This window comes from Bradyrhizobium daqingense (genome assembly GCF_021044685.1).
In the GTDB taxonomy this organism is placed as follows: Bacteria; Pseudomonadota; Alphaproteobacteria; order Rhizobiales; family Xanthobacteraceae; genus Bradyrhizobium; species Bradyrhizobium daqingense.
This window is the reverse complement of record NZ_CP088014.1, coordinates 4,114,449-4,172,119: the sequence shown is the minus strand read 5'-3', so window position 1 is coordinate 4,172,119 and position 57,671 is coordinate 4,114,449. Positions and strand designations below refer to the sequence as shown.

Sequence of the window (57,671 nt, the reverse complement as noted above, 5' to 3'; positions counted from 1 at the left end):
AAGGGACGGCTGGGACACCACTGGAGCCAGTACCGCCTGATCCAGCATCATGTTCAGCGCAAAATTGCCGGTGAAGCACATGCCGATGGCGCCAACGCCCGGCCCGCCGCTCTCGCCATGGGCGAGCCTGGCGAGCGCACGCAACCAGTTCGATATTGGGCTCGATGCGCCGCCGCCAAGCGCGCGAAATTCAGCGCTGACGCAGGCACGCTTGAGAACGCCGGCCGCAGTTTCCGCATCGGGAACATCGCCGTCCGTTCCGAACAAGGACGGCATGTAGACGCGGAAGCCGGCGGCGCGAACCCAGCGGGCGAAGCGCGCAACATGCGGGCTGATGCCCGGCATTTCCGTCATGACGATGACCGCGGGTCCCTCGCCCGCGACGTAGACCGGCTTCGTCGCGCCCTCCAGCGAGACGACCCGCCGATTGAAATCAGAGAGATCATCAGGCTTCAGCAGCGCATCGCTCATGTCGTCCTCCGGAAAAGGTTGCGTGAACGGTATTTCCGGGGCATTTGATTTCGACAAGTGTCATAAATGACATTAATCGGGTCGATTTTGCCATGCCGCTCATTGACGTTCTGGTCCTGGAAGGCGCCTCTGCGGCCAGTGTCGCCATCACTTTCGAACTGATCGATGTGGCCAACCGCATTCGTGCAAGGGCCGGACGGCCGCCCTGCTTCGACGTGAGAGTTTCCGGCTCCGGGGCAAGGTGGGCAACGCAGCTTGCAAGGCTGCCATCGAAAGGAAGCGCCAACAGACCGGCGGACGTGGTGATCGTCCCCGGGCTGGCCTGGATGGATGAACACCTCGTTCGCGATGGATTGCAGCGGCGGGATGCCGACACGGCGAGGAAGGCGCTCCGGGCAGCCTTCCAATCCGGAGCTGAGATCGCCAGCTCCTGCTCGGCGGTCTTCCTGGTTGCGAGCGCCGGGCTGCTGGACGGCCGTCGCGCGACCACGACGTGGTGGCTCGGGCCGCTGTTTCGACAGCTGTTTCCCAGAGTGACGCTCGACACGGACGCGATGGTGTTGACCGATCGCCGCATGGCGACGGCCGGCGCGGCGATGGCTCAGCTCGACCTGATGCTCTCGATCATTGCCCGCCATGCCGGACCGGATTTGGCGGACAGCTGCGCCCGGTTCCTCCTGCTCGAGCGGCGGCAATCGCAATCCCGTTACATGGCGCTATCCTTCCTCACCGCCGCGGACGATCGCGTGTCACGCGCGGAACGCTGGGCGCGGGCGCGACTGCACCGGGCTTTCACGATCTCGGAACTCGCAAAGGCCGCGGGCCTGGGTGTGCGCACTTTTGCGCGCCGGTGCGAGCGCGCCACCGGGCTTTCGCCGGTGAGATTTCTCCAGAAGCTGCGCGTCGACAAGGCGATGGAGCTTCTGGAGACCACACGTCTCGGCCTCGACGACATCGCGGAGAAGGTCGGCTATGCCGACCCCTCGACCCTCCGCCGGCTGTTGAATCGGGAGAAGTCGCCCGGTGCGCGGGCCGTGCGCAAGCGCGATCATGGCGCTACGCTTTCCAGGATGCATGGAGCACGGCAACCTGCAAGGCGCAGGCGGCTTCCAGTCAGCCCCGGCGGTACGGGCTCAGGCTCTGTTTGACGAGGCCGCTTTGCAGAGCTCAGCATCAGCCCGGGTCAGCGCGGCTTGAGAAGCTCGCGCGCGACGATCAGCTTCTGAACCTCCGTCGCCCCTTCGTAGATGCGAAGCGCGCGGACCTCGCGATACAGGCTCTCGACAATCTCGCCCTTGCGCACGCCGCGTCCGCCGAACATCTGCACCGCGCGATCAACGACGCGCTGGGCGGTTTCCGTGGCGGCCAGCTTTGCCATCGCCGCCTCACGCGTTGTGGGAAGCTTCTGGACGTCGCGGCGCCATGCGGCGCGGTAGGTCAGCAGCGCCGCGGCATCCGTTTCAGTCGCCATATCGCCGAGCGCGGCCTGGGTCAGTTGCAGATCGGACAATGTCGTCCCGAACATGCGCCGTGCCTGCGCGTGCAGTCGTGCCTCCTCCAGCGCTCGTCTGGCAAAACCCAGCGCCGCTGCGGCGACCGAGGCCCGGAAGATGTCGAGGGTCTGCATTGCGATCTTGAAACCGCCGCCTGCGGCTCCGAGGCGACGGCCGATCGGAATGCGGCAGTTGTCCAGGCGCAGGGTTGCGAGCGGGTGCGGCGCGACGATGTCGATGCGCTCGGCCACGCTGAAGCCGGGATCATCCGGGAACACTGCGAAGGCCGAGATGCCGCGCGCGCCCGGCGCCTCGCCGGTTCGCGCGAACAGCGTGTAGACGTCGGCGATTCCGCCGTTCGATATCCAGGTCTTCTCGCCGTCCAGAACATAGCTGCCGCCATCTTCGCGCGCCATGCACGTCATCGCCGCCACATCCGAGCCCGCGTCCCGCTCCGAAAGCGCGAATGCGGCCAGCCATTCGCCGGCGCGGACTTTGGGCAGCACGGCATTTCGCAGCTCCGCCGTGCCCGCAAGCGCGATGGCGCCGGACCCGAGCCCTTGCATCGCGAAGGCGAAATCGGCAAGACCATCGGCATAGGCGAGCGTTTCGCGCGACAGGCAGATCGAGCGGGAATCGATGCTGGCCGCATCACCATCGGGTGCGGCAACTGCGCAATCCAGCAGTCCGGCCGAGCCGAGCGCGCGCACGAGCTTGCGACAAGCACCGTCGACGTCGCTGTGGTCGATCCCATCAAGTCCGCCCTGCGTGACGAAACAGTCGAGCGCCTCGCAGACGGCGCGATGACGCGGCTCGAAGAACGGCCAGTCCAGCCAGTCGCGGGAGATTGCCTTTGCCGGTGAGCTCATCTGTCGCTCCACAAGATCGGGTCTGCCGGATGGCCGGCAAGGTCCTGGCGTGCGGGTGATCGAACACGCCGACTGGCCAAGCCAAATTGTTTTAAGCTTAAACTATTTCGCTCCAGGGCGACATTGTCAAGCCGCGGGGCGCGCAAACAACGTCCCGGTGCTTGTCGCCGGTGCATTGAAGCCTGTTGAGAGCCAGTCCAACCACAGCCTGCTGCACCGCGGAACCATTTGCGTCGCAACATCCAAAATGAGACTGCCCGTCAAGCCAGGCGAGCCGTCCACGCATGCACGGCATGCAACTTCGGTTAGCCTCCCCGTCAAATCCGCGAGCCCTTCGAGCTGCGGGCGGAGCGCCGATCCGGCGCGGCGACAATCGACGACACAGGGAGGAGCACAATGTCCAAATGCAGTGTGGGGCTGCTCGCGCTGAGCAGCCTATTTCTTTCAACCGCCGCGATCGCTCAGGAAAAGATCAAGGTGGGCGTGACCGCAACGCTCGAAGGTACCTACACGGTGCTCGGCGAGGACGGCATGCGCGGCCATCAGACCGCCCTCAACGTGCTCGGCAAGAAGGTCGGCGACAAGGAACTCGAATTCATCGTCGCCTCGACCGACGCGACGCCCGACTCAGCCGTGCGCGCCGTACGCAAGCTGATCGAGCAGGACAAGGTGCAGATCCTGCTGTCGCCGCTCTCCGGCGACGAGGGCATCGCGGTGAAGAACTTCGCAAAAACCCACCCCGGGCTGACCTTCATCAACGCGGCCTCGGGCGCGCAGGAAACCACCTATGTCGATCCTGCGCCGAACTTCTTCCGCTACAACATGGACGGCGCGCAGTGGCAGGTGGGCCTCGGCAAATATGCCTATGAGGAAAAGAAGTATCGCAAGATCGCAACCGTCGGCGAGGATTACTCCTTCATTTACACCCAGGTGTTCGGGCTCGTGCTCGAGTTCTGCGGCGCCGGCGGGCAGGTCACGAACCGGCAATGGGTGCCGCTGGGAACGAAGGATTTCGCCTCCGTCATCGCCGCCCTGCCTGACGATGTCGACGCCATCTATCTCGGGCTTGGCGGCGCCGACGCCGTCAACTTCCTCAACCAGTACCAGCAGGCCGGCGGCAAGGCGCATCTGATGGGCGGTTCCATCATGATCGACCAGACCATCCTGTCGTCGAAGGGCAACGCCAAGAATGCCTTGGTCGGCACCATCGCGGCGAGCGGCCAGGCCGACACTTGGGAGGATCCGGGCTGGCAGAAATTCGTGAAGGCCTATCAGGACGCCTTCCCGCCCAACAAGCGCTTCCCGAGCCCGTCGCTGCTCGCGACCAATTACTATGATTCAACCATGGCACTGATCCTCGCACTGCGCCAGGTCAATGGCGACCTCTCCAACAACCAGGCGAAGTTCAAGGAAGCACTGGCGAAGATCGAGCTCGATGCGCCGAACGGCAAGATCAAGCTCGACTCCAACCGCCAGGCGATCGGCACCAACTTCGTCACCGAGGTCGTCGACGACGGCAAGGGCGCGCTGTTCAGCAAGGTCGTGAAGGTGATTCCGAACGTGAACCAGACGCTCGGCTACGATCCGGCCGTGTTCGCCAAGATCGGACTGCCGAGCCGCACCGTCCCGGAATGTAAGAAGTACTGACGCATCACATCGGCGACGCAACCGGGGAGCGACTTGCTGACGCGGTCGCTCTCCGCTCTTGCAATATCGCCAGCATTGATGAACGCTGGCGGAAAAGACAAGAACATTTGGGAGGGGAAGGCATGAGCCGTGCGCTCGCCGTCTTCCACGGCCGCTTCGGCCGGGCGACGGTTTATCAGTTGAACCGCCCTTTCAATATCCACGCCCATCGTGAAGGTCATCTGATCTTCCATGTTGGCGGCATGCCCGCATGCATCGATGTCTCCAGCGGGCATTACGACCTGACCGAATCCTCCGTGGTCGCCGTGAATCCATGGGAGCCCCACAATTTCCTGCCGGCCGATGTCGACGGCGGCGCGATCTTCTTCGTGCTCTACGTCAACGCCGAATGGTTTGCGCCCGACGCCTCCGGCTCCGACCGGTTGCGTTTCGGCCGCACCCAATTCAGGCGCACGCCTGCCCTCGACAAGCACATCAGGCGGACCGCCGCGCTCGTTTGCGGCGCACCGTCACTCTCCAGTCTGGATTCCGAGCTGAGGCGGCTGATCGACATCTGCTACGACGAAAGCTGGCAGCAGGCCGAGATCACGCGCGATCCGCGCGCAAACGGCTCGGTCACCGATTTTCGCGTACGCAAATGCATCAAGATGATGTCGGAGAGCCCCGGCGCGGAGATCGAGCTCGACGCCATCGCGCGGGAATCCGGCCTGTCCCGCCCACATTTCTACCGGCTGTTCCGCGTCCAGACCGGCGTCACGCCGAACCTCTATCTGAACACGCTCATCATGGAACAGGCGCTCGAGGCATTGGTGGCGAGCGAGGCGCCGATCGCCGATATCGGCTTCGATCTCGGCTTCTCCTCGCAAAGCGGCTTCACCCGTTTCTTCGCCGCCAATGTCGGCATGGCGCCGACCGATTATCGTCGCGCAGCCAAGGTTTTGCGCACCTAGCCGCCACGCGAAAAGATACTCACGATCAAACGTCGCTCTCGCAGCCCGGCTAGGATGTGGGCAACGCGATCCCGAGATGATCGCGACCGACGGGAGCGTACGTTCATGGCGAGGCTAGTGGCCGCGGCAAGGCTGCCTGACCTGCATTCAACAAGCCTCGGGCGGGCCGCCTGCAAGAGCGGGCAGCACGCATGAGCCGCTTCGTCGAACGCCATCCAGCCTGGGCACTAATTGCGATCATTGCCGTTGCGATCTTGCTCTGGCTGGTCTTCGCGGTCTGGCCGCCCGGGCTCGAAGAGGCGATCGGCCGCAAGCGCGTCTTCCTCAACGCCGTCTTCAACGGCATCACGCTCGGAGGCCTCTACTTCCTCGTCGCCAGCGGCTTCACGCTGATCTTCGGTCTGATGCGCAACGTCAATCTCGCGCACGGCTCGCTCTATCTGTTCGGCGGCTATGTCGGTTACGCCATCAGCGCTGCGACCGGCTCCTGGATCCTCAGCTTCATCGTCGCCTTCATTCTGACCGCGCTGGTCGGCGTCCTGCTTCAGGTCATCGTGTTTCGCCGGATGGAGGGACAGGATCTTCGGCAGACCATGGTGACGATCGGCCTTTCGATCGTATTCGCCGACCTCATGCTATGGGCCTGCGGCGGCAACTTCTATCAGATCCAGACACCGAACTGGCTGATCGGCCCCATCGAACTGCCGCTGGTCACGGCGATCAAATCCTCGGGCGAGCCGGTCTATCTCAGATATCCCCTGGTGAGGCTCGTGATCTTTGCCGCGTCCGTGGTCATCGGCATCGCGATGTGGCTCGCGCTCAACCGCACGCGGATCGGCATGATCGTCCGCGCCGGCGTCGATGACCGCGATATCCTGGCTGCGACCGGGGTGCGCATCCAGCTCGTCTTCGTGCTGGTGTTCGCCTTCGGCGCGGGCCTTGCGGGTATCGCCGGTGTCGTCGGCGGCACCTTCCAGTCGTTATCGCCGGGCGAAGACATCCGATTCCTGCTGGCCTCGCTCGTCGTCGTGATCGTGGGTGGCATGGGGTCGATCCCCGGCGCGGCGCTCGGGGCGCTGATCATCGGCCTCGCCGAACAGCTGGGCTCGGTTTACATCCCGACCTACGCCATCGTCGTGACCTTCCTGATCATGGTGCTGGTGCTGGCGATCCGGCCGCAAGGCCTCTTGGCGAGGCGCTGAGATGTCGCTCGCCCACGACGCCCGCATTGCCGTACGCCCTGCCACGATGGCGCAGCGCGCGGCGCGGATTTGGCCGGAGATCAACCATCCCGCGGCGTGGATCGTCGCGGTCATCCTCCTGATCATGCCGCTGATCGCGAGCGGCTTCTTCCTGATCGAGATCTTCGCCTCCACCCTGATCCTCGGCACCATGGCGCTGAGCCTGATGTTCCTCGCCGGCTATGGCGGCATGGTCAGCCTGATGCAGCTCACCATCGCCGGTTTCTCCGCCTACATGGTCGCCGTGTTCGGGGTCAGCGGCAACGCCAATATCAGCCTGGGCTGGCCGTGGTGGCTCGCGGTCCCGATGGCGTTGGCGCTGGCGACCGCGTTCGGCACGCTCGGCGGCGCCCTTGCGGTGCGCACCGAGGGCATCTACACCATCATGATCACGCTCGCGATTGGTGCGGCGTTCTACTACTTCACCAACCAGAACTGGGCGATCTTCAACGGCCATACCGGCATCAACACCGTGGCCACGCCGCATTTCTGGGGCGTTAACTGGCGCGCCGACGTTCCCTTCTACTACGTCGTGCTCGCAGTCGCCGCGCTCTGCTATTTCGCGGTCGAATATGTCTCGCGCGCACCCTTCGGGCTCGCGCTTCAAGGCGTGCGCGACAATCCCAGGCGCATGGCCGCGCTCGGTTTCAACGTCAATGCACACCGTATCGCCGCCTATGCGTTCGCCTCCTTCGTGGCGGCGCTGGCCGGCGTGCTCCAGGTCTGGAACTACCGCCAGATCTCGCCGGGCTCGGTCAGCGTCGGCGCCTGCATCGACGTGCTGATCATCGCCGTCGTCGGCGGCATCACACGTCCGATCGGCCCCTACATCGGCGCGCTGATCTTCGTGCTGCTGCGCACCTTCGCTCTTGATTTCCTGGTCAGGCTCGGGCTCGACGGCAACCGCTTCCGCCTGCTGATCGGGCTCGGCTTCCTCGCCATCGTGTTCTGGTCCTCGGACGGCGTCATCGGTCTGTGGCAGCGCTGGCGCCAGCGTCAGCGCCGCGGCCCCGATCATTCGCGCGGAGGGCGCGGCCATGGATAGCGTCGCCCAGCGCCTCTCCGCCGTCGGTGCCGGCGCCGCGCTGGAGCTGCGCGGCGTGACGCGCTTGTTCGGCGCGCTCGCCGCGCTCACCGACGTCACCATCACCGTGCGTCCCGGCGAGCGGCGCGCCGTGCTCGGCTCCAACGGCGCCGGCAAGACCACGCTGTTCAACTGCATTACCGGCGACTTCCCGCCGTCTTCCGGAACCATCCGCTTCTTCGGCGAGGACGTCACGCACTTTCCGCCCTATGAACGCATCCGGCGCGGGCTGCGCCGGACCTACCAGATCTCGGCGCTGTTCCCCGGCCTGACCGTGCAGGACAACGTCTATCTCGCCTGCCGCGGCGTTTCGCGCGGACGCTTCTCGTTCCTGCGCCCGGGGCAGAACGATGCCCTGATGCATGCGGCGGACAATCTCGTGCAGGCCGTGCATCTTTCCGCCGTGAAGGACCAGCGCGTGGCCGAACTCGCGCATGGCCAGCAGCGCCAGCTCGAGATCGCGCTCGCGCTCGCCGGCGCGCCCCGCTTCGTCCTGTTCGACGAGCCGGCCGCGGGCCTGTCGCCGACCGAACGCGCCGAGCTGATCGAGATCCTGACCTCGCTTCCGGCCCATATCGGCTACATCATCATCGAGCACGACATGGACGTCGCCTTGCGCGTCGTCGAGAGCGTCACGATGATGCACAACGGCCGCGTCTTCAAGGAAGGCCTGCCGCAGGACATCGAGTCCGATCCCGAGGTGCAGGAGCTCTATCTCGGGGGCGGCCATGAATGAGGCCCGCCGCACCAGCGCAGCGCTCGAGGTTCGCGGCCTCGACGTCTATTATGGCCATTCGCATGCGCTGCAAGGGGTCGATCTCACACTGGAGAGCGGCGTCTTCTCGGTGGTCGGCCGCAACGGCATGGGCAAGACCACGCTCTGCAAGGCGATCATGGGGCTGGTGGCCGTGAGCGGCGGCTCGATCCGCGTCCGCGGCGAGGACATCACGCGGCGGCCGCCGGCCCAGATCGCCCGGCTTGGTGTCGGCTATGTGCCGCAGGGACGCCGCCTCTGGCGTTCGCTCAGCGTCGACGAGCATCTGCGGCTCGCCGGCGGGCTGCGGCCGGGCGCCTGGACCGTCGAGCGCATTTACGAGACGTTTCCGCGTCTGGCCGAGCGCAGAGATCATGGTGGCGGCCAGCTCTCCGGCGGCGAGCAGCAGATGCTGGCGATCTCGCGCGCGCTGCTCACCAATCCGCAGCTCCTGATCATGGACGAGCCGACCGAAGGCCTCGCGCCGGTCATCGTGGCGCAGGTCGAGGAGATGCTGCTGCGCTTGGGGGAGGATGGCGACATGTCCGTGCTCGTCATCGAGCAGAATATCGGCGTCGCCACCGCGATCTCGCGCAACGTCGCGATCATGGTCAACGGCCGCATCAACCGCATCATCGACTCCGCGCGCCTCGCCGCCGACCGCCAGCTCCAGCAGCGCCTGCTCGGCGTCGGGCTTCACGCCGAGCTGGAGCCTGAGATCGACGTCGCCGCGCCGGGGGGCGAAGCCAAACCGGCGCCAGTGCCTCGCCGCGACGGCCCGATCCGCATCTACATCTCCAACCCGACGCTCCCGACAAGATGGTCGCAGCCGGTGCCGATCGCCCGCATCGAGGCCGCTGCGCGCACGCTCTCGACCCAGGTCGCGCGTCTCGACGAGACGGCGCGGCGCAAGCGCGAGCCGGCGGCGGCGCAGGCCTCCGGGCCGCCTGTCGTGCTGGTCGTCGGCACGCTCGACACCAAGGGCCAGGAGCTGCGCTTCATCCGCGACATCATCGCGGAAAGCGGGCTGCGCACGCGGCTGGTCGATGTTTCGACCAGCGGCAGACATTCATCCTGCGATGTCTCCGCGCAGGAGATCGCCCTGAACCATGGCCGCGGCGGCTCCGCCGTGTTCGGCCCGGATCGCGGGGCCGCGGTGACCGCGATGGCCGATGCGTTTGCTAACTGGCTGCGGCGCCAGGGCAATATCGCGGGCGTGATCTCCGCCGGCGGCTCCGGCGCGGCCTCGCTGGTCGCCCCGGGCATGCGCAGCCTTCCCGTCGGCGTGCCCAAGCTGATCATCTCCTCCGTCGCCTCCGGCGATGTCGGGCCCTATGTCGGGCCGGCCGATATCACGATGATGTATTCGGTCACCGACGTGCAGGGGCTGAACTCGATCTCGCGCGCGGTGCTGGCCAACGGCGCCCATGCGATCGCCGGCATGGTCAAGGCGCGGATCGATACGCGCGGCGCAACGGCGCGCCAGGCTGATGGGCTGCCTTCGGTCGGCATCACCATGTTCGGCGTCACCACGCCGGCCGTGCAGAAGATCGCTGCCGAGCTGCGCGACGATTTCGAGTGCCTGGTGTTCCACGCCACCGGCGTCGGCGGCCGTTCCATGGAGAAGCTCGTCGAGTCCGGCCAGCTCGCCGGCGTGATCGACCTGACCACGACCGAGATCTGCGACCTGCTGATGGGCGGCGTGTTTCCGGCGACGGAGGACCGGTTTGGTGCGATCATCCGCAGCCGCCTGCCCTATGTCGGCTCGGTCGGCGCGCTCGATATGGTCAATTTCGGCGCACCGGAGACCATTCCCGAACGCTACCGCGGCCGCAAATTCCACGTGCACAATCCGCAGGTGACGTTGATGCGGACGACGGTGGAGGAGAACGAGCGCATGGGCCGCTGGATCGGCGAGCGGCTCAACCAGATGGATGGCCCGGTGCGCTTCCTCCTGCCCGAGGGCGGGGTTTCCGCGCTCGATACGCGGGGCCAGCCGTTCTGGGACCCCGACGCCGACGCGGCGCTGTTCCGCACGCTGGAGCGCACGGTACGGCAGACCGGCAACCGCCAGCTCATTCGCGTGCCCAAGAACATCAACGATCCCGACTTTGCCGCCGCAATCGTCAGCGCGTTCCGGACCCTGTTCGGCCGCACGGGTGTGCGGCGGAGACTAGCGAGGTGACCGATGGCGAGGTTTGAACGCGCAGCGCTGCTTAAGAGGTTTCGCGACATGGCGCGTCGCGGCGAGCCGATCGTCGGCGGCGGCGCCGGCACTGGCCTATCGGCAAAATGCGAGGAGGCCGGCGGCGTTGATCTGATCGTGATCTACAATTCCGGCCGCTATCGCATGGCCGGCCGCGGCTCGCTCGCAGGTCTGATGGCGTACGGTGATGCCAATGCCATCGTGCTGGAAATGGCGAACGAAGTGCTGCCCGTCGTCACCAAGACGCCCGTGCTCGCCGGGGTCAACGGCACCGATCCTTTCCGCGACATGGACGTGTTCCTCGATCAGCTCAAGGCGCTCGGATTTGCCGGCGTCCAGAACTTTCCGACCGTCGGGCTGATCGACGGCACGTTCCGCGCCAATCTCGAAGAGACCGGCATGTCCTATGCGCTGGAGATCGACATGATCGCCAAGGCGCACGACAAGGACATGCTGACCACGCCCTACGTCTTCAGCGAGAAAGAGGCCGCGGCGATGGCGATCGCCGGCGCCGACATCATCGTGTGTCACATGGGGCTGACAACCGGCGGCAGCATCGGCGCGCAGACAGCGCCGAAGCTCAAGGACTGTCCCCTGCAGATCGACACCTGGGCTTCCGCTGCGCTCAGCGTCAATCCGGAGATCCTGGTGCTGGCGCATGGCGGGCCGATCGCGGATCCCACTGATGCCGATTTCATCATGAAGAACACCCGCCATTGCCATGGCTTCTACGGGGCGTCCTCGATGGAGCGGCTGCCCGTGGAGCGGGCGCTGACGGAACAGGTGCGTCAATTCAAGGCGATCGGCGCGCGGTAACGCCGAAGGTACGAGGGAGGGAAAGATGTCGGGGAATCTGGTCGGTGAATTGATCCTCTGGCTGATCGTCGCGGTCGTCGTGATCGTGGTCGGCGTCTACATCGTCAACTGGCTCTACCACCGCTCCTCCAAGGAGACCTCGTTCGTCCGCACCGGCTTCCTCGGTGAGCGCGTGGTGATCAATGGCGGCGCCTTCGTGCTGCCCTTCATCCACGATTACACGCCTGTCAACATGAACGTGCTGCCGATGGGCATCATCCGCTCCAGACAGGACGCCGTGATCACCCGCGACCGCATGCGTGTCGACATCGAGGCCGACTTCTATGTCCGGGTGCAGCCGACCCGCGAGGCCGTCTCGATCGCCGCGGCGACGCTCGGCCGCCGCACTATGGAACCCGGGCAGCTCCATGCACTGCTGGCCGGCAAGTTCATCTCCGCGATCCGCTCGGTCGCCTCCGAGATGACCCTGGAGGAGATGCACGAGCGGCGCGGCGATTATGTCGCGCGAGTCAAGACCAATGCGGCCGAGGCTCTGGCCCAGAACGGCCTGGAGCTGGAATCGGTCGCGATCACCGATCTCGACCAGACCGACCTCGAATTCTTCAACCCCTCGAACCGGTTCGATGCCGAAGGTCTGACCCGGCTGATGGAGGATATCGAGGCGAAACGGAAGCTGCGCAACGACATCGAGCAGGACTCGATGATCAAGATCCGCACCCGCAATCTCGAAGCCGAGCGGCAGGCGCTGGAGATTGAGCGCGAGAGCGAGACAGCGCGCCTGGAGCAGGAACGCGACATCGAGATGCGCCGTGCGCTCCAGCGCACGGAAGTCGCCCGCGAACGGGCGCTGCGCGAGACCGAAGCCGAGCAGGCGCAGATCTCGGCGCGCGAGGCCATCGAACGGGCACGCATCGCCAACGACCAGGCGATCGCGGAGGCGCGCATCGCCTCCGAGCGTGAGACCCGCCAGAAGGAGATCGAGCGGACCCGCACCATCGAGGAGAAGGAGCTGCTGGCGCGCGAGGAGATCGAGAAGACGCGGATCGCCAACCAGCGTTCGATCGACACCACCCGCATCGCCTCCGAACGCGAGGTCCGCCAGCGCGAGATCGAGCGGATGCGCACGGTCGAGGAAGCCGAGATCGCCGCGCGCGAGGCGATCGAGAAAGCGCGGATCCAGCAGGACCGCGTCGTCACCGACGCCCGCATCGCCAATGAAGAAGAGACGCGGCGCCGCGAGATCGAACGCACGCGCGCGGTGGACGAGGCCGAAATCGCCGCCCGCGAAGCCACCGAAAAAGCCCGCATTGCCCAGACGCTGATTGTCAATGTCGAGCGCATTTCTTCGGACGAGCGCACCCGCGCGCTGGAGATCCAGCAGGTGCGAACCATTCAGGAGGCCGAGATCGAGGCGCAGCGTGCGGTGGAAGCCGCGCGCATCGCCCGGGAGCGGACACTCGCCGCCGAGCGCATCGCCGCCGAGCAGAATACGCGGCAGCTGGAGATCGAGCGCAACCAGGCGCTCGACGTCGCCGGCATCGCCGCGCGCGAGACCACGGAGGCGACGCGGATCGCGCAGGAGGAACGCGTGCGCTCACTGGAGATCGCCCGCAACCGCGCCGTCGAGGAAGCCGATATCGCTTCGCGCGAGGCGATCGAGGCGGCCCGCATCGCCCAGGAGAAGGCGGTGGCAGCCGAGCGCATCCAGGCCGAACGCGACACGCGTTCGCTCGAAATCGAGCGGACCGGCGTGCTGGAAGCGGCCGAATTGAAACGGCGCGACGCGATCGAGCGCCAGCGCATCACCGTGGATCTGGCGCTGGAGGCCGAGCGCATCAATTCCTCCAAAAAGCGCGAGGTGCTCAACATCGAGCAGAAGAAGGCGATCGAGATCGCCGACGAGGATCGCGTCATCGCACTGTCGACCAAGAAATCCGAGCGGATCGATGCCGACCGCCAGGTCCGGCAGGCCGAGATCGTCGCCCGCAAGGAGGTCGAGACCACCGACGTCTCGCGCGAGCAGGCCCTGGAAGCCGCACGCATCGAACGCCGCCGCGCCATCGAGCAGCTCGAAGTCGCCCGCGTACAGTCGCTGCAGGAAGCCGAGATCGCCTCCCGCGAGGAGGTCGAGCGCGCGCGCATCGCCTCGGACCGCGGCCTCGACGAAGCCCGCATCGGCCGCGAGCGCGAGCTGCGCAAGCTCGAAGTCAATCGCGAGAAGGACGTCGAGACGGTGCTGATGGAGAAGGCCATCGCCATCCATCAGAAGTCCCTGGAGGAATCGGCAGCCCGCGCCGCCGCAGAGGAAGCGCGGATACGAGCGACTGAAGCGGCCGAGCGCGTCGTCACCGCGCGTGAAAGCGAAATCGCCAAGCGCCGCAAGACCGTCGAAGTGTTGCTCGCCGAGAAACAGGCCGAGGAGACCCGCATTGCAGCGGAAGCCGAGCGCGTCCGTGCGGCGGTCGAGGCCGAGGCGCAGCGGATGCTCAACGAGGCCGAGAACGTGCTGACCGACCAGGCGCGCTACTCGCTGTTCCGCAGAAAACTGCTCGACCGCATCGAGGGCATCGTGCGCGAGAGCGTCAAGCCGATGGAGAAGATCGAGGGCATCCGTATCCTCCAGGTCGACGGTCTCAACGGCAATGGGCACGGGAACGGCAATGGTGGGCGCAGCGCCACCGACGAGGTGATCGACTCGGCGCTGCGCTACCGCGTTCAGGCGCCGCTGATCGACTCCATCCTGTCCGACATCGGCGTCGAGGGCGGAAGCCTGTCAAAAATGCCAGGCCTGATCCGCGAGGCTCGAGACATGCAGGGCATCAAGGATTCCGCGCGCAAGAGCGGTGGCGGCGACAAGCCGGCGGCCGCCCCGCCTGCGACTGAGGGCGGCGAGCCGCCGGCCGAGCGCGGGCCGCGGAAGAAGGGTTGAGGCTGAACCATGGCCCGCGTCTACGTCTCCACCGTCGTCAACGCCCGCAACGACCGCGTCTGGGCGCGGGTACGCGATTTCAACGGCCTGCCGAACTGGCATCCCGCCATCGCCGAAAGCCGCATCGAGGGCGGCGAGCCCTCCGACAAGATCGGATGCGTCAGGGATTTCCGCCTGCGCAACGGCGACCGCATCCGCGAGAAGCTCCTCGGCCTCTCCGACTACGACATGTTCTGCACCTACTCGATCCTGGAATCGCCGATGGGTGTCGAGAACTACGTCGCGACGCTGCGGCTGACGCCCGTCACCGACGGCGACCAGACCTTCATGGAATGGACCGCCGAATTCGACTGCGCGCCCGAGCGGGAAAACGAGCTCGTCAGCAGTATCGGCGGCGGCGTCTTCCAGGGCGGCTTCGATGCCCTGAAGCGCGTGTTCGGAGGCTAGCCGTGCCGCATATCGTCAAAAGCACGATCTTAGACGCATCGACTGAGGCCGTGTGGAACGTGCTGCGCGATTTCAACGGCCACGACCGCTGGCATCCGGCGGTTGCGACCTCTTCGATCGAGCGCGCGCAATCCGCCGACAAGATCGGCTGCGTCAGGCGCTTCAAGCTCAAGGACGGCTCCGAGCTGCGCGAGCAATTGCTGGCGCTGTCCGACCTCGAACAGACCTTCAGTTACTGCCTGCTCGATACGCCCGTGCCGATGTTCAACTACGTCGCTCATGTCCGCCTGCTGCCGGTGACCGATGGTGACCGCACCTTCTGGCATTGGGAGTCGCGCTTCACGACGAAACCCGAGGACAGGGACCACATCACGCACATGGTCGCTGAAGACATCTACCAGGCGGGATTCGAGGCGATCCGCCGCCATCTGAGGGAGGCCGCCTAGCCATGGCTGTGACCGTGAAAACCTTTGCCAGTGCCGGCGAAGCGGCCGGGGCACTCTCCTCGGACCGCAGTGCGCGCTATCTCGGCGGCGGCACGCTGGTGATGCGGGCGCTCAACGAGGGCGACGTGTCGGTATCGACCATCGTCCGCGCCCGCGACCAGGCGCTGACCCGGATCGATGCGTCCGGCCCGCGCGTCACGCTCGGCGCCGGCGTCAGCTTCGCGCGCGTCCTCGCCGAACGCGACCTTGCCTTCCTGCACGCGCCCGCCCGTTCGATCGGAGGACCTGCCGTGCGCAACATGGGCACGGTCGGCGGCAATCTCTTCGCGCCGAACCCTTACGGCGATTTCACCGTGGCGCTGCTGGCGCTCGACGCCACGATCGCGGTGCAAGGCAGCTTCGGCGCCCGCGACATCGCCATCGAGGAGTTCCTGCAATCGCGCGAGCGGCAGTCCGGCGCGCTGGTGCTCTCGGTCTCCTGCACCCGGCCGGCGAGCGCCGAAGCGTTTCGTTATCGCAAAATCGCCCGCATCAAGCCGAAGGGCGGCTCTGTCATCACGCTGGCCGCACATCTGCCGGTCAGCGGCGGGCGCATTGCCGGCGCACGCATTGCGCTCGGTTCGATGGCGCCAACCCAGATCCGCGCCAAGGGGGCGGAACGTGCGCTCGAAGGCCGCTCGCTGGATGCCGCGACCATTGCGGCGGCCGCATCGGCAGCGTCTGAGGGAACATCGCCATCCGACAACGCGCTCGGCAGCGCCTGGTACCGCCGCGAGATTGTCGGCGTACATCTGCGCCGTCTGCTCTCCGGCCAGGAATAGACAGGGACCGCCATGTCCAAGACGCCTCTGCAATTTCGTCACAACGGCCGCGACGTCGCGATCTTCGTCGATGGCGGCACCAATCTGCTGGTCGCGCTACGCGAATTGATCGGCGACATGACGCCGAAATTCGGTTGCGGCCAGGGTGGCTGCGGCACCTGCAGCGTGCTGATCGACGGAGAGACCCACCTCTCCTGCTTGACGCTCGCCGAGACGATTGCCGGCCGCTCGATCGAAACACTCGACGGCATGAAGCAAGGCCCGAACCTGCATCCGCTGCAGCGCGCCTTCGCCGACAATTTCGCCGCCCAGTGCGGCTATTGCACGCCGGGCATGCTGATGGCCGCAAAGGCGCTGCTTGACCGCAATCCCTCCCCGAGCCGAGCCGACGTGATTGAGGCAATCTCCGGCAACATCTGCCGCTGCACCGGCTACGAGCCGATCATCAATGCCATCCTCGGCGCCGCGGGCGGCCGGGCCAGCGCTTGAGGTCACACCATGCTGGAATTACGCAAGGACATCTTCGCCGACGAGCGCGACGACAATCTCAAGGAGATCGGCAAGGGCACGCAGCGCCAGGACATGCTCGGCCACATCACGGGCACGTCGAGCTATTTCAACGACCACAAGCTGCAGGGGATGCTACACCTGAAGGTGCTGCGCTCGACCCAGGCCCATGCAAGGCTGCGCCGCATCGACACCACCGACGCCGAACGCTCCGCCGGGGTGCGCCGGATCATTCGCGGCGCGGACGTGCCGGTCAATCTCAACACGCTGCTCAGCCTGATCAATTTCGGCAAGGACGACGAGCCGTCGCTCGCCGTCGACAAGGTCCGCTACAAGGGCGAGCCGATCCTCGCCATCGTCGCAGACAGCGAGCGCGAGGCGTTCGAGGCCATTGCAAAGGTCAAGGTCGATTACGAGCCGCTGCCGACCGTGTTCGACGTCGAGGACGCGCTCAAGCCCGGCACCCCCGTGGTCAACGAGACCTATCCGAAGAACGCCTTCATCTATCACGACGTCTACGATCACCAGCGCTTGCGGTTCGGCGATGCCGACGCCGCGCTCGCCAGCGCCGACCACGTGCTGGAACAGCGCTACCAGATGTCGCCGATCGAACACGCGCCGACCGAGACCAACGGCGCGATTGCCGCGCCCGATACCAATGGCCGCTACATCGTGTACACCTCGACCCAGGCGCTGTTCTTCTCGGTCGACACCTGCGCCAAGATCCTGGACGTGCCGTCCAATACCTTCCATTTCATCGGCGGCACCGTCGGCGGCGGCTTTGGCGGCAAGGTGGATACGCTGACCGAGCCGCTTGCCATCCTCGGCGCCATGCTGACCGGGCGTCCCGTCCGTTACGTGTTCGGGCGCGAGGAGGAGATGCAGTATGGCCCGCCGCGCGGAGCCGAGCGCATCTACATCAAGGACGGCGTCATGCGCGACGGTCGCATCGTGGCGCGCAAGATCCGCGCCTATTTCGACAGCGGCGCGTATACTCGTCTCTCCAGCTACGCTGCGGTGAAATGCGCCGCGCATCTGCCGGGCCCGTACACGATCCCGAACGTCTATGGCGACGTCTATTGCGTCTTCACCAACCGCACGCCCGCGACCGCGATGCGCGGCTTCGGCGTGACCGCGATGGACTTTGCCATCGAATGCCAGATGGACAAGCTAGCAAACCTCGTCGGCATGGACCCGATGGAGTTCCGCATCCTCAACGCCTATCGCGATGGTGACATGAAGGCGCATCGCCGCGAGGCCAAAAACACCGCGCTGATCGAGTGCGTTCAGGTCGCCGCCGAAAAGGCCAAATGGCCGATCCGCGACGAGTTCAGGCGCGCCTCCTCACGCAAGGACGGCGGAGGCAGCCGCGCCGCGATACCGCCGACCCCGACGGATTCGCGCAGCCGGCCGGCCGCGCCTGCGCAGCAGCGCACGACCTATGATCGCGCCCCGGTGAATGCGACGCGGGAGCCGCCGCGCGAGCCGCCCCCGCCCGCACCGCCACCTCCTCCGCCGCGACCGGCCGCACCATCGCACGGCGCAACGCGGTTCTCGTCCGTGTTCGGCACCAGGAGGCGCTGAGATGACCAGGCATCGCGGACGCGGCATGGCGTCGATCAACTATCCCATCGGCATGAATCTCGGCGGCGATCCCAGCCAGGCGCTGGTTCATTCCAACCCCAGCGGCAAGTTCACGGTGGCGTTGTCGTCGATCGATCTCGGCCAGGGCATGAAATCGGTGACGCGGCAGATCTGCGCCGAGACGCTCGGTGTGCCCGTCGAAGACGTCTATGTCGACACGGCGGACTCCGACACCGGCCCGCATTGCATGGGCTCGTTCGCCTCGCGCGGCACCCATCGCGTCGGCAACGCCGTGATGGCCGCCGCCCGCGAGGCGCGCGGCGTGATGATGGAGGCGGCGGCCGAGGAGCTGGAGGTCAATGCGGCCGATCTCGAAACCGATGGCCGCGGCAACATCCATGTCAAGGGCGCGCCGCACCGCTCGATCTCGACCAAGGACGTCGCCATCGCCGCGCAATTCAAGCAGGGCAAGACCATCTCCGGGCGTGGCATCTTCCTGGTCCCGCTCTCCAACGTCGATCCGGAAACCGGCGAGATGTCACCGGCGACCTGCTATGCCCATGCCTGCCTCGTCGCCGAGGTCGAGGTCGACGACGAGACCGGCGAGGTTGCGATGGTCCGGATGGATTCCGCCTATGAGCTCGGCCGCGCGCTCAACCCGCGGCTCGTCGAGCAGCAGCTGGTCGGCGGCGCCTGGATGGGCGTCAGTCACGCCCTCTACGAGACGCCGGAGCCATACTATCCCGATCCTGTTCACGGGCCCCGCGACTTCGTCGAATATCTGATGCCCGGTCCCGGCGACATCTGCCCGCACGATATCGCCGTGTTGGAGCGTCCTGCCCCTGATGGCCCGTTCGGGGGAAAAGGCCCTGGCGAGATGTGCGCCAACCCCGTCCTCCCGGCCGTTGCGAATGCGATCTTCAACGCGGTCGGCGTGCGCATCGACGATCTGCCGATCACGCCCGAAAAGGTGTTGCGCGCGATCAAGGCCCAAGGCGGCGCGCGGCCGCAGGCACGGCGCTAGAGGATCGGTCGTGACGGTTCGCAGCAACATCGTCGGTATCGACAGCCCGGAAGCGCTGGAGAAGGCGCTGCGCGCGGCCTATTACCTCGCCGACGAGGGCCTTGCGACCGCTGCCTATCTCGGACTTGCCCTGGGCAAGCCACTGCTGCTGGAGGGCGCGCCGGGCGTCGGCAAGACGGAAGCCGCCAAGGCGATCGCCGCCGTGCTCGGCCGCCGCCTCATCCGCCTGCAATGCTATGAGGGGATCGACGCGTCTGCCGCACTCTACGAATGGAACTACCCGCGCCAGATGCTGGCGATCCGCCAGGCCGGCGACGAGAGCATCGACATCTATGGCGAGACGTTCCTGATCGAGCGGCCGATGCTGGCGGCGCTCCGTGCGCCTGATTCCACCGTGCTGCTGATCGACGAGATCGACCGCGCCGACCAGGAGTTCGAGGCGTTCCTGCTGGAATTCCTCTCCGACTTCCAGATCTCGATTCCCGAGCGCGGCACCGTGCGCGCGGCGGAGCGCCCCGTGGTCGTGCTGACCTCGAACAGGACGCGCGACCTGCACGAAGCCCTGCGCCGCCGCTGCGTCTATCACTGGATCGACTATCCCACGGCCGAGCGCGAAGCGCGCATCATCATGATGCGTGCCTCCAGCGTGGCTGAAGCCACGGCCCGCGCGGTTGTCGCGGCGGTCGAAAGGCTGCGCCGCGAGCCGCTGAGCAAGGCGCCGGGGATCGCCGAAGCGGTCGACTGGGCCGAAGCGGCGACACTGCTGCACAAGGGCGGCGCGCGCTGGCCGGATGCCTTCAAGCGTTCGATCGGCGTGGCCCTGAAGGACGAGGAGGATCTGCATTTCATCTCGCCGCGGCTGGACGCGATGCTCGCGGAGGCAACCGCATGAGCACCGAGCCGCAGCTCCCGCGCGCCGCGCGCGTCTTCGTCGCCTTCGTCCCGCTGCTGCGCGCCAACGGCTTTGCCGTGGCGCCGGAGCAGACCACGACGTTCCTGGCGGCGATCGGGCTGCTCGGCCCGCGCGACATCGAGCACATCCGACAGGCCGCGCTGGCGACGCTGGCTCCGCCGCCCGAACGCCACGCCACCTTCGACCGGCTGTTCGATCTCCACTTCCGCGGCAGCGAGGCGGTTGCCCGCGACGACGAGGGCGAGGACGACGAGACGGTTCGGCTCCAGGAAGAGGGCCGCGGCGACGAGGAGCCCCTGCGATCCGACGAGGCCAGCGAGTCCGGCCTCACCGCGACCCGAACCGAGGTCCTGGTCGAGCGCCGCTTTGCGGCGACGTCGACCATGGACGCGCTGCGCCGCCTGGCGCGCGAGGCGCCACGGCGTCTGCCGCGACGGCGCGGCCACCGGCGCATGCGCGCCCGCCGCGGCCCGTTTGCCGATCTCCGCCGCACTTTGCGCGACACCGTCCGCAGCGACGGCGAGATCCTGCGGCTCGGTCACCTCAAGCGGCGGCAGCGGCCACGCAAGATATTGCTGCTGATCGACGTCTCCGGCTCGATGAAGAGCCGCACCGAGGAGAACATGAAGCTCGCGCATGCGCTGGTGCAGGCAGCGCCCAATGTCGAGGTGTTCACCTTCGGCACGCGGCTGACGCGCGTCACCCGCCCGTTGCGGATGAAGCGCCGCGAGCAGGCATTGAACGCGGCCGCGCACCTCGTCAGCGATTGGGACGGCGGCACCCGCATCGGCGACGCGTTGCAGGCATTTCTCGCCGTTCCCCGCTTCGGCGGCTACGCACGCGGTGCCGCTGTGATCGTCGTCTCCGACGGGCTCGAGCGCGGCGAACCGGACGCGCTTCGCGATGCCGTCGCGAAACTGTCGCGGCGGGCCTGGCGCGTGAGCTGGCTGACCCCGCTCGCCACGAGCCTGGCGTTCCGCCCGCAGACGGAGGCGCTCGTCGCCATCGAGCGCTTCGTCGACGACCTCGTGGATGGCGGCTCCAGCGCGTCGATCGTCGCGCACATTCTGGCATTGGGACGAAGGAGAGCGGCGTGACCGATATTGTCGACGGCCATCATCATATCTGGCGGCAGGCCGACCTGCCCTGGCTGATCGGCCCCATGCAGCCCCGCATCTTCGGCCCCTATGAGCCGATCCGGCGCGACTATCCGATCGCGGAATATCTCGACGACCTCAAGGGCACCGGCGTCACGCGCTCGGTCTATGTGCAGACCAACTGGGCCAACGACCGTTTCGAGGACGAGGCCGCCTGGGTCCAGCAGACCGCAGACGAACGCGGCTGGCCACACGCGATCGTCGCCTATGCCAATTTCGCCGTCGAGGATGTCAGGCCGCAGCTCGATCGCCTCAAGCGCTATCCGCTCCTGCGCGGCGTGCGCATGCAGCTGCATTGGCACGAGAATCCGCTCTATCGTTTTGCGTCCCGCCCCGATCTCTGCGCCGACCCGACGATCCGCCGCAACGTCGCGCGTCTGGCCGACTATGGCTGGAGCTTCGATTTGCAGGTGTTCACCCCGCAGATGCAGGAGGCAGCCGAGCTGGCCGACGCTTGTCCTGATGTGACCTTCATCCTCCAGCATGCCGGCATGCTGGAGGACCTCTCGCCTGCAGGCCGCGCCACCTGGCGCGCCGGGATGGCGCGGCTTGCGGCCTGCCCGAACGTAGTGTCGAAGCTTTCCGGGCTCGGCACCTTCATCCATCGTAACGATCCCGCGCACATCGCGGCCGTACTCACCGACACAGTTGCGATCTTCGGCGCCGAGCGCTGCCTGTTCGGCTCCAATTTCCCGATCGAGAAATTGTGGACCAGTTATCGCGAGCTGGTCGATGCGTTTTGCGCGGCGGCCGCACCGCTGAGCACCGAACAACAGGACGCGATCTTCAGGGCCACCGCGACGCGCGTCTATCGGCTTTGACAGACAAGAATGAGATGAGGGAGGGCAACGAATGGCGCTGGAGATCAAGATCCTGGACTATGGCGACATCGAGCTGGAATCGAGCTTCCTGGTGCTCGGTCGCGATTGCGGCCGCACCCGCCGCGTCCTCACCCTGGGCTTCCTGATCCTCGGCGGCAAATATCCGGTCGTGGTCGACACCGGCTATCGCTCCAACCAGATCATGGAAACGCTGGGCATGCGGGGGCTGCAGTATCACGAGCACATGATCGAGAACCAGCTCGCACGCCACGGCGTGCGCATGGGCGACGTCCGCTTCGTCTGCCATACCCATCTGCACATCGACCACGCCGGCAAGGACGATCTATTCCCGATGAACACGACCGTCGTCCTGAATCGCAAGGAGCTCGAATATTCCGTCTCCGGGCTGATGCATCCGCAATATCCCGCGCCTGATATCAAGCACCTGATCGACCGCCTGCACACCAAGAGCGCGCTGCGCTTCCTGGACCTGGAGATCACCGGTCCGATCGAGCTGATGCCCGGCGTCTATTGCGACGCGGCCAATGCCCACACCGAGGGCTCCATGAACATCATCGTCGAGACCGCCGACGGCATCGCCACCATTTGCGGCGACGTGATCTACGATTTCAACGACCAGATCGTGACGCCCTTCAATGAAATCCACGACTGGGAGCCGCGCACCACCGGCAATCACGGCACGAGCAAGCGCGCGGAGAAGGCCGCCATCAAGAAGCTGCTGAGCAGCTCGCGCTATCTCCTTCCCGTGCACGATCGTCCGGCCAAGATCGAAGGCGGCAACGTGGTCGGCCGGCTGCATGACCAGGTGCCCGGACCGATCGTGCAGTCCCTGCCCCAGCGCAACTGGTTCCCAGCCTGAGATCGACCGATGACGCACGTCACCTTGCGCGCCGAATTCGAGACCCTGATCGACCCCTACGCGCCGGTCGCGCAAATCGGGACCGGCTTCGACTTCACGGAGGGGCCAATCTGGCATCCGGTCGATCATTACCTGCTGTTCTCGGACATGCCGGCCGACGTGCGGCGGCGCTGGGACGCGCGGCGCGGCGTCGTCGAGGTCAAGCGCCCTTCCAACAAATCCAACGGCATGACCTACGATGCCGAGCTCAACCTGATCGTTTGCGAGCACGCGACGTCGTCGCTGATCCGCGAACGTGCGGACGGCCGGCGCGAGGTGCTCGCATCGCACTTTGCGGGACAGGAGCTCAACAGCCCGAACGACGTCTGCGTTCATTCGTCCGGCGCGATCTATTTCTCCGACCCCTGGTATGGCCGCATGCCGGTCTATGGCGTCGAGCGGCCGCGCCAGCTCGGCTTTCAGGGCGTCTATCGGCTCGTGCCGGGCAGCGAGCCGAAGCTCGTCGTCGACCGCAACCTGTTCGACCAGCCGAACGGGCTGTGCTTCTCGCCGGACGAGAAGCTGCTCTACGTCAACGACACCGTGCAGGCGCTGATCCGCGTCTTCGACGTCGATGGTGACGGTTCCCTGTCGAACGCGCGCGTGTTCGCGAGCGGCATCCGCTCCGAGCTCGAGCCCGGCCTGCCCGACGGCATGAAGTGCGACCAGCAGGGCAATGTCTGGGTCACCGCGCCCGGCGGCATCTGGGTCTATTCGCCGCGCGGTGAGTTGCTCGGCAAGGTGCGGGCGCCCGAACTCGTCGCCAACCTCGCCTGGGGCGGTGCGGATTTCCGCACGCTGTATCTGACCTCGACCCATTCGGTGTACGCGATCCCGACGAAGGTCGGCCCGCGGCATGAGCCCTATATGAGCGGCCGGCGCAGCGGCAGTGGCGCGTCGCCAGGCTCCGCGCCGGCCGCCCCCATCCTGGCCGAGGGCGAGATGCGGCTCGATCCGCAGCGCTGCGCGATGATCATCCAGGACCTCCAGAACGACGTCGTCATGGATGGCGGTGCCTTTGCCGAGTCCGGGGCACCGGCTCATGCGCGCCAGCAGCATGTGATCGAGAACGTCCGGCGCCTTGCCGAAACCGCGCGCGCCCGGGGCGTCGCCATCATCCATGTCTGGTTCATCGTCGAGCCCGGCGCGCCCGGCGTCACGCTGAACGCGCCGCTGTTCGAGGGCCTCGTCGACAGCAAGGCGATGGTGCGCGGAAGCTGGGGTGCGGCGCCCGTGTCCGGCCTGGAGCCGCGGCCCGGCGATTTCGTCGTCGAGAAGATGCGCATGAGTGCATGGGAAGGGACGCGGCTGGAGACGATCCTGAAAGCGACGGGGCGCGACATGATCATCAATACCGGTGCATGGACCAACATGTCGGTCGAGCACACCGCACGGACCGGCGCCGACAAGGGCTATTTCATGATCGTGCCCGAGGATTGCTGCTCGACCATGAATGCCGACTGGCACAACGCCTCGATCAACTTTGCCATGCAGAACGTCGCCGTCGTGACCAGGGCGGATACGGTCATCCGCGCGCTGGGATGATGCGCGGTGCCGAAGCTCCTGCACCTCTCCTGCTCGCCCCGCCCCGACTCGGAGTCGATTGCCGGCGCACGGATCTTCATTGACGGCTTCCGTCAGACCCATCCCGATTGGGACATCGACCTCATGGATCTCTGGCGCGAGCGAATGCCCGAATTCGCCGGTCCGATCCTGGACGCCAAATATGCCCGCATGAACGGCCAGGGCTTCGATGATGCTCAACGCGCCGGTTTTGCCGAGGCCGAGCGCATGGCGCTGCGCTTGTCGCTCGCCGACCGCGTGTTGATCTCGACGCCGATGTGGAACTTCGGCATTCCCTACAAGCTGAAGCAGTTCTTCGACATCATCGTCCAGCCCGGGCTTACCTTTCGGCTCGATCCGTCGCAAGGGTACGTGCCTTTGCTGAAGGACCGGCCGACGCTGGTGATCATCGCTAGCGGCAGCGATTTTTCCACCGGCATGAACCGTGGCCGCATTGATATGGCGACGCCCTACTTGCGGGAGATCCTACGCTTCATCGGCATCAGCGACATTCGCTTCGTCGCGATTGGACCGACCAGCGGACCCCGGCAATCGATCGAAGCCGCGCGAGATCGGGCCTCTAGACGCCTCGCTGCAATGGCTGCGCATTTCTGATGAAGGACGGGGAACGGCGATGGCCCTTCCGAACCGAAGAGTGTCGGAACGCAAACTGGCAGATGACGCTATCGAGGCTTTCGTTCGCATCACGCATGCGATGCCCGTGAGAGGTCATCCACTTTTCGATACGTCGAACGCCCGTGCGTCCCAGCCCCGGCTGCGCAAGCAGTTCGGCCCTGGTATGAAGGGACGCGATCTCGAGCAGATAGTTCATGCGGGTCAGGGGCTCTTTGCCGATCAGCGCCGCAAGCGGGCTATGAACCAATATGACTGCAATCCGCTCCGGCAAATGGCTGTGGCTTTGCTCGAAGGCCTTCCTCACGATCAGTTCCACCCGAACCTGCAAACATTCCAAAGATCGTTCTAAGAACACCTCTAGCAGAGCTGTCAGGCGTTGTGCCAGCCGTACACGCCCCGGTTGATCTGGATTAGACAAGTTCTAGATCGGTGAGGCCCGAAACGATATCGGAACGCGCCAAATTCAGTCGATCGGACATCGCGACTCTCATCGCGCCTTAGGCGATGAGTTCCCGGCGCGAAATGGTCGAGAGCAGTGACTCCGCAATCTCCTGCGCTCGCACGGCGATGACTGAGAGCAGCGTATCGCTCAAGCCGTGGGAGGATTCCGAATATCCCTGGAGGTGGATCTGCGGCCGGAACGCGGGGTTGGTCACGAGCCGATAGTTGCGGTCCAGCGCCGCATCGCGAATGTAGCGGCGGATCGGTTCGAGGAACCGGTGCGCCGTTTCCCTGTCGTATCCCGTCGCCAGAATGACGACGTCATAGGTCGAACGACGATTTTCGCCACGGAACTTGTCGACCACGCCGATCTCGATGCCGTCCGGCCCAGCATCCACATTCGTGATCTCGCTGCGGGGCCGCAACACGATCCTCTCTTCTCGACCGACGCGCTGCTGGTAGAGCAGCCGGTACAGCTGATCCAGCAGATCGGCATCGACGACGGCATAGTTCGTGTTGCGGAAGTTTCGGACGATCGCATCCCGCCGCTCGACGGGCTGCGCGTAGACGAAGTCGGTATAGTCTGGGTTGAAGATCTCGTTGACGAAGGGGCTGCTGTCGGACGGCTTGAGCGCATGGCCGCGGAAGATCAGGTGGATCTGCGCCTCGGGACATCGGCCATGGAGATCGACCGTCACCTCGGTTGCGCTCTGCCCGCCACCGACGATGGCCACGCGCGCTGACCGACCGCGCGGGACGACGCGCTCGATCAGGTCGAGATAGCGGCTGGAATGCAGCAGCCTGCGGTCGTCAGCTGCCTTGGCAAACACCGGAGGGACAAAGGGCCGGCCTCCCACGGCGACCACGAGATTGCGCGCAAGGCGCACGGTCTCTCCACCGGCGAGCGAGCGTGAATGCACCCGCAACGACGTCACCGTCTGACCGGCCGTCACCGGCTCGACGGCGACGATGGTCTCGCCATAGGCGGCCTGCGATTTGAAATGTCCCGCCACCCATTGCAGGTAATCGTTGAACTCGACCCGGCTCGGATAGAACGTGCGGCAATTGATGAAGTCCAGCAGACGGCCGCGCTTGTGCAGGTAGTTGACGAAGGTGAAGGGACTGGTCGGATCGCGCAACGAGACCAGATCCTTGAGAAACGATATCTGCATGTCGCTGCCTGGAAGCAGCATGCCGCCATGCCAGGTGAAGTGCGGCTGCTTCTCCACGAACAGCGGCGTGCATTTTTGCCGCGACCGCTTGGCGCATTCGTCCAATGCGATGGCGAGCGCGAGGTTGGAAGGTCCGAATCCGACGCCGATGACGTCGTGCTCGATCGCGAGTTGATGAGACATGAAGCCGCGCTCCGCTTGCGCTTTAAGATGAGCTCGCTGGGCCGGCCGTTGCCGGAAGCCAGAGCCGATCGCCGAAGAAGCGCTCGCGCAACAGCATCACCAGGGTCGCGCGCTTGTGGGGAAAGTCGAAGTTCTTGATCTTGGCGAAACCCGAACGTTCGAGATTGCGAAGCTGCTGCGAATGCGCCGCCGCCGGCTCTCCGACGATCCGCTGCGTGCGGCAATCGTCTAGGAACATGTAGTGCATCAGCGAAGGTAGCCACGCGCTGATGTATCGACTGCCGCGAAACGCGTCCTCGCCCACGACCACGTGCCATCCCCGGTCGTAATCGTCGGCATCATAGAACGGCGCGATGCGATTTTCCTTGGCCCAATAGAGCTCGAAATAACCGAACGGTTCCCCGCCAAAGCAGCCGATCAGCGGCAGCATGTGCGGATCGGCCAGGATACCGGCCAGATAGCGCCGATGCTTGTCGAGATCGCCCGCCTCGTTCCAGAACGCATCGACCCGGGGGTCATTCATCCAGCGATGCAGCAAATGGAGATCATTCTCGAGGTCGGCCACGCGGAACGAGATGACCTCCGACAGCCAGGGGATGAACCGGCCATACACTTTTCCCGTCGGCTTTGCCGCGCGGCGCGGATGGCGCCTGCCATCCGTCATAACGTGGAGTTGCGGCAATGGCGGTCGTCCGGGGTTCACCAGCCAATTGTCCCGCCGCTGCATGACCAGCTCTGGAAGCAGAACCAGCTGTCCCTCGGACATGATGGCAAGACCACTCTCCGACAGCTCCCGTGCAAGCGGCGCTCTACCAGCGAAGTCCAGAACGAGTCGATCGGTACCCGGTCTCCAGGCGAATAGCGCCTCGGCAGATGCCGATACGGCCCGCGCGGCCAGCTCACGGTCATCCGACGCATTCAGGACCTCGAGGTGATCGACTCGCTCCCGCAGACGCAGTTCCAATGCCGTGGAGTCGTCGGCAACGACGCGAAGCCGGTCGCCCTCCTGGAAAACGGTCAGATCGGAATATGGGCCGACCGGAAACGCACGAGGTCCGGTCCCGGAATCCGAAGCCTTGTTCATCCGGCCCTCGCATCTCGATCATCCTTGACGCGTGGTGTAGATCACTCGCCTACAGGCTGACAAGGAATGCGCGCACACGCAGATTAGATTCTCTACAAATCCGATGGCCTCCCGCAAAGCGGATCTTCATGCTGTCGTTTGCATCCGACAAAAGCTCCAACGGTTCGCTATAATATGTCTAAAGCGACGCGTCCGTTGGAACCGCGGAATTGTTCGCGGCGTTGTCGGCTCTCGCCTCGCTTGCGACGATCTTGCCGTCGCGCAGCCGCACCAGATGATCCGCTATCCCGAAATAGCGATCATCGTGTGAAATCACGATGATGGTCTTTCCGAGCCGCTTCAGATCGGGCAACAGCTCCGTGTAAAAGATGTGCCGGAACGCCGGATCCTGATCGGCGGCCCATTCGTCGAATACGAGGACGGGTCTTTCCTCGAGCCAGGCATTCATCAGGGCCAATCGCTTGCGCTGCCCGGTGGACAGGTCCGTCGTCGTGAACACGCCGTTCTCGACCGAGACCTTGTGCGCGACCTCCAACCGCTGAAGATAGCGTTCCGCGACATCAGGCACGACGCCTTCTCCGCGTATGAGATCCTCGAACAGATAATAGTCGGAGAAGATGGTCGTAAAGAGCTGGCGGTAATCATCCCGCGTCTCCGTCACGACCGGCAGGCCGTTGCGCAGCACGGTGCCGTCATGCGGAGCATAGAGACCGAGCAGCAGCTTGATCAGCGTCGTCTTTCCGCTTCCATTCTGCCCGACGATGAAGACGATGTCGCCCTGTCGAACACGCAGATCGATCGGACCAAGTACAAAAGGATCACTGCCCGGCACGGCGCGAAAAGCATAGGTGACGCCACGGAGCTCGATGGTTTCGATGCTGGTCTTGGCCGGCATGGCGGGAGCACTGGCCAGCAGATCGTGCTCGGGGGTCGAGAACTGCTCCGAGAGCTCCGTAATGCGGCGCATCGCGACCTGTGCGCGACCGAGCGCCGGCAAAATACCGATGACCTGATCGATGGGGCCGCGCATATAGAGCAGCACCAGCACGAATCCGCTGGACACGGCGGCGGGACTGTCGGGCCACAGGAACGGACGCAAGGTCAGCGCCACGCCGATCACGACGAAGAACAGCATCGTGCCGAACGCCCGCGCCGTCACGAACAGATTGATCGAGCTGATCTGGACCGAGCTGATCCGGTCGACGGTCTCTTGAAGTTGGTCGACATAGAGGCGCCGGCGGCGGACGCGATTGAGACGCAGCTCCTTGGCGCCCTCGGCGATCGCGCGATACTGCTTGTGCAGCTGGTCCTCAGAATCTCGCGCGAGGTTGAAGCCGCGGACGCCTCGTGTCCTTGCATATCCATGCGCCAGCGACCCCAGGACGATGACGGCTCCCGTGATCAGGAAAAGCGGCCAAGACAGCACCGCCAGGTAAACCATGCAGCCGAGCGCGATCACGACCGACACGAAAAAGGACGAAAAGAAGAACGCGAAATCGCTGATCGTGTCCACGTCCTGCGTGAGAACGGGGATCAGGCGATGCGTGCGATAGATCTCGAGCTGATCGATGGGCGCGGCCAGGATCCTGGCGGCCAGCGACTTGCGAAGCTCGGCGATGATCCGCTGTCCGACGTAGTTGGCGCTGATATCGGCGCCGATGGAACCGATCAGGATCAGGAGGCACAGGCCTGCGAACGCGAGAAGCAGCGTGACGACGTCGGCCTGCGTGGCATAGAGCCCGCGATTGACCACCGCGAGCAACGCCGCGACGCTGGCGCCACCAACGATGCCGAGAACGATGCCGCCGAGCACGAGCGGCCAGTAAGGCCGCAGGAGATGTAGGATCTGCGCCGTCAGGCCGCTTCGTGAGTTCATGATGAGCGCCGTGCTGGAGGAGACCTGAAGCGAACCTGTATGGCCGGACAAGCCGTGCTGATGTGATGCGAATACATGATGGCGGCACCGCAACTCCAGCGCTTATTTTCTCCGCTCTTTCGATGGATTCTAATTTGGGATCGACGATGCCTTTAATATGATGTCGGTAGTACCGCTTTGGCATCGCAGCCGGCGCGCGAATAGGATATCGATCCAGCGCCGTGCCAGACCGCGACATCCGGACATCGAAGCGCTGACAAGCCGGCATCGGACAGGCCCGGTGGAGACTGACTTTGGACTTGCTTATCTCCGAAACCCGCATCGCGCTTCCCGACGCCGCCGGCCTCGCCGCGCGGATGATCGATCATCTAGTGGAGCATGACATTGCCTTCGAGGATCGCGGCGGCCTCAGGGTGGCGAAACTGCCGTTCGGCACCAGTTCCCTCGCCGTTGAAGCCGAAGTGCTCAAGATCCGCGTCGAGGCCGACGACAAGGGCAATCTGGAAATGCTGCGCTCGGTCGTCGCCTCGCATGTGATCGAGTTCGCGGGCGACATCGCCCCCACCATCGTTTGGTCCGGCCATGAATCCAACGGCGGCACCCTGGCCAATTTCCGCGAGGTGCGGCTGAAGTCCGCGATCAGCCTGACGCCGCATATGCGCCGGCTGACCTTCACGGGGGACGATATCGCCCGTTTCGTCAACGATGACGACCTGCACGTGCGGCTGTATTTCCCGCCCGAGGGCCTCGCCAAGCCCGAATGGCCGTGGCCCGCTCCGGACGGGCGTATCCTGTGGCCTGAGCCCGACCGCAGGCCCGTCACCCGCTATTACACGATCCGTCGCATCGACTTGCCGAGCCCCGAGATCGATATCGACTTCGTCGTCCATGATCACGCCGGACCAGGCTCGGCCTTCGCCGTCAACGCGAAGGCCGGTGCCATCTGCGGCATGGCCGGCCCGCTCGGCCGGGGCATTCGTCCGGCGCGCTGGTTGCTGCTCGCGGGCGACGAAACCGCCCTGCCCGCCATCGCGCGAATTCTGGAGACGCTGCCGGCCACGACAACGGGCGAAGCCTTCATCGAGGTCGCAGATCGGGACGAGGAGATTCCGCTGGTCGCGCCGCAAGGCGTAGCGGTCCGCTGGCTGCATCGCGACGGCCGTCCGGCCGGGACGACACAGCTCCTGGTCGACGCCGTGAAGGCGGTGCAATGGCCGGGCCATCGGGAGGTCTTCGCCTGGGTCGCGTGTGAAGCGCAGGCGCTGAAGGCGTTGCGCGATCATCTGCGCGACGAGCGAAAGCTCGCGCGCGACCAGCATCTGGCCGTCGCCTATTGGAGCCTGCGCCAACCATGACGTTCCAACACGCGCAGACGGGCGAAACAACGCTCGCCTTGCCGGCCGACATTCCACAGACGTCGCTGGAAGCGCCCGCTACCTTGTTCGAGCTCGACCAAGTCGGCTTCGCGGTCGCCGCGCGCGCGCTGCTCGAACCGCTCACCCTCTCGCTTCCCGCGCGCAGGGTCGTCGGGCTGATCGGCCATAACGGCTCGGGCAAATCGACCCTGCTGAAATTGTTGGCGCGCCAGCAGCCATCTTCGTCGGGAACAATTCGTTTCGAGGGCCGCGCGCTGCGCGCATGGAGCGATCGGGACTATGCCCGCAAGGTCGCCTATTTGCCGCAGCAGACGCCGCCCGCCGCGGGCATGCTGGTCAAGGAGCTGGTTGCACTCGGCCGCTATCCCTGGCACGGCGCGCTCGGCCGGTTCGGCGACATCGACCGCGAGAAGGTCGAAAGCGCCATGGCATTGACCCATATCGAGCCGTTCGCGGATCGCCTGGTCGATACGCTGTCCGGAGGCGAACGCCAGCGGGTCTGGATCGCCATGCTGGTGGCGCAGGATGCCGAATGCCTGCTGCTCGACGAGCCGACCTCGGCACTCGACATCGCTCATCAGATCGAGGTGCTGTCGCTGGTCAAGCGGCTTGCCCGCGAGCGCAACCTCGGCGTGGTCGTCGTGCTCCACGACGTCAACATGGCCGCTCGCTTCTGCGACGAGATCATCGCGCTCCATTCCGGAAAGCTGATCGCGCGCGGCACGCCGGACAAGATCATGACGCCGGCCGAGCTTGAAACCATCTATGGCATCCCGATGGGCGTGATGCCGTCGCCGGACCACGGCCATCTCATCAGCTTCGCGCGGTGAGCGCCGTCAGCCGCGTTGCGGCCGCAGCAGCCAGATGAGATAGGGTCCGGCAAGCATCATGGCGAAGATGCCGGCGGGCATCTGGAACGGAAAGATCACCATACGTCCGGCCCAATCCGCGATGACCATCAGGATCGCCCCGATCAACGCGGCCAGTGCCGCCTGATGCAGCGCGCGCTGCGCGCCCATCATCCGCGCCATGTGCGGCGCGATGAAGCCGACCAAGCTCAAAAGACCCACCAGCAGCGTCGCCGTGGCCGTCAGCAATGCCGTCAGCAGCATGATGATGATGCGGCTACGCGCCAGCGAGATGCCGATCGAACGCGAGGTCGAAGGTCCCAGCGGCAGGATGTCGAGCCAGCGGGAGAGCATCGGCACCATGATCAGCAGAAGGAGCGCGGCCACGGCAAGAATTCCGGCCTCGGCCGGACCGATCTGGTAGAGCGACCCAGTCAGCAGCGACAGCAGTGTGCCGATGCGGGGATCACCGGTCGCCAGCGCCATGGCAATGATCGCGCCGAACGCCGCGCTCATGGCGACGCCGGCGAGCAGCACGCGCTCAGGACTGAACTCGGACCGCCGGCTGAACAGCAGCACCAGCGCCAGCACGATGAAGGCGCCAATCCCGGCCGCCGCAATCTGCGCCAGCCGGGTGTGGGCGGGAAAGAGGTAGAGCAGAACGATCACGCCCATCGCAGCGCCATAGCTGATACCCATGACTTCCGGCGCGGCCATCGGGTTTCCGGTCATCCGTTGCAGCAGCGTGCCGGCGACCGCCAGCGTGGCGCCTGCGGCGAGCGCCGACACCACGCGCGGCCAGCGCCAGGGCCAGAATTCCTGCAAGCCCGACAGACCGCTCCAGCGCCAGCCGTCAGCGCCGACACCGAGGGCAAGTGCGATCCAGACGACGAGCAGCAACAAGACGACAGCGCACAGGATCACGCGCCAGGGGTGATCGAGACGCGGCGGCGCGGATGGCGTGAGATTTCCCATAGGCATGGCCGCCCGCAATCGTGGCAGCAGCACGAGCAGCATCGGCGCACCGATCAGGGCTGTCACCGCGCCCGCCGGCATTTCGCGATATCCGGGCGGGATCAACAGCACGAGTTGATCCGTCAGCCACAGCAGCACGGCGCCGCAAAGTGGTGCCCAGATCAGCCGGTCGCGAAAACGGCGCGCGCCTGACAGCATGGCGATAGCCGGCGCAGACAGACCGATAAATCCCATGACGCCGACCACGCTGACGACCGACGCACTAAGCGCGATGGCGATGACGAGCGCGAAAACCCGGGCTCTCGTCAATCCGAGCCCCAGATTGCGCGCGGTCTCGTCATCGAAGCCGAGCAGGGTCAAAGGGCGAACCATCGCCGCGATCAAGACGATCGAGATCAGGAGCCGCGGCGCCAGGAACGTGACGTTGCTCCAATCCTGCTGATTGAGGAAACCGGCGCCCCAGATGAACAGACCGATCAGATATTCGTGGTTGAGCAGCACCAACGCCTGGGTGGTCACCGCGCAATAATAACTGACGATCAGCCCGGCGAGCACGAGGACAACGGGTGATAACGCGCGCTTCCAGGTCAGCCCGAACACGCACAGGAACGCAGCGAACCCGCCGACCAACGCGATCCACTCGCGGCCGAAAACCAGTAGCGACGGCGCCCACAGGGTCGTCACGGCCAATGCGAGATAGGCGCCGTTCAGGACACCGATGGTGCTCGGCTCGGCGAGCGGATTGCGCAGCACCTGCTGAGATACAGTGCCGGCAAGACCGAGGGCGGCGCCGGCCAGCAGCGCCACCGCGATGCGCGGAAACACGGTGTAGTGCACCAGCATCTGCTGGGGATCGGTGACCTCGGGCTGCCATAACACCGGCAACCATGCGCCGGCCGGCAGGTATCCGGACAGATTGCGCCAGGTAAGCGCGGCCGCGGCGGCCACCAACAGGCCGATCAGCACCGCCGGATGCATGTCGAAGCCGGACCGGGCCGGCAGCGCCTCAACCTTGCTCATGACTTTCCCGCGGCAGACGTTCGGCGAGGAGACGGGCGAAACGTTCGGCCGCCGGCACGCCGCCATAGAAGAACTGATTGTCCAGAACCGTCAGCCGATGCGACCGAAGCGATGGCAGGGTCCGGAGCACCGGGCTTGCCTTCAGCAAGGCCTCGACGTCGGCGACACGCGAGGTCATCAGCACCAGCCGCGCGTCCGGCACCGCGGCGAGCACCTCCAATCCCACGCTGGTATATCCCCACGGGCCGCTCTGCCCGGTCCAGGCATTCTTCAACCCGAACTGGTCGAGCACCTCCTGATAGAGGCTGTTCGGACCGAACACGAGCGCGCGGTTGCGCGCGATCTCACTGACGAGGTAAAGCGGCTTGCCGCCGCGGTCTCGAAGCCGCTCACGATAGCCGGCCATGGCGACATCGAAGCGCGCGAAATAGGCTTCGCACGCCGACTGCACCCCGAGGCGCTTAGCAAGCTCCATCGTCGAACGGCGCGCCGTGTCCAAAGGATGCCCGCCGGGTCTGAAGATCGTGAACATCTCGACCGGCGCGATCAGCTTGAGGCGGGGGACGGCGGCCGCGATGCTGGGATCGATGATGATGATGTCAGGCGCGAAGCTCTGCAGCAGTTCCAGATTTGGCTCCGACCGCAGGCCGATCTCCTGGACGCTGGACGGGACAGCCGGCTCGACCACGAGCCGGGCATAGCGCTCGATCTCCGGAATCACCAGCGGCACGACGCCGAGCGCCAGTATCGTCTGGGCACAGGCCCAGCCGAGCGCGGCAATCCGGGGGCCGGATTGGGATCCACCGGTTTGGGCAAATGCCATCGGCCATGTGCCCGCAAGGGCCGTGCCTGCGATCGTCGCGCCCGCGCTGAGAAGCGCACGACGAGACGGCCTGTGGTCGGGGACAAGCGTGCTCATGGGATCTGGTTCAGGAGCCCCTCGTAGAGAGGCCGCGAGAGACGACAGTCATGACATACCCTCGTTCGCGCCGCATTTCCATATCAGGCCGCCTTTTCGCCAGCGGCAAGAAAGGCCTTGGCCAGCGCCAGTCCGATCGCCGCCCTCGCCTGCAAGGCATCAGCCACCACATTCCCCATGCGCAGGAATTCATGGATCATGCCGGGATAAACCTGCAGATCGACGGGCACACCGGCCGCGCTGAGGCGCGCCGCATAGTCGCGTCCCTCATCGACCAGGGGATCGAACTCGGCGAGCACGATGAATGCGGGAGCCAGGCCCGACAAATCGTCCGCTGCGAGCGGTGCGAAGCGCCAATCGTCCCGATCTGCGTCACCGCGCAGATATTGCCGGAAGAACCAATCGACGGTGCTGCGCTCCAGGAGATGGCCGGTGCCGTATCGTTCGTAGGATGCGGAGGTCTGCCGCGAGCTGAGGCCGGGATAGGCGAGAACCTGGAGCACCGGCTGTGGAAGGCTCGCGTTTGTCTTCGCCTCGATCGCGAGTGCGGCGGCAAGCGTCCCGCCGGCGCTATCGCCGCCGACGGCAACGCGGCGCGGATCAAGCCCGATCGCCCGGCCTTCGCGGCCAATCCAGGCCAACGCATCGACCGCATCCTCGAAAGCCGTCGGAAACTTGTGCTCCGGTGCGAGCCTGTAGCCGATCGACAGCACGGCTGCACCGCTGTCCTCGGCAAGACCGCGGCACAATGGCTGATGCGAATCGAGGCTGCCGACGACGAAGCCGCCACCGTGCATATAAAGAAGGATCGGGACCGGATTGCGAGCGCTCGGCGCGTCCCTTGCGTAGAGCCGCGCCTCGATCATCGCGCCATCCCGCGTCGGCAGCGACAGATGCCGCTCGTAGCCGAGCGCCGGCGGATCGACATCGAGCAGCGGCGAGGACGCATCGAAATCGGCCCGTGCCTGCGCGGCGGTCAGTTGCGGAAACGGAATGCGCGCGCCACTTTCGGTGCCGGCCTGCACCATCTCAAGCAATGCTGCGATGTCTGGATCAAGATTCAAAGGCTCACTCCGCCGGTTCCGGGACCGTATCCTGCGCGATCGTCGACGTCGCCTCTGCCACGAGCAGGCCGCAGAGCTGATCGAGCAGGCCGGCATCCTTCAGGATCGTGAAATGGTTGTCACCGACGAGGCCGCGATCGACCGCCTCGGGCAACTGCGTCTCCAGCCGATCACGCTGCGCCAGACGGGTCGACGTCCACCAGCAGAGCGGCGTGGCCTCCAGGCCCCGCGGCAACGCGGTGTTCTGCGCCAGCCGGTTGAGGTGCCGTCCGACTGCGAAGGCGGCGGACAAATCGTCCGCGCCGAACGAGGCGTCATCTGCCCTTACGCTCCTGCCCTGCTCCACAACAGAGGCGACCAGTTCGCGGATACACTCCGGCGTCTCCGGCAGGCCAGCGCGTTTCGCTGCCTCGACCTGCGCCTTGATGCGAGAGGCCGCGGTATTCGGGAGAACGGCCGACAGCAATCCGGCGAGATCATCGGCCCAGTGGGCGATCGCCTCCGGTCGGCCCGATCCGTCCGGCTGCCGCGGCACGAAGCTGTCGACCATGACGAGACGATCGACGCGCTCACCGCCGCGTTCGAGCTCGGCCGCGACCAAACTGGCCAACAACCCTCCCAAGGACCAACCGACCAGGCTGTAAGGACCGCGAGGCTGCATCCGCCGGATCTCGGCCACGTAGTCGACGGCCATCGCTTCGAGTGAGCTGTCGGTCCACGTCGGATCGACCAGCATTCTCGATTGCAGGCCGATCACCTGCCGGCGCCCTTCGAGGCGGCGTGCCAGCGGACCATAGTCGAAGACCGTGCCGAAGCCGCCATGCACGGCGAATACTGGGTTCACGCCGCGAACCGCGGCATTCAACGGCAGCAACGCCGATGGCGCGACGGCGGGCGCCGCGGTGGCGCTGTCGGCGAGCAAGGCGCGGATCGTCGGCTTCTGGAGCAGATCACGCAACTTGATCTCGATCCCGAACGCCTTGTCCTGACGCACCCGCGCCACGACCTTCAGGCACAGAATCGAATTGCCGCCGAGCTCGAAGAAATTGTCGGTGGCGCCGACCTGCGGCACGTCCAGGATCTCGGACCACAAGCGCGCCATCGCGGACTCTGCCGGGCCTTGCGGGGCGACGAAGCTCCGCATCAGTGCGTCGGGCGCCGGCAGTGCACGCCGGTCGACCTTGCCGCTCGACAGTGTCGGCAGCCGCTCCAGCACCATGATCCGCGCCGGCACCATATAGGCCGGCAGGGTCAGCTTCAGGAAACCGGTCAGGCGCTCGACCAGTGCCTCGACCGCATCCGGCGCGGCGTCATCTGCCGCCTTCGGTGCGACATAGGCGATGAGCTGATTTCCAGCTGCGCTCGGCACTGCCACCACCGCCGCCTGCGCGATCGCCTCGTGACGGAGCAGCGAGGTCTGGATCTCCCCGAGCTCGATGCGGAAGCCGTTGACCTTCACCTGGTCATCACTGCGGCCGAGATATTCGACGGTACCGTCCTCGCGCCACCGGGCCAGATCACCGGTGCGGTACAGCCGCGCGCCCGGCATGGACGAGAACGGGTCAGGCACGAAGCGCTCAGCGGTCATGCCCGCCTTGCCGTGATAACCGCGCGCCAGTCCGAAGCCGCCGAGATAGAGTTCGCCGGCGACCCCGGCCGGAATGATGTCGAGCGTGGCATCCAGGATGTAGGCGCGGCGGTCACCGACCGGCACGCCGATCGGCGCATAGGGCGTGTCGCATTCGCCCGCCCCCTCGACTTTCCAGACCAACGGCGTGACCACCGTTTCGGTCGGTCCGTAACCATTGATCAGGATGCGCGGCTTGAGAACGCACCTGACCTTGTCGAAGCCGGCCTTCGGCATCGCCTCGCCGCCGAAGGAGTAGAGCTTGACCGGCGGCGGGTTGCCGTTCTTCTCGACGCAATCGGCGACCTGCTGGAGATAGGCCGGCGGCAATCCGATATGGCTGACGCGATGGGCGTGCAGGTTCTCGACCGTCTGCTCCGGCGTCCACAATTCGGCATCACGCATCAGCAGCCGCGCGCCGTGCGACAGAACCGTGAGCCAGCGCTCATGGGCGCCATCGAAGGCCAGCGACAGGAAATGCAGCTCGCAGGAGCTTTCGTCGATCTCGTAGAGACTGCCCGTGACGTGACAGTGCATCGCCAGCGGCCCATGGGCGACGGCGACGCCCTTCGGCGTTCCCGTCGAGCCCGAGGTGTAGATCAGATAGGCAAGGTTTTCGGGATGCAGTTCAGGTTGCGGCGGATGGTCGGGCCCAGCCTCGAAATCGAAGGTGGGCATCGGGATTGTTTCGACACCATCCGGACTGCCCTCGATTTCGAGCGCTCCCGTCAGCAGGAATGCGATCGCCGCATCGCGCATGACGAAGGCACGCCGTTCGGATGGCAATTCCGGATCGAGCGGAACGTAGGCGCCGCCTGCCTTGATGACGGCCAGCAGCGCAATCATCGTGACTGCGGTTCGCTCGACCACCACGCCGACGCGATGCTCGGGCTTGAGCCCGCGGGCGATCAGGTGATGCGCCAGGTTGTTGGCTCTGCGCTCCAGGTCTCCGAACGAGAGCACCGTGCTGCCAATCGTCAGCGCGGTCCGCTCCGGATGACGCCGCGCGTGGCCGCTGATAGCCTCATGCACCGGCGGCAGCGGGATGCTTGACGTCGCGTGCCGATTGCAGCGATCCGCAAGAGCGGCGTCGAGCTCGGTGACCGGATCGATGCTGCCGAGCGGAACCGTGGCGTCCCGCGTCAGCGCCACCAGCAAATGCTCGAACTGCGCCGTGATTTGCGCCGCCTGCGCTGCGGTGAAATGGCTCGGCATATACGTGTATTCGACTTGCAGCGTGTCTTCGACCAGCACCGACAGGTCCATCGGATAGTTCGTCACGTCGACATTCTTCAGGCCGCTGAACTGCAACGCGCCGGCTCCGCGGTGCATGCTGCGTGCGATCGGATAATTCTCGAACACGATGATGCTGTCGAACATGGTCTGACCGGCGCGGCCGGCCCAGCCCTGGATGTCGTAGAGCGGCGTGTGCTCGTAGTCCCGGATCGCCGAATTGCGATCCTGCAGCGCGCGCAGCCATTCTCCGACCGGGCTTTCCGGCGAAAGCGCCTCGATCAAGGGCAGCGTGTTGATGAAGAGCCCGAGCACCTGCTGCGATCCGTCGAGACTGGCTGGGCGACCGGCCATCGTCACGCCGAACGTCACGGTGCTCTGGCCGGTATAGCGCTGCAGCAGCAGCGCCCACACGCCTTGAACGATCGTGTTCAACGTGATGCGCTCGCGCCGGGCGAACGCCTTCAGCTCCGCGGTCGCGACCTCTCCGAGACGCGTGTAACAACGTTCGTGGCCGGATGCCTGATGGCGGCGCGCGCCGAAGGCATCGGCGAGCTGCGTCGGCTGATCGAATCTCCTGAGCTGCTCGCGCCAGAAGGCCTCGGCGGTTTTGGCATCCTGCGTCAGAAGCCAAGCGATATAGTCGCGATAGCGCGTCGCATTCGCAGCGGGCGTGCCGCCGTAATAGCACTCCAGGACGTCTCCGACGAACCTTGCCGAGCTCCAACCGTCCATCAGGATATGATGATAGGTCCAGATCAGCCGATACAGGTCGTCCTGGAGCCGCAGCAGCCGCACCCGCTGGAGCGGCGGCGCCTGGAGATCGAACTCGGCTGCGCGCTCATCGGCAAGGGCGGCCGCAATCTTTTCATCACGGACGGCCTGCCCTCGCCAATCCTCATGCTCGAACGGCACGATTGCGTCGCGATAGACCACCTGCAGCGGAGAGCCGGAGAGCTCGCGCCAGAGGAAGCCGGTCCGTAGCATTTGATGACGCGCGCTCACCTCGCGCCATGCCGTGCCCAGTCGTCCTGGATCGAGGCCCCGGACTTCGACACTGACCTGGTTGACGTAGACGCCGCTGCCGGCATCGCGCAGGCTATGAAACAGCATGCCCTGCTGCATCGGCGACAACGGATAGACGTCCTCGATGCGGCTCCAGTCGAGACCAAGCCGTTCGAGCTGTTCGCTTGACAGCCCGGTCAGCGAGGCACGCTCCAATGCCGGATCTTCTTTGGCGGGGCCAACGGTGGGGGACGCTGCAATCAGCGCCTCGATGGTCTGATGCCGAAACACATCGCGTGGCTCGATGAGCACGCCTTCGCGCCGCGCGCGGCTCACCATTTGCAGCGAGATGATGGAGTCACCACCGAGTTCGAAGAAATTGTCGGTGACGCCGATGTTCGGCTGGCGCAGCAGATCGGCCCAGATCGCCGCCAGCGTTGCCTCGGCCGGCGTGTGCGGCGCAACGTGGTGGGCGGAGGCTGCGAGTTGATCCGGCGCCGGCAGCGCCTTGCGGTCGATCTTGCCGTTCGGCGTCAGCGGCAGACGCTCCAGCACCATGATGCGCGTCGGGACCATGTAGTCCGGCAGCACCGAGGACAGCGCCATCTTGAGCGCGGCCCCATCCAGCGCTTCGCCGCTGACATAGCCGACCAGTTGGCGGCCCGCGCCAGCCTCGCGCGCCACCACCACAGCCGCGCGAACGCCTTGCTGTGCCTGCAGCCGCGCCTCGATCTCGCCGAGCTCGATGCGGAAGCCGCGGATCTTCACCTGATGATCGGCACGGCCGACATAGTCGAGCACACCGTCAGACCGCCACCGCGCCACGTCGCCGGTGCGGTACAGCCGCGCGCCGGGTGCACCGAACGGATCGGGGATGAAGCGTTCCGCCGTCAGGCCGCCGCGCCGCCAATAGCCGCGGGCCAGCCCCGCACCGCCGATATAGAGCTCACCGGCAACGCCGACCGGCGCAAGGTTGAGGTCACCATCGAGGATATGAAGCGTGGTGTTGCCGATCGGGCCGCCCAGCAGCGGACGATCGTCCGTGGCATCGAGCCGATGGCGGGCCGACCACACCGTCGTCTCGGTCGGGCCGTACAGGTTCCAGACCTCGCCGGCCTGCGCCACCAGCCGTCGCGCCAGATCCGGCGGCAGCGCCTCGCCGCCGCACAGCACGCGGCAGCTCCCGGGCAGCGAAGGACCGTCATGATCAAGCAGCGTCCGCCAGGTCGATGGCGTCGCCTGGATCAGCGACACACCGTGCCGCTGCACGATGGCCTTGAGCTTGGCAGGATCATGCGCGGCCGCGCGATCCGCGAGCACCACGCAGGCGCCGATCGTCAGCGGCAGCCACAGCTCCAGCACGGCGATGTCGAAGGACAGCGAGGTCAGCCCGAGCACGCGGTCGCCGGCCGTCATGCCGGGCTGCTCCGCCATGGTCGCCAGGAAGTTGGTGACGCCATCGTGGCGGACCATCACGCCCTTCGGCAGGCCGGTCGAGCCCGAGGTGTAGATCACATAGGCCAAGCTCTCGCCGTGAACGGCGACATCGAGATTTCCGGCATCGCCGCCCTCGCCGTCCTGGCCATCAAGGAGCCAAGCCTCTGCTCCGGTCTCCGCCAGCACGGCAGCGAACTGATCGTGCAAGTCCTGCTGCGTCAGCACCAATGCCGCGCCGCTGTCGCGCAGCATGTGGGCCAGCCTCTCCGGCGGGTAATCCGGATCGAGCGGCAGATAGGCTCCGCCGGCTTTCAGCACGGCCAGCAGCGCGACCAGCATCTCGACACCGCGGTCGAGCGCCAGCCCGACCACGACGTCGGTCCCGACGCCGCGATCGCGCAATCGCAGCGCCAGCCCGTTGGCCCGCGCATTCAGCGCGGCATAACTCAGCTCGGCCTCGCCGAACACCAGCGCAATCGCCTCGGGCGACGTCCGGACCTGCGCCTCGAACTGCGCAATGATTCCCTCGCGCAGCGCATCCCGGCGCGTGTCGTTCGCCCGCGCAAGCAGAAGGTCATCCGCGCGATCCCGGGCCGCGACCATGCCGACCGGTCGATCGGCGTCGACGCTCAGCGCCTCGATCAGCCGCACAAAAGCTCGCTGCAACCGCGCGATCTGCGCCTCGTCGAAATGCCTGCGCTGATAGTTGAAGACGAGGCGCAGGCGCTCATCGACGCCGATGCTGGCGAACAAGGGATAATTGCTAGTCTCGACGATTCGGGTTTCGCCGACCTGGATCTGCCGGTTTTGTCCGATCAGCGCTCGGTCGACGGGATAATTCTCGAACACCAGGATGCTGTCGAACAGTGGCCGCCCGGGACGCCCTGCCAGCCGCTGGATCTCATAGAGCGGCGTTGCGCCGAACTCGCGCAAAGCCAGATTACGGTCCTGCAACTCGCGCAGCCATGCCCCGACGGTCTGCTGCGGGCTGACACCATCGATGACCGGCAAGGTGTTGATGAACAGGCCGACCATCTCTTCGGCGCCGGCGAGTTCAGGCGGCCTGCCTGACACGGTGACACCGAAGCAAATCGTTCCTTGCCCGGTATGCTGCCGCAGCAGCTGCGCCCATGCCGCCTGCACCAGCGTGTTCATCGTGATCCGCTCACGCGCCGCGAATTCCTGCAACCGTGCGGTCAGGTCAGGGCTCAGCTCGAGCGCCAGCATGCCGTGGCCGGACATTCCTGCGCCCGCGCGTTCGGCCAGGCTGTCTGCCAGGAAACTCGGCTCGTCCAGCCCGGCCGTCGCATTACGCCAGAACGCTGCCGATGCGTCGCCATCGCGCCCCTTCAGCCACGCGATGTAGTCACGATAACGGTGCTGCAATGCCGGCAGGCGTCCCTCGCCGTTATGCTGCATCACCTCGGCAATGAACCGTGCCGAGCTCCATCCGTCGAGCAGGATATGATGGTGCGTCCAGATCAGCCAATGCCTGTCGTCGCCGAGCCGGATCAGGCGGACCCGCTGCAAGGGCGGTCGCGACAGGTCGAACCCGGCGTCCCGCTCCTGCCGCGAGACGTCGGCCAGCGCTGCGTCCAATTGCGTCTGGCCCCATGCTGCACTCCGCGCCCGCCAGTCATCCTCGACAAAGGGCACTTCGGCCCGTCGATAAACGATCTGTTGCGGCGCGCCCGACAGGTCACGCCAGACGAATCCGGTGCGCATCACAGCATGACGATCGCTGGCCGCCTGCCAGGCACGGCGCAGCTTCCCGGCATCCAAGCCGCGGATCTCCGCCGCAACCTGGTTGACGTAGAGCCCGCTCTCGCCGTCATGCATCGCATGGAACAACATGCCCTGCTGCATCGGCGACAATGGATAGATGTCCTCGATCTCGCACCAATCCAGCGCAAGCCTGTCGAGCTCGGCCTGACCGAGCCCTGACAATGGCACATCTGATGGCGTAAGGCCGCAGGCGCCGCCAGTGCAGTGATCGACCAGCTCCCGCAGCGCAGCCTCGTACAACGCCGCCAGCCGCTCGACGGTCTCGCGCCGATAGCGCTTGCGGCCGAATCCGAACGACAGAAGCAACCGGCCATCGCGTACCGTTCCGTTCACGCTGAGCCAGCGCCGCAGTGAACTCGATGCATCGCGCGACGGGCCGGCGGTTTCCGCTGCCATCTTGAACAGCCCTGCCTCAGCGACACTGCTGTCGATCTGGCCGAGATAGTTGAAGGCAATCTTCGGCTCACTAAGGGTCGACAGCGCCATGCGCTGCTCATCGGAGCCAAGGTACCGCAAGACGCCGTAACCCAGTCCGCGGCCAGGAATGCCGCGAAGCTCCTCCTTCACGGTCTTGATCAAGAGCGAGGCATCTTGCGAGCCACCGGCCAGCCGCACGGGAAAGGCCGTCGTGAACCAACCGACCGTGCGCGAGAGGTCGAGATCGCTATCGAGGGGCTCGCGGCCATGCCCCTCCAGCTCGAGGAGAACGTCCCGCTGCCCGCTCCACTGCCAGACGGCGCGTGCAAGGCCGGCCAAGAGCAGATCATTGATCTGCGTGCGATAGGCCGACGGCGCCTCCGTCAGCAGGCGGTCTGTCCATTCGCTTTCAAATGACAGTAGCACCTCGTCGGCATCCGCGACGCGATCGATGCCAGCATGATCGTCGTCGCATCGGATGTCCGCTTTTGCGCGGCGGCTGATCCAGTAGGGCAGCTCCGCCACAAGTTCAGACGACGTTGCGTAGGTCCGCAGGCGCTGTCCCCACAATGCGTAAGCGTGGGTCTTGGGCGGAAGCGCGACCGCGACGTCGGCCTTCACCAGCTGCGTGTACGCCGCGGAGATGTCCTCCAGCAGAACGCGCCATGACACGCCGTCGACCAGCAGATGATGGATTACGATCAGAAAACGCTGGCTGCCATTGTCGACATCGATCCCGACAGCCCGCAACAGCTGCCTGCCCGAGATCGAAAGGCTTGCCTGCGCCGACGACGCCAGTGCCGTCACGGCGTCGCGGCCAACCGCCTGCCGGACCCAGAGCAGCTCCTCCGCGGACGGAGCGGCACCGTGCTCGGCGCACCAATTCCCTTGCCTCTCCTCGAAGCGCAGACGCAGCGCGTCATGATGATCGACCACGGTAGCGAGCACACGCCGCATCACGTCCCAGTCGAGGCGCTCTTTCGGCTGCAACAGCACCGCCTGGTTCCAATGGTTCCGGTTTTCCATGTCTTCCGCAAAGAAGCGGGACTGAATCGGAAGTAGCGGATGCGGGCCGGTGACCTGCCCTTGATCGGCGGGCGTCCCCGTGCGCTGCTCGGTCCGCGCCGCGAGCGCCAAGGCTTCCAGCGTCTGATGCTGGAATACGTCGCGCGGCTCGATGAGGTATCCGGCGCGCCGGGCGCGGCTGACCATCTGGAGGGAGATGATGGAATCGCCGCCGAGCTCGAAGAAATTGTCGGTGATGCCGACGGCGGGACGGCCGAGCAGTTCGGCCCAGATCGCCGCAAGGGCCATCTCGACCGGCGTGCGTGGTGCCTGTTGCTCCGCATGTCCATGGGCCATGTCGGGCGCCGGCAGCGCGTGGCGATCCACCTTGCCGCTCGGCATCAAAGGCACCCGCTCCAGCACCACGATCCTCGGTGGCACCATATAGTTGGGCAATACGGCCGACAGCGCGGTCCGTAAGGCTGCCTCGTCCAACTCGCCGCTGCCGCTGACGTATCCGACAAGCTGGCGGCCGGTGCCGACGTCGCGCGCCACCACGACAGCGGAGCGAACGCCGGGCTGCTCGAGCAGCCGCGCCTCGATCTCACCGAGCTCGATGCGGAAGCCGCGGATCTTGATCTGATGGTCCGCGCGCCCGATATAGTCGATCGCGCCATCGGCGCGCCAGCGCGCCCGATCGCCCGATCGATAGAGCCGCTCGCCCTCTCCGCCGAAGGGATCGGGAATGAAACGCTCCGCCGTCAGTTTTTCGCGCCGCCAATAGCCCCGCGCCAGACCTGCCCCGCCGATGAACAGCTCACCGGTCACGCCCGCCGGGACCATGTTCAGATCGCTGTCGAGAATGCGAATCGTGACGCCGGGAATGGGCCGCCCGATCGGCACGCGCGCTGCACCCTCCTCACGACAGGTCCAATAGGTCGCGTTGATCAGGGCTTCGGTTGGACCGTAGCGATTGTCGAACCGCACATCAGGAAACGCCGCGAGGACGTGCGACATCAGGTCGAGCGACAGCGCCTCGCCACCCGCAAACAGCCGCTTGAGCGAGGTGCAGCGGGTCGCGCCGGGCTCGGTCACGAAATGCTCGAGCATCTGCGGCACGAAATGCAGCGTCGTCACGTCATGGGCGATGACGGCGTCCACCAGAAGCCGCGGCTCGCGATGCGCGCCGGGAGCTGCGATCACAAGCCGCGCGCCGGTCGCGAGCGGCCACAAGATCTCCCAGACCGAGACGTCGAAGCTGAACGGCGTCTTGTGCAGCAAGGTCTCACCGGCACCGAGACCATACTCCGCCTGCATCCAGCCGAGACGCGCCGTGAGAGCGCGATGCGAACAGGCCACGCCCTTGGGCACGCCGGTCGACCCCGACGTGTACATCACATAAGCCAGGCTATCCGGATGAAGCGCCACATCGGGATTGTCGGCAGGCTCATCGAGGTGAGCCTCACCGTCCATGGTCCAGGCCTCGGCACCCGCGTCCGCGATCACCGGGGCCAGATGCGGAAGTAGCCGTTCCTGGGTCAGCACCAATTCTGTTCCGCTATCGCGCAGCATGTGAAGCAAGCGATCGGACGGATAGTCGGGATCGAGCGGCAGATAGGCACCGCCCGCCTTGAGCACGGCCAGGACCCAAACGATCAACTCGACGCTGCGCTCGAGCGCCAAGCCGACAAGCCGGTCGCGACCAATTCGATGCTCCCGCAAGCGCTGCGCCAGGCGATTGGCACGCACGTTCAGCTCGCCATAACTGATCTGTTGTTCGCCGAAAACCAACGCGATCGCCGATGGCGTCGCCGCCGCCCACGCTTCGATCTGCGCGACGATGCTATCGCTGAACTTCGGGGCCCGCTCGACGTTGCCGCTCCAGCCGAGCACTTTCTGCTTCTCGTCGGTATCGAGGCCGTAAAGCGCACCAAGCGGCCGCGCCGCGTCCTCCACCATCCTGGCCAGCAGCCGCGACAGCGAGGCCTGCAGATATCTGATCTGGTCGTCATCGAAGCGGCTGCGGCCGTAGCGAAAGCCCAAATTGATGCCGTCGGACTTGGCGAACACCGCCACCGTCAGCGCATAATTGGTGATCGAGACCTGCTCGACCCGACCGAAGCGGCGCCCGCTTTCGCTCTCGCCGCGCAGTGCCTCATCGATCGGATAGTTCTCGAACACGAGAATATTGTCGAACAGCGCGCGACCAGAGCGGCCGGCAAGGCGCTGGACGTCATGGAGCGGCATCCAGCCGTGATCGCGCAGGTCCGTATTGCGCACCTGGAGGTCGCGCAGCCACGCGCCCACTTCAGTTTGCGGGCTCGGGTGATCGACGACGGGGAGCGTGTTGATGAACAGGCCGACCATGTCCTCGGACCCGCTGATCTCGGCCGGCCGGCCCGAGACCGTCGCGCCGAAACAGACCGCGCGCTGGCCGGTGTGACGACGCAACAGCTGCGCCCAGGCACCCTGCACCAGCGTGTTCAGCGTGACGCGCTCGCGCCTGGCAAACGCCTGCAGACCTGCCGTCAGGTCGGCCGTGAGCAGCAGGTCCAGCGAGCCGTGGCCGGGTGCGCCTTTGGTTGCCGGGCCTCCCAGCGTGTCCGCGAGAAAGCTGGGCTCATCCAATTCGGCCAAGGCCGATCGCCAGAACGAGGCCGACGCCTCACGGTCCTGCCTTTGCAGCCACGCAATGTAGTCGCGATAGCGGCCCCTCACCGCCGGCAGCCGGTGGCCGCGTTCGTGCTGCAGGATCTCCGCCATCAGACGCGCGGCGCTCCAGCCGTCGAGCAGGATATGGTGGTGGGTCCAGATCAGCCAGTGGCGTGCCTCATCGAGCCGGATGAGCCGGACGCGCTGCAATGGCGCTTGTGACAGGTCGAATGCTCGGGCGCGCTCGGCTTGCGCGGCGCCCGCCAGCGCGGTCCGGAGTTCCACGTCGTCCATCGCGGCCGCCCGCGTGCGCCAGTCTTCTTCCTCGAATGGCAAACGCGCAGAGCGATAGACCACCTGCTGCGCCACTCCCGACAAATCGCGCCACGCAAATCCGGTTCGCAGCACGGCGTGCCGCGCGCTGACCTCCTTCCAGGCCGCGCGCAGCCTGCCGGCATCGAGGCCGCGGATCTCCAGGCCGATCTGGTTGACGTAATTGCCACTCTCGCCATCACGCAGAGCATGGAACAGCATGCCCTGCTGCATCGGCGACAGCGGATAGATATCCTCGATCTCACGGCAATCAGTCGTCGCGACCAGCGCGTCGAGATCAACCTGCTTCAGGTTCGACAAGGCGAAGTCCGACGGCGTCACGCCGCGGGCGTCACCCGTGCAATGCGCGACGAGTTCGCGCAGCGCTGCAGCATAATGCTCCGCGAGACGTTCGATCGTTGCGCGCCGGTAACGCCTGCGACCATAGCTGAACGACAGGCGCAATTGTCCTTCACCGACCTGGCCGTTGATGCTGACCCAGCGGCCGAGCGGCGCGCTGTCGCTACGCATCGGGCCCGCGCTTTCGGGCGCGAGGCGGAACGGTGCGCTCTCCCCCATGCTGGAATCGAACTGGCCGAGATAGTTGAAGACGATACGCGGTTCAGGACGTGCCGCCAGCGCGCGTCGCTGCGCCTCGGTGCCGAGATGACGCAGAACGCCGTACCCCAGCCCGCGGTTCGGAACGGCGCGAAGCTCCTCCTTGACGGCTTTTATCAGCGCGGCATCGTCACCGGAGCCGCCCGGCAGCCGCACAGGAAAGGCCGTGGTGAACCAGCCAATGGTGCGGGATATGTCCGCGCCATCGAAGACGTCCTCGCGGCCATGGCCTTCGAGCTCGACGATGACGTCCTCGATCCCACTCCAGCGCGACACCGCTCGCGCGAGCGCCGCCAGCAGGAGATCATTGACCTGCGTGCGGTAGGCGGACGGGGCTTCCTTCAGCAGTCGCGTCGTCAACCCTGCGTCGAACGCCAGCAGGACTTCCTCGCCGTCGGCAACCCGGTCAACCCCGCCATGATCATCGTCGCAGGGAAACGCGGCATGCGCTCGTCGGTCGAGCCAATAATCGAACTCGGCTGCCAGCTCGTCGGTCCCAGCATAGGCCTGCAATCGCGCGCCCCAGGATGCATAGGACTCGCTCCTGGCCAGCGCGACCGACGCCGCCGCCTTGCCGAGCTGATCGTGCGCCGTCGCAAGATCCTCGAGCAGCACGCGCCATGACACACCGTCAATGACGAGATGATGCACCACGACCAAAAGGCGCTGGCTGCCATCCGCGAGATCCATGCCGACCACGCGCAGCAACGCCCCGGCCAGCGACAGGCTGGCCTGCGCCGACGAGGCAATCCCCGTGACCTCAGTGGCATCGCGAACGCCGCGGCGAATCCACAGCAGCTCCGACGCAGGCGGCGTTGCGCCATAGGTGGCACACCACACCCCATCGACGTCCTCGAAGCGCAAGCGCAAGGCCGCATGATGAGCGACGAGAGCGGCGAGCGCGCGCTCGACACGTTTCCAGTCCAGCCGCGATTTCGGCGTCAGCAGAACGGCCTGATTCCAGTGATGGCGGTCCCCCGCGTCCTCGCCGAAGAAGCGCAACTGGATCGGCAGGAGCGGATGCTCGTGGCCTTCGATCTCGACTTTAGGAGCGACATGGCCCACCCTGCTCTGACTTCGCGCGACCCGCGCCAAATCCTGCAAGGTCTGATGGCGGAAGACGTCGCGCGGCTCGATCAGCAGGCCCGCCTGGCGGGCACGACCGACAAGTTGCAGCGAGATGATGGAATCGCCGCCAAGCTCGAAGAAATTGTCCTCGACACCGATGGCGGGTTGGCCGAGCAGCTCGGCCCAGATCGCGGCGAGCACCGTCTCGGCCGCGGAGCGTGGCGCGATGGGGGCGGCGGTCGCGGCTGGCATCTCTGGAGCCGGCAGGGCGTCGCGATCGACCTTGCCGTGTGCGGTGAGCGGCAACTGCTCCAGCCGCACGATGCGGGCTGGCACCATGTAGTCGGGCAGCTCGTCCGAGAGCGCCGCGCGCATCGTCGCTTCGTCGAACGGTCCATCGCCGGCGACATAGCCGACCAGCTGACGGCTGACGCCGGCTTCACGGGCCAGGACCACAGCCGACTGTACACCGGGCTGCCGTCTCAACCATGCCTCGATCTCGCCGAGCTCGATCCGGAAGCCGCGGATCTTCACCTGGTGATCGGAGCGGCCGACATATTCGATCACGCCATCGGCGCGCCACCGCGCCAGATCGCCGGTCCGATAGAGCCGCGCGCCCGGCGTACCGAACGGATCGGGGACGAAACGTTCAGCTGTCAGTTCGGCACGCCGCCAGTATCCGCGCGCCAGCCCCTCGCCGCCAATGAACAGCTCGCCGGTCACGCCGACCGGAACGACGTTGAGATCATTGTCCAGGATGTAGGCCGAGCGGCGGCCCACGGGTCGACCGATCGGGGCATAGTTGCCCTCGATCTCCTCGCCGGCATCGACCTTCCAGACCAGCGGCGTGACCACGGTTTCGGTCGGCCCGTAGCCGTTGATCAAGGTGCGCGGCTTGAGCGCGCGCTTGACCTTGTCGAAGCCGGCCTTGGGCATCGCCTCGCCGCCGAACGAGTACAGCTCCACTGGCGGTGGATCGCCGCGCCACATCGCGAAGTCGGCGAGCTGTTGCAGGTAGGCAGGTGGAAAGCCGGCGTTGGTGACGCGCTGTCGTTGCAGGACCTCGATGGTCTGTTCGGCCGACCACAGATCGGCATCGCGCATCACGAGCGCTGCGCCGCAGGTCAGCGCGGTCCAGAGCCGCTCATGGGCGCCATCGAAGGTGAAGGACAGGAAGTGCAGCTCGCGCGAATGCCGGTCCATGTCGTAGAGCCCGGCCGTCACCTCGCAATGCATTGCGAACGGACCGTGCTCGACCGCGACGCCCTTGGGGATACCGGTTGAGCCGGAGGTGTAGATCACATAGGCAAGGCTGGTTGGCGCCACCGCGATCTCCGGATCGCTTTCGCTCTCCTTCGCGAGATCGATCGCACCGAGCGGAACGACCTCGACGTCAGCCGGAGGCGGCGTCAGCGCCGAACCATCCGCATCGGTTAATACGACCCGCGCGCCGGCATCCCGGAGAGTGCCGACCTGTCGCCTGGCCGGATGTTCGGGATCGAGCGGCAGATAGGCTGCGCCCGTCTTCAAGATCGCAAGCAGAGCTACGACGAGATGCGGCGAACGCAGTGCCGACACGCCCACAAGGTCGTCGCGGCCGACGCCGAGGCGAACCAGGTGATGCGCGAGGCGATTGGCCTGGCGGTTGAGCTGGTCATAGGTGATTTCGTCGTCGCCGAAGATCAGCGCCGGCGCATCGGGCGTTTCGGCCGCCAGCCGTGCAACCGTTCGGTGCACCGACGCGAACGATGAGTCCGTCGTTTCGCCGACAGGATTCCATTGACGGAGCCGCTCCAGCTCCCGCTCCGAGAGCAGCGCGACATCGGCGATGGACTGCGCGTCGTCGGCGACCATCGCCTTCAGGATCGTGATCCAGTGCCTGGCAAGACGATCGATCGTCGCCGCCTCGAACAGCGCCGTCGCATAGGTGAAGATGGCGCGGATTTCGCCGGACGGCCCCTCGTCGGTATCGAGCGCAAGATCGAACTTGACGGTATCGACTTCTGCATCGATCGTCTCGATTTGGAGACCGGTCCGATCGGGCGGATTGCTGGAGGTGCGACGACGCTGGTGATTGTAGAGCACCTGAAAGAGCGGATTCTGGCTCAGGCTGCGCGTGGGCTGCAGGATCTCCAGCAATCGCTCGAACGGAAGATCCTGGTTCTCCTGTGCCTCGACCGTGGTGGAATGAACCGCCGCAATGAAATCCGCGATCTTCGCGCGGCCGTCGATCTGCGTGCGCAGCACCTGAGTGTTGACGAACAGACCGATCACGCTGCGCGCTTCGTCGCGGTGCCGGTTGGCGACGGGCACGCCGATGTTGATGTCGGATTGACCCGTGTAACGATAGAGCAGCAGCTTGAAGCTCGCCAGCATGACGGCGAAAAGTGTCGTGCGGTGGCGCCGCGCCAGAGCACGCAAACCATCGGCCAGCGCCGGATCGAGCGGAATGCGGCACGCCGATCCCGCCAGGTCCGGGACCGCCGGCCGCGGCCGATCGATCGGCAGCTGGAGCACGGCAGGATCGGCGAGACGCCTGGTCCAGTAATCGACCTGCCGCTCGCCATCGACCGCACTCATCCAGAGCCGCTGCCAATCGGCATAGTCCGCATAGTCGATTTCCGGCTCCGGCAAGGCGGGTGCTTCACCGCATGCAAAGGCCGCGTACAGCTTCCAGAACTCGTCGACCAGCACGCCGATCGACCAGCCGTCGGCCACGATATGGTGCAGGCTGACGACGAGGACGTGATCGCTCTGGTCCAGCGTCAGCAACGCCGCGCGTATGAGTGGACCCACTTCGAGATCGAACGGCAGAGAGGCTTCCTGTCGCGCCAGCGCGCGCGCCTGCCCTTCGCGATCGTCGCCGTCGAGGATCAGTTGTCGGAATGCGGCCGGCTGCGGAGCTTGGACGATTTGTTCGGCCTGCTCTCCTTCTTGCCGAAAGACGGTGCGAAGCGCGCTGTGGCGGACGAGGAGCGCATCGAAGGCCTGCTGCAATGCGCGTGGCTGCAGCTGGCCGCGCACGCGCACGGTCGCCGAGATGTTGTAGGCGGCACTGCCCGGGTCCATCCGCCACAGGAACCAGAGGCGCGACTGTGCAAAGGACAACGGTGCCCGCTTCCGCCCCTGGCGCACGATCGGCAGCATGGCGAGATTGACGCCCTTGGCCGCGAGCTGCGACAGGAACGCGTGCTGCTTGCCGGCATCGAGGCGCATCAGCCGCCGTGAGATGTCGCGCAGCTGCTGCTTTTGCGTGGTTGCCGTGTCACTCATCGGACAGTTCGACTTCCTTCAACATGTCGAGCATCGCGGCGATGTCGTCGCTTCGCTTGTCGGTTTCGCCCTCGAGGGCCAGCGCAGCCGCCATGGTCTCAACGGTCGTCATTTCGAACAGACGATTGAGCGGCAGGTCGTGGCCGAGATCGCGCTTGATGCGGCTGACGAGCTGGACGGCGATCAGGGAATCGCCACCAAGCTCGAAGAAATTGTCGGTGACGCCGATGACGGGCTGGCGCAGCAGATCGGCCCAGATCGCAGCCAGCGCCGCCTCTGTTGGCGTGCGCGGCGCAACGTGCTGGGCGGGGGCTGCGAGCTGATCCGGCGCCGGCAGCGCCTTGCGGTCGATCTTGCCGTTCGGCGTCAGCGGCAGTCGCTCCAGCACCATGATGCGCGCCGGGACCATGTAGTCCGGCAGCACCGAGGACAGCGCCATCTTGAGCGCGGCCCCATCCAGCGCGTCGCCGCTGACATAGCCGACCAGCTGGCGACTGGCGCCGGGCTCACGTGCCACCACGACCGCTGCACGGACACCGTCCTGTGCCTGCAGCCGCGCCTCGATCTCGCCGAGCTCGATGCGGAAGCCGCGGATCTTCACCTGATGGTCGGCACGGCCGACATAGTCGAGGACACCGTCAGGCCGCCACCGCGCCACGTCGCCGGTGCGGTACAGCCGCGCGCCAGGTAGACCGAACGGATCGGGGATGAAGCGCTCCGCGGTTAGGCCGCCGCGCTGCCAATAGCCACGTGCCAGCCCGCTACCGCCGATATAGAGCTCGCCGGCAACGCCGACCGGGGCCAGGTTGAGGTCGCCACCGAGAACGTACAGCGTGGTGTTGCCGATCGGGCCGCCCAGCAGCGGACGATCGTCCGTGGCATCGAGCCGATGGCGGGCCGACCACACCGTCGTCTCGGTCGGGCCGTACAGGTTCCAGACCTCGCCGGCCTGCGCCACCAGCCGTCGCGCCAGGTCCGGCGGCAGCGCCTCACCGCCGCACAGCACGCGGCAGTTCGCGGGCAGCGAAGGACCGTCATGATCAAGCAGCATCCGCCAGGTCGAGGGCGTCGCCTGGATCAGGGAGACGCGATGCCGCTCTACCATCGCCTTCAATCGCGCAGGATCATGCGCGGCCGCGCGATCCGCCAGCACCACGCAGGCACCGATCATCAACGGCAGCCATAGCTCCAGCACTGCAATGTCGAAGGACAACGAGGTCAGCCCGAGCATGCGATCGCCGGCCGTCATGCCGGGCTGCTCCGCCATGGTCGCCAGGAAATTGGTCACGGCGTCATGGCGGACCATCACGCCCTTGGGCAGGCCTGTCGAGCCCGAGGTGTAGATCACATAGGCGAGGCTCTCGCCGTGAACGATGACATCGAGATTGCCGGCATCGCCGCTTTCGGCGTCCGGTTCGTCGAGCAGCCAGGCTTCTGCTCCGGTCTCCGCCAGCACACCTGCGAACTGATCGTGCAATCTCTCTTGCGTCAGCACCAGCGCCGCGCCGCTGTCGCGCAGCATGTGCGTCAGCCGCTCCGGCGGGTAATCCGGATCGAGCGGCAGATAGGCTCCGCCGGCTTTCAGCACGGCCAGCAGCGCGACCAGCATCTCGACGCCACGCTCGAGCGCTAGCCCGACTACCACGTCGGTCCCGACGCCGCGATCGCGCAATCGCAGCGCCAGCCCGTTGGCGCGCGCATTCAGCGCGGCATAGCTCAGCTCTACCTCGCCGAACACCAGTACAATTGCTTCGGGTGACGTCCGGACCTGCGCCTCGAACTGCGCAATGAAGGACTCTCGCGGATAATCCGCCCGCGTCTGATTCCAATCGTCCAGCAAAAGCTGCCGCTGCTCGGGCGGCAGAATGTCGAGTTGCCGGACCGGTGCGCGTGGCGCGTGCTCCAGCATCTCGGCCAACTGATCGAGCGCCTGCTGCATCAAGGCGCAGATGTGATCGGCCGAGAATGGACGGACGATCTGAGCGGTCAGGCCAAGAGCTTGACCATAATCCTCGACGGCCAGCATCAGCGGGTAATTGGTGCGCTCCTCGCCGCCGAGCCATTCGATTCCGGAGTGCTCCCTGCCGGTTGCCAAATCAGCCGGCATCGCATTGTGTCGATAGTTCAGGATTGCGCTGAACAGCGGCGCGGGCGCCGCGACGCCGCTGCATCGCTGCGCGAGCGCCAGCGAGGCGTGCTCGTGCGCCATCAGTTCGCTCAGCCGGCGATGTGCAGCGCGAACACTGTCCTCGACCGCCGTGTCATCGAGATCGAGCCGCAGCGGCAAAGTATTGATGAACAGGCCCATGGTGCGATCGCCGCCGGCGCCGGCCTGCATGCGACCGAACAGGACCGTCCCGAACACGACGCTCTCGCGCCCGCTGGTTCGCGCCACCACCTGCCCCCAGGCGAGGTGGCAAAGACTGGCGAGGCTGACCCCCAGTCGCCGCGCCTGCGCACGAAGTCTTGCGTTCAAGCTTTCAGGCAGCATCCGGCGGGCTTCCACGACGCCACCGCCGTCTCCGTGCACCCGATCTAGCCCCAACGGCGTGGTCGGCTCGTCGATGTCGGCGAGCATTTCGCGGAAGAAGCGCTCGTGATCGGCGGTCGCAGCCGATCCGCGCGCCTGCGCCACCAGATTCCGAAACGGATATGGCGGCGGCAAGTCGTAACTTCGCCCGGACAAGATCTTCCCGACCTCGTCGTGCATCACCTCCAGCGTGGAGTGGTCGCCGATCAAGTGATGCAGCAGGACCAGGAGCAGCCAGCGCCCTCCCCTGGGATCGGCAGCGATTGCGAATCGCAGCAGCGGTGGCTGGCCGAGATCGATCCGATGAAAACGCGGATCGAATCGCCGCGCGAGCTGCTCATCCCCAGGGCCCTCGCCGTCCAGCACGATCTCGCTGACAACCAACGGCGCCTGCCGCCAAACCACCTGCGCCGGTGTGGACAGGCCGTTCCATACGATGGACGTTCGCAGAATGTCGTGGCGGTCGACCACCTGCCGCACCGCGTCGAGATAGCGATCGAGCAGGCCGCGGCTGGCAAATGCCATCTGGCCGACCAGCAGATACGGATCGCCCTCCTGCGACAGCAGATGGTGAAACAGGATACCATCCTGAAGCGGCGAAAGGCCGTAAATGTCCTGGATGTTGGCAACGCCCCCGGGAACGCCGGCCACGATGCTGTCGATGTCGGATTGCGTCAACGCGATCAGCGGCAACAATTCCGGCGTGATCGCCGCCGTCTGCCTGGTAATCCGGTTGGCCGGAACGTCGACCTCCTCGCCGCCATCGAGGCTTGCGGCAAAATCCGCCAGCACCGGCTTTGCGAACAGCGTGCGCGCGTCCGCTCTCAACCCATGCCGCTGCAACCGCTCCAGCATCCGGACGGCGAGCAGGGAATGGCCACCGAGCTCGAAGAAGTGGTCGCTGCGGCCGATCCGATCCACGCCGAGGAACTCCGCCCAGACATTCGCGACGATCTGCTCGTTCTCGCATCGCGGCGCCTCGAAACGCCGCCGCGCGAATGCACCGTCCTCCGGCGCCGGCAGCGCCTTGCGGTCCACCTTGCCGTTCGGCGTGAGCGGGAGTGCATCGAGGCGCACGCAGGCTGACGGCACCATGTAGTCCGGCAGGCGCGCACACAGATGCTCGCGCAGCGCGCCGGCAAATTCCCCGCTATCGCGTCCAACGCCGCCCCCAGTGGCCACATAGGCAACCAATTGCATATCGCCGCCATGATCGCGCTGCACCAGCACGATTGAATCGATCACGTCGGCGTGCTCATTGAGCCGGAATTCGATCTCGCCGAGCTCGATGCGGAAGCCGCGGATCTTGACCTGGTGATCATTGCGGCCGAGAAACAAGATACTGCCATCCGGCAGATAACGGCCGAGATCGCCGGTGCGATACATGCGCGCATCCGCATCGCCGCAGAAGGGATCGCGCACGAAGCGCTCGGCCGTCAGATCAGCGCGATTGAGATAACCGCGCGCCACTCCGATCCCACCGATGTAGATCTCACCGACCGCGCCGAGCGGAACGGGCGCACCGAACCGGTCCAGAAGATAGATCCGCACATTCGGCAGCGGCCGACCGATCGGAGCAGCGTCGCCGTCAAAGCCCGGTGGCCGCAACCAGCTCGTGGCGCAGACCGTCGCCTCCGTTGGACCATAACCGTTGAAGACGGCGATGCCAGGAGGCAATCCCTTGACCAGTTCGGCCCTGGGCAATTCACCGGCAAGAACGAGGACCCGCAACGAGGTCAGGCGGTCAAGATCGGTCCGCCCGTGCAGCATCGCCGGCGGCAAGGTCGCATGCGTGATCGCGTTGTCCGCGAGGAAGTCGAGCAGTGCCGATGCATCCCGATGCTCGCGCGAGCCGGCCAGAAACAGCGCGGCGCCCGAGCACAGCGCCATGACGATTTCCCAGACGCTGGCATCGAAGCTGGACGAGGCAAACTGCACGACGCGGCTGCTCGAATTGATATCGAACATGGTCCGCTGCGCCAACGCCAAATTCACCAGGCCACGATGCTCGACCATCACGCCCTTCGGCCGGCCGGTCGAGCCGGACGTGTAGATGATGTAGGCGAGGCCTCGGGAGGTCAGTCCGTCGACGAGGTCGGTCGGATCTGACGTTGCCTGCCCTACGCTGGCCGCTGCATCCCCGTCGGGATCGACGATCGCGTAGGTCCCATCCGGCACTATCGCGCGTCCCGCTTCATCCGCGATCAGCAGGCGCGGCCTGGCGTCGTCGACAATCTGACGCAGCCGCTCCGCAGGATACGCGGGATCGAGCGGCAGATAGGCGCCGCCCGCCTTCAGCACGGCCAAAAGGCTCACGACCATGGCGATGCCGCGCGGCAGGCAGATCGCGACGGGCTGGTCCGGCACGACGCTCAAGGCGATCAAACGCCGTGCGAGCCAGTTCGCTCTGGCGTCGAGTTCGCCATAGCTCAGACGAACATCCTCGTAAACAA

General features: G+C 65.8%; 34 protein-coding genes (2 of these 34 cut by a window edge). 23 read left to right on the top strand and 11 right to left on the bottom strand.

The features are described from left to right. Positions 1–471, bottom strand: partial view of a dienelactone hydrolase family protein gene (locus tag LPJ38_RS19560; protein ID WP_145627003.1) — the 5' portion only. The gene continues 357 nt to the left of window position 1, outside the view; the window shows 471 of its 828 coding nt (coding positions 1–471); the start codon lies at positions 469–471; its stop codon lies beyond the left edge, outside the window. A gap of 92 nt (positions 472–563) precedes the next feature. Between LPJ38_RS19560 and LPJ38_RS19555 the strand changes: the two genes are divergently transcribed. Then, positions 564–1,619 carry a GlxA family transcriptional regulator gene (locus LPJ38_RS19555; protein ID WP_145627006.1) on the top strand — a complete coding sequence of 352 codons (1,056 nt, stop codon included), beginning with the start codon at positions 564–566 and terminating at the stop codon, positions 1,617–1,619. 35 nt (positions 1,620–1,654) lie between these two features. Here LPJ38_RS19555 and LPJ38_RS19550 read toward each other — a convergent pair whose 3' ends face one another. After that, positions 1,655–2,833 (bottom strand): acyl-CoA dehydrogenase family protein, encoded by a 1,179-nt coding sequence (locus tag LPJ38_RS19550; RefSeq protein WP_145627009.1) that lies wholly within the window; start codon positions 2,831–2,833, stop codon positions 1,655–1,657. 396 nt (positions 2,834–3,229) lie between these two features. Here LPJ38_RS19550 and LPJ38_RS19545 point away from each other — a divergent pair, with 396 nt between their 5' ends. The 20 genes from LPJ38_RS19545 (at position 3,230) to LPJ38_RS19450 (ending at position 25,277) form a co-directional block, all read left to right on the top strand. Then, on the top strand, positions 3,230–4,480 hold the full coding sequence (locus LPJ38_RS19545) for an ABC transporter substrate-binding protein (protein ID WP_145627012.1): 1,251 nt from the start codon (positions 3,230–3,232) through the stop codon (positions 4,478–4,480). A 122-nt stretch (positions 4,481–4,602) separates the two neighbouring features. Further along, the gene (locus LPJ38_RS19540; protein WP_145627014.1) at positions 4,603–5,430 is read left to right on the top strand and encodes an AraC family transcriptional regulator; all 828 of its coding nucleotides are present in this window, start codon (positions 4,603–4,605) and stop codon (positions 5,428–5,430) included. A gap of 191 nt (positions 5,431–5,621) precedes the next feature. Continuing rightward, positions 5,622–6,632: a branched-chain amino acid ABC transporter permease gene (locus LPJ38_RS19535; RefSeq protein ID WP_145627017.1), complete on the top strand. Its 1,011-nt coding sequence runs from the start codon at positions 5,622–5,624 to the stop codon at positions 6,630–6,632. A 1-nt stretch (position 6,633) separates the two neighbouring features. Next, a complete protein-coding gene (locus LPJ38_RS19530; protein ID WP_145627021.1) occupies positions 6,634–7,716 on the top strand; it encodes a branched-chain amino acid ABC transporter permease in 1,083 nt (360 codons plus the stop codon). Continuing rightward, positions 7,709–8,491 carry an ABC transporter ATP-binding protein gene (locus LPJ38_RS19525; protein ID WP_145627023.1) on the top strand — a complete coding sequence of 261 codons (783 nt, stop codon included), beginning with the start codon at positions 7,709–7,711 and terminating at the stop codon, positions 8,489–8,491. The genes LPJ38_RS19530 and LPJ38_RS19525 overlap by 8 nt, the downstream gene beginning before the upstream one ends. Continuing rightward, entirely contained in the window at positions 8,484–10,694 is a 2,211-nt protein-coding gene (locus LPJ38_RS19520; protein ID WP_145627025.1) for an ABC transporter permease, read from the top strand. The genes LPJ38_RS19525 and LPJ38_RS19520 overlap by 8 nt, the downstream gene beginning before the upstream one ends. A 3-nt stretch (positions 10,695–10,697) precedes the next feature. Beyond that, positions 10,698–11,531 carry a phosphoenolpyruvate hydrolase family protein gene (locus LPJ38_RS19515; RefSeq protein WP_145627029.1) on the top strand — a complete coding sequence of 278 codons (834 nt, stop codon included), beginning with the start codon at positions 10,698–10,700 and terminating at the stop codon, positions 11,529–11,531. 25 nt (positions 11,532–11,556) lie between these two features. Continuing rightward, positions 11,557–14,460: a flotillin family protein gene (locus tag LPJ38_RS19510; protein WP_145627033.1), complete on the top strand. Its 2,904-nt coding sequence runs from the start codon at positions 11,557–11,559 to the stop codon at positions 14,458–14,460. Between the two features lie 9 nt (positions 14,461–14,469). Then, positions 14,470–14,907, top strand: a complete 438-nt coding sequence (locus LPJ38_RS19505; RefSeq protein WP_145627036.1) for an SRPBCC family protein — start codon at positions 14,470–14,472, stop codon at positions 14,905–14,907. 2 nt (positions 14,908–14,909) lie between these two features. Then, on the top strand, positions 14,910–15,353 hold the full coding sequence (locus LPJ38_RS19500; protein ID WP_145627039.1) for an SRPBCC family protein: 444 nt from the start codon (positions 14,910–14,912) through the stop codon (positions 15,351–15,353). 2 nt (positions 15,354–15,355) lie between these two features. Continuing rightward, positions 15,356–16,174, top strand: a complete 819-nt coding sequence (locus tag LPJ38_RS19495) for an FAD binding domain-containing protein (protein WP_145627042.1) — start codon at positions 15,356–15,358, stop codon at positions 16,172–16,174. A gap of 12 nt (positions 16,175–16,186) precedes the next feature. After that, entirely contained in the window at positions 16,187–16,663 is a 477-nt protein-coding gene (locus LPJ38_RS19490; protein ID WP_145627046.1) for a (2Fe-2S)-binding protein, read from the top strand. 9 nt (positions 16,664–16,672) lie between these two features. Continuing rightward, the gene (locus LPJ38_RS19485; protein ID WP_145627048.1) at positions 16,673–18,265 is read left to right on the top strand and encodes a xanthine dehydrogenase family protein molybdopterin-binding subunit; all 1,593 of its coding nucleotides are present in this window, start codon (positions 16,673–16,675) and stop codon (positions 18,263–18,265) included. A gap of 1 nt (position 18,266) precedes the next feature. Beyond that, positions 18,267–19,289, top strand: coding sequence for a xanthine dehydrogenase family protein molybdopterin-binding subunit (locus LPJ38_RS19480; protein ID WP_036013333.1), 1,023 nt, complete (start codon positions 18,267–18,269; stop codon positions 19,287–19,289). A gap of 10 nt (positions 19,290–19,299) precedes the next feature. Beyond that, positions 19,300–20,181 (top strand): AAA family ATPase, encoded by an 882-nt coding sequence (locus LPJ38_RS19475; protein ID WP_145627051.1) that lies wholly within the window; start codon positions 19,300–19,302, stop codon positions 20,179–20,181. After that, entirely contained in the window at positions 20,178–21,299 is a 1,122-nt protein-coding gene (locus tag LPJ38_RS19470) for a vWA domain-containing protein (RefSeq protein ID WP_145627054.1), read from the top strand. The genes LPJ38_RS19475 and LPJ38_RS19470 overlap by 4 nt, the downstream gene beginning before the upstream one ends. Continuing rightward, complete coding sequence (locus LPJ38_RS19465) at positions 21,296–22,180, top strand: amidohydrolase family protein (protein WP_145627057.1); 885 nt, start codon at positions 21,296–21,298, stop codon at positions 22,178–22,180. The genes LPJ38_RS19470 and LPJ38_RS19465 overlap by 4 nt, the downstream gene beginning before the upstream one ends. A gap of 31 nt (positions 22,181–22,211) precedes the next feature. Next, positions 22,212–23,060, top strand: coding sequence for an MBL fold metallo-hydrolase (locus LPJ38_RS19460; RefSeq protein WP_008554670.1), 849 nt, complete (start codon positions 22,212–22,214; stop codon positions 23,058–23,060). A 9-nt stretch (positions 23,061–23,069) separates the two neighbouring features. Beyond that, positions 23,070–24,644, top strand: coding sequence for an isochorismatase family protein (locus LPJ38_RS19455; protein ID WP_145627059.1), 1,575 nt, complete (start codon positions 23,070–23,072; stop codon positions 24,642–24,644). A gap of 6 nt (positions 24,645–24,650) precedes the next feature. Then, complete coding sequence (locus LPJ38_RS19450) at positions 24,651–25,277, top strand: FMN-dependent NADH-azoreductase (protein WP_145627061.1); 627 nt, start codon at positions 24,651–24,653, stop codon at positions 25,275–25,277. Here the strand turns inward: LPJ38_RS19450 and LPJ38_RS19445 are convergent. The 4 genes from LPJ38_RS19445 to LPJ38_RS19430 form a co-directional block, all read right to left on the bottom strand. Continuing rightward, positions 25,243–25,614 carry a hypothetical protein gene (locus LPJ38_RS19445; protein ID WP_145627064.1) on the bottom strand — a complete coding sequence of 124 codons (372 nt, stop codon included), beginning with the start codon at positions 25,612–25,614 and terminating at the stop codon, positions 25,243–25,245. The two genes, LPJ38_RS19450 and LPJ38_RS19445, sit on opposite strands and share 35 nt — an antisense overlap. A gap of 181 nt (positions 25,615–25,795) precedes the next feature. After that, positions 25,796–27,094, bottom strand: coding sequence for a lysine N(6)-hydroxylase/L-ornithine N(5)-oxygenase family protein (locus LPJ38_RS19440; protein ID WP_145627066.1), 1,299 nt, complete (start codon positions 27,092–27,094; stop codon positions 25,796–25,798). A 22-nt stretch (positions 27,095–27,116) separates the two neighbouring features. Further along, entirely contained in the window at positions 27,117–28,178 is a 1,062-nt protein-coding gene (locus LPJ38_RS19435; RefSeq protein ID WP_145627069.1) for a GNAT family N-acetyltransferase, read from the bottom strand. A 178-nt stretch (positions 28,179–28,356) separates the two neighbouring features. Continuing rightward, a complete protein-coding gene (locus tag LPJ38_RS19430) occupies positions 28,357–30,054 on the bottom strand; it encodes a cyclic peptide export ABC transporter (protein ID WP_145627071.1) in 1,698 nt (565 codons plus the stop codon). Between the two features lie 293 nt (positions 30,055–30,347). Between LPJ38_RS19430 and LPJ38_RS19425 the strand changes: the two genes are divergently transcribed. Together LPJ38_RS19425 and LPJ38_RS19420 are read left to right on the top strand one after the other, a co-directional pair. Further along, positions 30,348–31,409 (top strand): siderophore-interacting protein, encoded by a 1,062-nt coding sequence (locus tag LPJ38_RS19425; protein WP_145627075.1) that lies wholly within the window; start codon positions 30,348–30,350, stop codon positions 31,407–31,409. Next, complete coding sequence (locus LPJ38_RS19420; RefSeq protein WP_145627078.1) at positions 31,406–32,260, top strand: ATP-binding cassette domain-containing protein; 855 nt, start codon at positions 31,406–31,408, stop codon at positions 32,258–32,260. The genes LPJ38_RS19425 and LPJ38_RS19420 overlap by 4 nt, the downstream gene beginning before the upstream one ends. A 6-nt stretch (positions 32,261–32,266) precedes the next feature. Here the strand turns inward: LPJ38_RS19420 and fhuB are convergent, their stop codons facing one another. The 5 genes from fhuB to LPJ38_RS19395 all read right to left on the bottom strand — a co-directional run. Continuing rightward, entirely contained in the window at positions 32,267–34,273 is a 2,007-nt protein-coding gene (gene fhuB / locus LPJ38_RS19415) for a Fe(3+)-hydroxamate ABC transporter permease FhuB (RefSeq protein WP_145627080.1), read from the bottom strand. Beyond that, positions 34,260–35,192 (bottom strand): ABC transporter substrate-binding protein, encoded by a 933-nt coding sequence (locus LPJ38_RS19410; protein ID WP_145627083.1) that lies wholly within the window; start codon positions 35,190–35,192, stop codon positions 34,260–34,262. Before LPJ38_RS19410 ends, fhuB begins: the two co-directional genes overlap by 14 nt. Before the next feature lie 83 nt (positions 35,193–35,275). Beyond that, a complete protein-coding gene (locus LPJ38_RS19405; RefSeq protein ID WP_145627085.1) occupies positions 35,276–36,256 on the bottom strand; it encodes an alpha/beta hydrolase in 981 nt (326 codons plus the stop codon). 4 nt (positions 36,257–36,260) lie between these two features. Next, a complete protein-coding gene (locus tag LPJ38_RS19400) occupies positions 36,261–52,688 on the bottom strand; it encodes a non-ribosomal peptide synthase/polyketide synthase (protein ID WP_145627088.1) in 16,428 nt (5,475 codons plus the stop codon). Then, a protein-coding gene (locus tag LPJ38_RS19395) for a non-ribosomal peptide synthetase (RefSeq protein WP_145627091.1) crosses the window boundary here: on the bottom strand, positions 52,681–57,671 show its 3' portion. 1,570 nt of this gene lie beyond the right edge of the window; only the last 4,991 of its 6,561 coding nucleotides appear in the window; the start codon falls outside the window, past its right edge — the gene reads right to left on this strand; its stop codon occupies positions 52,681–52,683. Before LPJ38_RS19395 ends, LPJ38_RS19400 begins: the two co-directional genes overlap by 8 nt.

Bases quoted from the DNA above. Each gene is read 5' to 3' on its own strand.
- LPJ38_RS19555 (WP_145627006.1), top strand. From the start codon at position 564: ATGCCGCTCATTGACGTTCTGGTCCTGGAAGGCGCCTCTGCGGCCAGT.
- LPJ38_RS19550 (WP_145627009.1), bottom strand. From the start codon at position 2,833: ATGAGCTCACCGGCAAAGGCAATCTCCCGCGACTGGCTGGACTGGCCG.
- LPJ38_RS19545 (WP_145627012.1), top strand. From the start codon at position 3,230: ATGTCCAAATGCAGTGTGGGGCTGCTCGCGCTGAGCAGCCTATTTCTT.
- LPJ38_RS19540 (WP_145627014.1), top strand. From the start codon at position 4,603: ATGAGCCGTGCGCTCGCCGTCTTCCACGGCCGCTTCGGCCGGGCGACG.
- LPJ38_RS19535 (WP_145627017.1), top strand. From the start codon at position 5,622: ATGAGCCGCTTCGTCGAACGCCATCCAGCCTGGGCACTAATTGCGATC.
- LPJ38_RS19530 (WP_145627021.1), top strand. From the start codon at position 6,634: ATGTCGCTCGCCCACGACGCCCGCATTGCCGTACGCCCTGCCACGATG.
- LPJ38_RS19525 (WP_145627023.1), top strand. From the start codon at position 7,709: ATGGATAGCGTCGCCCAGCGCCTCTCCGCCGTCGGTGCCGGCGCCGCG.
- LPJ38_RS19520 (WP_145627025.1), top strand. From the start codon at position 8,484: ATGAATGAGGCCCGCCGCACCAGCGCAGCGCTCGAGGTTCGCGGCCTC.
- LPJ38_RS19515 (WP_145627029.1), top strand. From the start codon at position 10,698: ATGGCGAGGTTTGAACGCGCAGCGCTGCTTAAGAGGTTTCGCGACATG.
- LPJ38_RS19510 (WP_145627033.1), top strand. From the start codon at position 11,557: ATGTCGGGGAATCTGGTCGGTGAATTGATCCTCTGGCTGATCGTCGCG.
- LPJ38_RS19505 (WP_145627036.1), top strand. From the start codon at position 14,470: ATGGCCCGCGTCTACGTCTCCACCGTCGTCAACGCCCGCAACGACCGC.
- LPJ38_RS19495 (WP_145627042.1), top strand. From the start codon at position 15,356: ATGGCTGTGACCGTGAAAACCTTTGCCAGTGCCGGCGAAGCGGCCGGG.
- LPJ38_RS19490 (WP_145627046.1), top strand. From the start codon at position 16,187: ATGTCCAAGACGCCTCTGCAATTTCGTCACAACGGCCGCGACGTCGCG.
- LPJ38_RS19485 (WP_145627048.1), top strand. From the start codon at position 16,673: ATGCTGGAATTACGCAAGGACATCTTCGCCGACGAGCGCGACGACAAT.
- LPJ38_RS19480 (WP_036013333.1), top strand. From the start codon at position 18,267: ATGACCAGGCATCGCGGACGCGGCATGGCGTCGATCAACTATCCCATC.
- LPJ38_RS19470 (WP_145627054.1), top strand. From the start codon at position 20,178: ATGAGCACCGAGCCGCAGCTCCCGCGCGCCGCGCGCGTCTTCGTCGCC.
- LPJ38_RS19460 (WP_008554670.1), top strand. From the start codon at position 22,212: ATGGCGCTGGAGATCAAGATCCTGGACTATGGCGACATCGAGCTGGAA.
- LPJ38_RS19455 (WP_145627059.1), top strand. From the start codon at position 23,070: ATGACGCACGTCACCTTGCGCGCCGAATTCGAGACCCTGATCGACCCC.
- LPJ38_RS19440 (WP_145627066.1), bottom strand. From the start codon at position 27,094: ATGTCTCATCAACTCGCGATCGAGCACGACGTCATCGGCGTCGGATTC.
- LPJ38_RS19435 (WP_145627069.1), bottom strand. From the start codon at position 28,178: ATGAACAAGGCTTCGGATTCCGGGACCGGACCTCGTGCGTTTCCGGTC.
- LPJ38_RS19430 (WP_145627071.1), bottom strand. From the start codon at position 30,054: ATGAACTCACGAAGCGGCCTGACGGCGCAGATCCTACATCTCCTGCGG.
- LPJ38_RS19420 (WP_145627078.1), top strand. From the start codon at position 31,406: ATGACGTTCCAACACGCGCAGACGGGCGAAACAACGCTCGCCTTGCCG.
- fhuB (WP_145627080.1), bottom strand. From the start codon at position 34,273: ATGAGCAAGGTTGAGGCGCTGCCGGCCCGGTCCGGCTTCGACATGCAT.
- LPJ38_RS19410 (WP_145627083.1), bottom strand. From the start codon at position 35,192: ATGAGCACGCTTGTCCCCGACCACAGGCCGTCTCGTCGTGCGCTTCTC.
- LPJ38_RS19400 (WP_145627088.1), bottom strand. From the start codon at position 52,688: ATGAGTGACACGGCAACCACGCAAAAGCAGCAGCTGCGCGACATCTCA.